Source organism: Caldithrix sp. (assembly GCF_056497305.1).
In genome coordinates this window covers 1-57671 of record NZ_JBSMDE010000075.1, presented here as the reverse complement: position 1 = coordinate 57671, position 57671 = coordinate 1, and the positions used below count along the sequence as shown (strand labels likewise).

The window sequence follows — 57671 nt, the reverse complement described above, 5'->3', positions numbered from 1 at the left end:
AAAGGTGGAACTGGCCTATTTTATCGACCCTGAAGTCCCCATTTTCGTTAAGGGAGATCCCATTCGCTTGCGACAAATTCTTGTGAATTTGATTGGCAATTCGATAAAATTTACCGAAAAAGGCCAAATTGTTCTTGAAGTATTTAAAGAACAGTTAACCGACGATCATATAGTTTTGAAATTTGCCGTACACGACAGCGGTGTGGGGATTCCTAGGGAGGTTCAGGATAAGATTTTTGAATCCTTTGTACAGGCCGATAGTTCGATCACGCGTAAGTTCGGAGGCACAGGGCTGGGATTGGCCATCTGTTTACGTCTGGTCAAAATGATGCAGGGCAAAATCTGGTTAGAAAGTCCTTCTTCCTACAAAAACCGCAAAGACGGGGGGCCGGGAACGTCCTTTTTCTTTACCGTGCAATTAGCCAAAGCCGAACTAAAGGAGGTGGCTTCGTACCGCAATTTCCAGAAAAAACTAAAAGGTCTGCGCGTTCTTTTGGTCGATGACAATTCCATTAATCGTAACTATTTCCAGAAGATCCTGGAAAAAAACAAGTTGCAGGTGGTCATCGCCGAAAATGCGATCAAAGCCTTACAAATCCTGGAGAAAGATCACGCTTTCGACCTGATTATCACCGATTCCCAGATGCCGGAGATGGACGGATTTAAGTTTTCAGAAAAGATACGGGCTAACAAAGCTCTGAAAGGCATTCCCATCATTTTGCTGACCTCTTCCGGAATTCGCGGAGACAGCGAAAGGTGTCGGAAAATCGGCATCAATGCCTATTTGCCCAAACCGGTCAAATTAACCGATTTTCTTAAGGCCATCCAGGTAACCCTGGGCCTGCCTAAAATCGAAGAGAAGCAGCCGGCTCTGGTAACTCAGTACACAGTACGCGAAGTGCTTCCCCAGCTTCATATTCTGGTGGCCGAAGATAATCCAGTCAATCAAAAATTAGCTTTAAGATTGTTGGAGAAAGCTGGTTACAGTGCAGATGTTGCCAAAAATGGCTTACAGGTTCTGGAAAAAATTAAAACAAACCATTACGACCTGATTTTGATGGATGTGCAAATGCCGGAAATGGACGGTATTCAGGCCACGCAAAAAATAAGAGAGTGGGAGGGCGGGCAAACCCATATTCCCATAATTGCCTTAACCGCGCATGCCATGAAAAAGGATGTGGATCGTTGCCTGGCTGCCGGAATGGATGGCTATGTTTCCAAACCGATCCGCCGGGAAGAACTGTTTAAAGAGATTGAACGCGTAGCCGGCGCTATGATTCATTGATTCAGACGGCGACTTACCAATCGTTGCTGACGCAAAAGAATGAAATTTTTTCCAATTGATTTTGGCCCGATTTTTACTTCGCTAATTAAGAGACACACTTTTTTAAAAGATATTAGAATGCCTGAGTTCTCAATTTAAACTACAACAAAGCCCCCTGTCAAGGCATTCAAGTGAAAATACTTACAAGATTTCTTATAAAAATTTTTATTTGACAAAAATTATAATAATAAATAATTTACTATGTAAATAATATTTGGAGGCAAATTTTGAGTAAGTCTACGGATTACAGCGCCATTGCTGAATTGATTTTTTCACTGAGGCAAAAATGTAAATTAAAGGATTTGTATTTTGTAAAAAAAATGGGTATTTCACAGGCAGAGTTTAATTGTCTTGCACAATTTTATGATCACGATTCTTTAAGCGTGAAAGAACTTAATGAACGATTGGATCTGACGCCTGGCGGAGTGACGCGCGTTCTGACGTTGTTGGAAAAAAAGGGCTTGATTAAAAGACGTATTTCGACCGAAGACCGACGCAGTATTGATGTGCTCCTGACTAAAAAGGGCCGGGAGATGGTTCAAAAGTTGCAAAAAGCCGCCAGCGAACTGCATGAAGAAATTTTTGCTCAATTAGATGAAGCGTCACGTGAAAAACTGATCTGGTCAATTGAACAGTTAATGCGCATAATCGACCAGTGGTTGGAAAAAAATAAAGAAGACTAATTTATTTTACCCGTTTCTGTGAAATTCAGAACAAACTGGAAAGTTGTCATGATGAATAAAACAAAGACAGAGTTTGTAGTCAAGTTGCTGTCAGCGTTATTGCTGGCTTTCGTTCTATTAGCCTTTTACGTTCTCTGGACGCATTCGACTAATCAAGGAGACTGGCTGGTAATTTTTATCTTTGCATTTTGGGTTGCGCTATTTTTTACCAGCCCTTCTAAATTCCCGGCCATTACACCCAGGAAAGTTGCCTATTCTGTTTTCTACATTTTTTATTTATTCATTTCTATTGTAAAATCAAATTTTGATGTGGCTCGTCGCGTTGTGCAACCCAAAATTCCCATAAATCCAGGTATTGTACGCGTTAAAACCAGGTTAAAATCGCCAATTGGACGGATGATTCTGGCTAATTCAATTACCTTAACGCCGGGCACCCTCTCTGTGGATGTTCATGGCGACTACTATTACATCCACTGGATTGATGTCAGCGACATCGACGAACAGGGAGCCACGCAAAAAATAGTTGCTGGTTTCGAAAGATATTTGGAGGTGATCTTTGGCTGAAACATTGATGCATATTGCCATGCTTATTGCCATGCTGGCTGTACTGGTAGCCAGTGTGCGTTTTGTTATTGGTCCCACGGCAGCCGATAGAACTGTGGCGCTGGACGCATTAACCATTATTTCCACTTCTCTTATTGTTTTTATTGCTCTGTTTACAGGCCGTGCCATCTATCTTGATGTGGGATTGGTTTACGCCATTTTGAGCTTTATTGGGGTTATCGCGGTGGCCCGTTTTTTGGAAGGAGGCCTGTGATGGAGCTTATTCGTCTGGCAGGCGCTGTGATTTCACTTTTGGGGTCTGTTTTTTTGTTTTTAGGCGCCTTAGGCATTTTAAGGATGCCCGATCTCTATAATCGGATGCAGGCAGGCACCAAAGCGACTACTCTGGGCAGTATTTTAACCATGTTGGGCATCGGGCTGTTTCATCTGCCCTGGTTCTGGCAAACCTTCATTCTGGTGGCCTTTTTGGTAACCACCAATCCGCTTTCATCACATGCCCTGGCCCGGGCTGCCCATTTTCGTGGTATTCCGCTAACCACAAAAACAATTGAAGACAGACTTTCCAGAGATGAAAAAGAAAAAAAGGAAGAAACGATGCCGGAGGCGGAAATATTATGATTGCTCTGGTTATTTTACTGGGTTTTGCTATGATTGTGGCAGCGATTGCGGCCATATATCTGAAAAATTTAATTGCGGCCGTTGTAGCCGGGGGTATTGTGAGCTTATTTGCCAGCCTGCTCTATCTCATTCTGGCTGCTCCTGATGTGGCCATGACCGAAGCGGCTATTGGCGCCGGATTATCTACAGCTATTTTCCTTTACGCTGTAAAGCACACCCAGGAGGAGGAGGTTGAACATGATTAAGCGCTCCATTTCTTTTCTGATTCTATTGGGTTTTGTCTTAATGTTCTGGAAAATGGTGGCCAACTGGCTGCCCATGACCGACCTCAATGGTGTGGCCCGCGAATATGTTAAACGTGAGCCTGCGGAGTTAGGAGCGGTTAATGTGGTTACGGCTATTGTTGTCACCTATCGTGGATTGGACACACTGGGCGAGGTAAGCGTTTTGTTTCTGGCAGCCACGGGAGTCGCTGTGTTGCTGCGCCGTCGTGAAAAGACAAAAAAGAGCAAAACAAAAAAACGGCCCGCCAGTGAATTTTTACAAACCGGAACGCAGTTACTAACCCCGTTTATTGTCATGTTTGGCGCTTACATCTTTATCAATGGGCACCTGTCCCCTGGCGGTGGTTTTCAGGGCGGAGCCGTGATTGCCTCCTCCATGCTTCTGCTGCTCCTGACCTACCCCGATTATCGCTTTAAACATAGCCTGCTTAATTGGGTTGAATCTATTTCAGGGGTCGGGTATGTGGTGGTTGGCCTGTTAGGGCTTGTCCTGGCTGGCGGTTTTCTGGATAATCGCTTTTTACCCCTGGGGCAATATGGCCAGGTTCTTAGCGCAGGCGCCATTCCTGTAATTTATATTTTTATCGGGTTAAAAGTCGGGACTGAATTGGCCGGCATTCTGGAAAACCTTAAACAAGAACATTAAAGGTTGGACATTACAATGACAATTGTTTTGGGAATTGGATTTGTTTTAATGATCATTGGCTTCTGGGGATTATTGACGCGCCGGAACATGATCAAGATGGTTTTAAGCATTGCCATCGCTGAAACCGGTTTGCAATTAATCATGATTGCCATTGGTTTCATCAAAGGACGCACAGCGCCCATCCTGAATTCCGACCTTCTGAAACTGGAAGGGGTTTTGAAAGTGGTGGATCCGGTACCCCAGGCTCTGGTGCTCACGGCCATTGTCATCGGGGTGGCGGTCAATGCGTTAATGCTCACATTTGTGATCAGACTTTATCAACAAAAAAAATCATTAGACATTAGTGACTACAGGGATCTAAAATGGTAGAACCAATTTACATCATTGCCATTGCCCTGGGCGTGGCTTTTTTACTGCCTGTTCTGGAACGATTTGGTAAACCGCTGGTAAATTTTGTCTTTATGCTGGCTTTAACTTCGCTGACTTTTATTTCCGTGCAATGGCTAACGGGCCTGCTTTTTAACGGATTGTCAGCGGTGCAGGTTTTTACTGCCGGGTTAAAACCGCCGTTGTCCATCAATTTGCAAATGGGCCCGAACGAAGCCCTGTTTTTAAGCGCCATGAATCTGTTAGCGCTTAGTACGGCCATCTATCTTTTGCGCTATTTAAATCAAATTGGTGTGCGGGCCAAGGTGCTTTTCCTGCTGGTTACCCTGGGAATGAACGGCCTGGTTATGACCAGGGACATTTTCAACCTGTTCGTTTTCATTGAGATCACCTCTATTGCCAGTTACGCTTTAATTGGAATGGATCTGCAGGTAAAATCCCTGATTGCCGGTTTTAAATATATGATTGCAGGCAGCATTGCCTCCATCTTTTTGCTGTTGGGGATCATCTTGCTTTACCGTTTTAGTGGCACACTAAACATCGATGATCTGCTGGGGATGTCGCTAAGCGCTTCACCAACCTATTTGATTGTGGCCGGACTCTTTGTTTTACTTCTTTCTTTTGTAATCGAAATGAAGCAATTTCCAGCTAATGGCTGGGCGCTTGATGTGTATCAGGGCGCGCACCCGGGGGTAGCATCGGTTATTTCTGCTGGTACATCGGGTGCCATGTTTTTTGCTTTGTACAAAATTTTGCCCCTGTTCCCTTTACCATGGTTAAAGATTGTCGCCGGGCTGGGGCTGGCCACCTTCTTTTTTTCTAACTGGATGGGATTAAAGCAAACGATTACCACGCGTCTTCTGGGCTACTCTTCGGTTGGCCAGATGGGCTTGCTCTTGATGGTGTTAAGCCTGAGTCAGATTTTTGACCCTGATTTGAAAACCTATGGTTTTATTCTTTTAGCTCTCTTTTTTAACCATTTTTTTGCCAAGGCCGGACTTTACTGGCTGGCTGGTGTGGTTAAAGCCGAAAAGGTGCAGGACTGGCATGTATTAAAGAGTAAACCAGTTTTGCAGTTTTTATTTGGGCTTCTGGTACTGGCTCTTTTAGGTTTTCCACCTTTTGCCGGATTCTGGGGAAAATGGTCTCTGGTTATGGCCATGGCCGGGCAAAACATGTTCTGGTGGATTGCCATTCTGTTGCTGGCTTCATTGTTTGAGGCCGCTTATCTACTACGCTGGTTTGGTCAGGCTTTTAAACCGGCCAAACCGGACGCTGCAGAAGTCAGCGGTTTGTGGGAGCAGCGCCTGTCGCTCTGGGTATTTGCCATTATTACTCTTCTTTTAGGATTGGCGTTTGCCAACCATTACATGGTCGACGCCTGGCTCCTTCTGTTACCTGTAATAACTGCTGCTGCATTGTTTTTGCTGGACTGGCTGCCGGCCAAAGTGAAGGGGCTGCTGGCTATTCTTTTAATCGGTCTGTATGCCTACCAGATTCTACCGCAACAGCAGGGCATCTACCTCTATTTCAATCTCATTTTTTTGGTTGGGGGAGGAACACTGCTCATCGCTTCTTTACACCGTCAGGAAAAATCCTATGCCTTTTTTCCCTTAATGGTGTTGATGATCGGTTCCCTTTCCAATTTGTTGCTTGCACAAAGTCAGTTACAGTTTTTCTTTGCCTGGGAGTTAATGACCCTCTCATCCTATTTGTTAATTTTACGGGGCCAAAAGGCCTGGCAGGCGGCGCTGGTCTATGTGCTGTTTAGTCTTGGAGGGGCCTACGTCATCTTAGCCGGGCTGGCACTGGCTCATTTTGCCTTTCCCATGAGCGATAGTCTGTCGGCCCTGGCCAACGTACATGTTTATGGGCGCCTCATTTACGCTTTACTGGCCATTGGTTTTCTGGTTAAAATTGCAGCCGTCGGATTGCACATCTGGGCTCCGGCTGCTTATGCCGAGGCCGATGATGACGCCACGCCTCTGATCTCTGCCGTGCTTTCCAAAGCAGGCATTTTAGGCTTTGTGCTGCTGGTAATTAAGATGGGAGTGGAACAGGTCAACTTCATCGGTTTAAATGTGATATTAGGCTGGATTGGTGTTTTAACAGCATTTTTTGCCACCCTCTTCGCTGTCTTTCAGGAAGATGCCAAAAAATTATTAGCCTATTCCAGCGTGGGTCAGGTGGGCTACATTCTACTAGGCCTGGCGGTAATGAGCCATCTGGGCTGGGCTGCGGCGTTGTGGCATACATTAAATCACATGTTGTTTAAAGGATTGCTCTTTCTGGCCATTGCCGGAGTTATTTATCGAACGGGCACAAGGGATATGTACAAAATGGGCGGTCTGATCAAACAGATGCCTCTTTCTTTTGTCTCCGTGCTTATTGGTATTATTGCCTTGTCTGGTGTACCCCCGCTGACCGGTTTTGGCGGAAAGTGGCTGCTTTATGAGGCGCTTATTGAAAAAGGCTGGTACCTGCAAACAGGCCTGGCCTTTTTTGCCAGTACCATTGCTTTTTTGTACTGTTATCGTTTGATTCACACCATTTTTCTGGGAATCCCCAAGCCGGAACAGTTAAAGATAAAAGAAGCCCCTGTCTGGTTCTTAATTCCTCAGTACATTTTAATTGTGGCCATTATGGTCTTTTCCGTAAACCCAAAGCTCCTGTTGCAGCCAATTTCTCAGATCATTGATCCTGTTTTCAGCACAACGCTGAAATGGCAGAATTTGATGGTGTTCAATGCGCTTGGGTACTGGAACGGAACTCTGACCATGATGATGGTGGCTGTAATCTTTGTTCTGTTGCTTGTTTACCTGCTGCTGATTAATCCCCGACCGCAAAAAGTGAAACCGTTCAACATCGTGTTTGCCGCAGAAAAACCGGAGCGGCCGGAAACTACGCATTATGCGTATCAGTTTTTTACGCCATATCAGCGTGCCATGAGCCCTTTGCTTAAACCACTGGTACGTCGTTTCTGGAGCGGGGTAAGCGAATGGAGCCATTCGCTGGCAGCAGGCTTGCGCCTGATTTACACGGGCAATGGACAGACCTACGCTCTTTTTATCTTTCTTTTAAGTCTGACGCTCTATTTCATGATGGGAGTAAACTAATGAGTGACATCTGGATAAAAATTGGCTATGCTCTGGCTTCCTTATTTTTGATTTTCAACTACGGATTGTTGTTGATTGGTGTTACCATGAAAATCATTGCCCGGGTGCATGGTCGAATTGGTCCGCCGATCTGGCAGCCTTATGTGGACATCATTAAAAGTTTGTCCATGCGTACGGCGATTTCGCACGGCATCATGTTTTATCTGGGGCCGGTCTTTCGTCTGGCTGGCGGTGTGGGACTCTACTTGCTCATTCCTGCTGTTTACGGCTCGGTGTGGTTACAAAACTTTAGCTTTAACGGCGACCTGATTCTGGTGATGTATTTTATCTTTTTTGGCATGTTGGGCATGGCTCTGGGCGCCGGCGAAAGCGGCCATCCTTTTTCGGCATTGGGGATTATGCGCGGACTTTCTCAGGTGACGGCTTCGGAGGTGCCTTTTGCTTTGGCAGTCATTGCTCTGGCAGCACAACACCATACGTTGTCTATTTCTGAAATTGTGGCCGCCCAGCAGGGAGGTATTGCCCACTGGAATATGTTTACCAATCCGGTGGCCACCCTGGCCGGCATGCTGGCCTATCTGGGGATGATGATGCACTCTCCGTTTGATGTACACATGGCGCCGCAAGAAATTCCTATCGGACCGCCGACGGAATTCAATAGCAGTTTCCTGGTGCTGCTGCAGTCCAACCGCTCTGTTTTTGCTGCCGCTAAGCTGGTCCTTTTTATGAACCTCTTTTTTGGCGGGGCGACGTCTATTCTGGAAATGGTAATAAAAACATTTTTGATTTTTCAATTTTGTGTGGTGGTTGGTGTGGTTTTTCCGCGCTTTAAGGTTGAACAATCGATTCGCTGGTTAATCAAAATACCAGCCATGATTGGTGTTGTGGCTGTTTTGATTTATTCATTTTAATGGAACAGAAATTAGGACAGAATAATGGAAGATAAAGATTTGAAGAATGTGATGGATGAAGGTTTCAGGCCGGAAGACTATTATTGCGATGCGCAGCCTAAAGTCGTTACTCCGGTGGCCAACAAGATTGTCCGCAAATTTTACAACTGGGCCCAGGCCAATTCACTGTGGATTTTAGCCTTTGGCACAGGGTGCGGCTCCATTGAGTTGCCACCGCTGTACACCGCGCGTTACGATGTGTCGCGTTTTGGCATTTTCCCCCGGCCCACGCCGCGCCAGGCCGGCGTGTTTATCATTAGCGGATACCTTTCTGTAAAAACATTAAAGCGAGTGATTCGCAGTTACGAACAAATGCAAAATCCCAAATTTGTTCTGGGATTGGGCAGTTGTACGGTGAATGGCGGCATGTACTTTGACAGCTACAATACCATTAACCGCCTGGACTATTACCTGCCGGTAGATGTTTACATTGCGGGATGCATGCCGCGGCCCGAGGCCCTGATTGCCGGTTTCAATACATTAAAACAATTAATAAAAGAGGGCAAGGCCGAAGGCGCCAATAAATATGTCGAAAACTTTGAATGGTACAAAGCCAATCAAAAGAAAATCATTAAAAACTGGGATTTGCCGGAATACAATTGGTAGGTGACTATGGAAAATATTCTTGATCGTTTGGACCAAAGATTTTTTGTACAGGTCCGAGATGTACAGAGGCCCGATCTGGCTTTTGTAACCGTAAAACAGAACGTTGCTGTGCAGGCCATAACCTATTTACGCGATGTCGAAGGATTCCGCCATCTGGTGCTGATTTCTGCAGTGGATTACATGGAGCAAAACCTGTTTCAGTTAACCTACATTTTACACAATTATCAGTTACACAGCGATATTGGGGTACGCGTGGAAATTGATCGTCAGAATCCGGTGATGGACAGTATTCACCATCTCTGGGCCGCAGCTCAGGTGTATCAGCGTGAAATCAAAGAAATGTTTGGCATCGATTTCCCGGGCAGTCCACGTATTAATGAACCCATGATCCTGGAAGGCTGGGACAACATTCCTCCCATGCGCAAAGAATTTGACACCAAGAAGTATTCGGAGGAGACCTACTTCCCGCGCGAAGGCAGAGCTACCTGCGATCCTGTAAAAATTATGGAAAAGAAACTTTACCGTGTAGAGGCCGAGGTTAAATATGAAATCAAAAGAATCGTCCGCAACAATCGAAATAAATCAACAGACGCTGGCTAAAACGGTTTCAAATCCCTGGCAGCCATTCTGGGCCGAGCCCAAAGAATTCGATTTAAAATCAGGGAAATATCTAAAAATCTGGCATGGCCCTCAGCATCCTGGGGTAACGGGCAACATGGCCCTTGAACTGACCTTACAGGGCGATGTTGTGGTGGATTGTAAAACCCATGTGGGCTACCTGCATCGCGGTTTTGAAAAGTTAATGGAGCGTCGCAAATTCATTCAATGCTTTCCCATTGTCTGTCGTATTTGCGTTCCGGAACCGGATTACAATGAATATCTTTTTGCCGCTGCCGTAGAAGAACTTGCCGGAATTCAGGTACCGGAAAGAGGCCAATGGATACGTACTATGGTGCTGGAATTAATCCGTGTGGCTTCTTTGACCATGGGTCTGGGCGGACAGGCCGGCGCTTTTGGCCTGGTGCCTGTTGGACAATGGGGTGTGGCCCATCGTGATTTTATTCTGGATTTATTTGAAGAATTGACAGGCGGCCGCGTTTACCACATGTACATTATTCCGGGGGGGGTTCGCCAGGATTTTCCGGATGAAGGCTTTGCCGATCGTGTGGAAAAAGTGCTGCAAAAATTAGAAAAGTTGATTCTGGATATTGAAAGGCTGATGTTTAACAATGCGGTGTTTAAAGCCCGGGCTAAAGGGTTGGGCATTATTCCCCCTGAATGGATTGAGCCCTTTGGAATTACCGGCACCACGGCCAGGGCGGCGGGCATTCCCATCGATGTGCGTAAAAACAATCCCTATCTTGTTTATGATCAGCTGGATTTTGAAATGATTTTAGGTACGGAATCCGATGTGTACGAGCGCTCTTTACTGCGCAAAGAAGAGATTTTGAATTCCATTCATTTAATCCGCCAAATTTTAAAACGCATGCCATCCGGAGGTCCGGTACGCATCAAATTGCCCAATGTGCTGCACTGGAAGGTACCAGCCGGAGAGACCTATGTGAGAGCGGAAACAGGACGCGGAGAAATGGGTTACTATCTGGTTACGGACGGAAGTGAATATCCGCGGCGGGTGCATGTCCGCGGAGCCAGTTACACGCATGCCATGGCCCTGCTGGAACAATTGGCCGTGGGCGTTAGTATTGCCGACGTGGCCGGATTAATGGTCTCTTTGCAAACCTGTCCACCTGAAATTGAACGTTAATGCAGATTGCGAATTAAAAAGGATGTAAGTGATGAGTCTAAAAGATGTGCTTTCACCGTTTACTGCCTGGAAACGAACGTTAGAAAAGCCCTTTACCATTAAAAAGCCGATAACCGAACGTGTGGGCGCTGATCGCTATCGTGGTTTTCATGTGAATGATGTCGAAAAGTGTATTGGTTGCGGAACCTGCGAAGAAATCTGTCAAAATGAAGCCATCGATATGGTTGAAGCCCAACCGATTACAGCCAAAAAGGGCGACAGCGGTTTGCGTCCGCAAATCGATTACGGACGTTGCTGTTGGTGCGCTCTGTGTGTCGATGTGTGCCCTACCGGCTCCTTGGGCATGTCCAATGACTATATTTGGGTTACGCCCAATGCCGATGAATGGGTTTTTAAACCAGGTATTGATGAAAAAGAGTGGAAAGATGACGACAAAGGCTATCGCAGGAGCGAAGAAGCCTGGCTGTTAGATCCGGAACAGGAACCCATGCCCGTGCTCGAACCGGAAATACGTAAAAATACGTTTGAAGAAATGGCCAAAGGTTACCAGGTTACTATGGCCCTGGAAGAAGCCAGTCGTTGCCTGGAGTGCGGCATCTGCATCGAGGCCTGCCCAACGCACATGGACATTCCGGAATACATCCGCGCCATTCGGGAAAATCGCCTGGAAGACGGGCTGAAAATTTTGTACGACACCAATCCCTTCTCCGAATCGTGCGGTCGGGTTTGTACGGCCCGTTGCCAGGACGTTTGCGCTCTGGGGCATAACGGCGAACCCATCGCCATCCGCTGGCTCAAACGTTACATCACGGACAACACCTACGAAAAACGCAATGAAATTTTAGGCATTGGCAATCCTTTGCCCCAACTGGACAAAAAGATTGCGGTCATTGGCGGCGGTCCCTCCGGGTTGACTGCAGCCTTCTATTTGAGAAATTATGGCTACCAGGTTACGGTTTTTGAAAAGCACGATAAATTGGGCGGAATGTTACGCTATGGCATTCCGGAGTATCGCCTGCCCAAAGCGGTGCTGGATCGTGAGATTAAAACCATTCTGGACACCGGAGTGCAGGTGAAGTACAATGTGGAAGTGGGTAAAGACATCAATCTTAAAGAGCTGCAGGAAACCTATGATGCGGTCTTTATTTCTGTGGGCGCGCAAAAAGGTACGGAAATGCCCATCGAAGGTATGAACACGCCGGGGGTGCTAATCGGCGTGGATTTTCTGGATCGCATTGCCCAAGGTGAGCGCCCGGATCTGGGAGAAAAGGTTGTGGTAGTCGGCGGCGGAAATACTGCCATGGATGTCTGCCGATCTTCCGTGCGTCTGGGCGCAAAAGAGGTGCAGGTCCTTTACCGCAGAACTGAACAGGAAATGCCGGCCAATGACGAAGAAATTGAAGAAGCCAGAGAAGAAGGCGTGCACTTCGAATTTTTAACCTCGCCCATTAAAATTTCACGCAAGGGACAAAAGCTGGAAATTGAGTGTTTGCGTATGAAATTGGGAGAACCGGATTCCACGGGAAGACGCCGACCCGTTCCCATTGAAGGCTCCAATTATGTGGTGGAAGCTGATACCTGTGTGATGGCCATTGGTCAAAAAGTGGATAGTGAAATGGCTTCCCAGGTAAATGTAAAGACAACGCGCTGGGGAACCTTTGACATTGATCCCAATACTCTGCAAACCAATGTGAAAAATATTTTTGCCGGTGGAGATTGCGGCTTTGGCCCCGACGACGCCATCCGCGCCATTGCCGATGGTAAAAAAGCCGCCTATTTTATCAACAAATATCTGACGAAGATTGGCGAGCCTCTTGTTGAATAGAAAGCGTTCTAATCCAGTGTAGAGTTTTGAATGAGATTGAAGGAAGAAAGCGATGGAAAAAGTGCACAAAAACTTAAGTTTTGCTTCAACTGAGGAAATTTTACAGTTTGCCATTGAAAAAGAAGAAGAAGCAAAGACCTTTTATGAGCAGTGGAGTCAGAAGGTAAAGAACAGAGCCGTCAGGGAAGTATTGCTCGAATTTGCCGGTGAAGAGCAAAAACACAAAGAGTTGTTGCAAAAAATTAATGCCGGCCAGAGCTTTGACCGACCCAAAGAAACGGTCATTGATTTAAAATTAGGCGATTATTTTGTACCGGTAAAAGCCCAGGAGAACATGACCTACGAAGACGCTTTACGTATTGCCATTCAAAGAGAAATTGGAGCCAACCGCCTTTACACCTACCTGGCCAGCATTGCTGGAAACCAGACCGTCAAAGCGTTGTTTGAGCGCCTGGCTCTTGAAGAATCCAGACACAAGATGCGCCTGGAAAGCATGTACGACGAAGATATTTTAACGGAGAATTAGGGCGCCATTGGTTGTCTTTCCTGTGCTTTCTTCTGTGAACGGCGATCTCTCTGCCTTAGTTTGAATTGGACTGAGCTCCCGGGATGAATTCATTTTTCCCCCGGCGCCGAACCATGGAAAAACAAATCCTTAAAACTAAGGCAGCAAAGTCGCACCCCAAAAACTTCTTTAAAAAATGACAGGCTGGTGCCCTGGAACCCTTTAACTCTTACACTCATATCCTCTTAACTTTACTCCTCCAACAGCATGAGTCATTTCACGAATTAGCCCTCACCCCCTCGATACCCCTCTCCCAGAATAAAAATCTGGGAGAGGGGGAAGACCAGTGGGGGAAATTTTGCAACTGTGTAGGAGATTTCCTCTCATGGGCCTGTTCATTATTAATGGGAATTCGGCACGTCGGCCCGATGCTCATTCAACCATTCAACAAATCAACAATTCAACAGTTTTATTTCCTCACACCGCACAAAAATTTTTACACGCTAAAGCATTACATCTTTTGAAGGAAGTATTCTAACAGCTGCCCATTTATTTTCTACTATTTTTATTTTCATTTAATTCCTGAGTAACCTATATTTTTACAAGAAAATAGAAGGAGCCGCTATGGGAGGCATTTTTCATCAAGTCGAAACCATCTTTTCGTTTACCCTTTTTTCCATTAATCAAACGCCAGTTACTCTGGCCTCTATTATTTTGTTCTTCCTGATGCTAATCTTCTTTTTCATTTTCTCCAAACTGTTTAATCGCTTTATTTTAAAACGCCTGTTGATTCGATTTGGGGTCGAGGTTGGCCTGCAGTTTACTCTAATCCGCGTCAGCCACTATTTGCTGATGATTACCGGCGTCGTCATTGCCTTTCAATTTATCGGCATTGATTTGAGCGGTCTGGCTGTAATTTTTGGGTTGTTGTCAGTGGGTATTGGTTTTGGCTTGCAAAATATTACTTCCAATTTTGTGGCCGGCTTGATTTTGCTTTTTGAACGGCCCATTCAAATCGGAGATCGCGTGATGATTGGCGATCTGGAAGGCGATGTTACGGATATCAACATCCGTTCAACGACCATTCGCACGCTTAATAATGTGTCGATTATTGTACCAAACTCTGAATTTATTTCCAATAAAGTGGTTAATTGGTCGCATGGCGATACGCGCGTCCGAATTGAGGTGAAAGTAGGCGTGGCTTACAGTTCCGATCTGGATCTGGTTTTAGACACCTTAAAAGAGGTTGCCAGGGAAAATCCGAAGGTTTTAAAACATCCTGAACCGGAGGTGATTTTTGAAAACTTTGGCGATTCGGCCTGGAACCTGAATCTACGTGTCTGGTTGCCATCACCGCATCATCATCATCAGATTAAATCTGAACTGAACTGTGCCATTGTACGCAAATTTCGTGAAAGAAATATTGAAATTCCCTTTCCGCAACAGGACGTGTACATTAAAGAAGTTCCGGCTTCACAATTTTTTAAGCAAAACAGTTAATGTCATTTTAAAAAGGGGCGATGAGGCCGGGTGGAAATACGCGTCAAAGCGTTATCCACATGCGTGCCTGCTCTGGCAGACTTTGGAGCTAATGGATTTGTTTAATTTTTGAAATATTTGGTCGATTAGAGAAGTTGGAATAAAATAAATAGGGAACAAGCCATGAAAAAACAAATTTTAATCCTGCTCGCTTCACTTTTCTTAATCGGTTGTATTTCAACAAATAAACCGCTTGAACAAAAAGCAACGGTTTCGGTGGACCCTTTTGTCCAGAATTGGCTGAAAAAGCCGGCTGCTGTGACATCAGAGAAGATAGCCGTTTTGATTATCAGTAACGCCCCGTTAAAAGAGTATGGCTTTTTAAAACACGCTAAGGGAAATTATTACACAGGGCACCTGACACGCGATCAGTTGCAATTACTTTTGAAGGACAAGCGAATCATTCGTATTTCCGGAGGCGAGCAAAAGCCCCATCATAATTAATTTGGAGAGCATCATGCGCATTTTTATGTTTCTATTTTTAAGCCTTACCTTTCTTTGGGCCCAGATTATCGATCCCTATTTAAACCATGTAACCAGAACCAGGCTGGCTAAAGTGCGTGAACCACAGCAAATACACTTAATTGTCAAAGGGCAGGCGAACATTGCAGATCGGCTTTACCAGGCGGGGTTTGATGTTCAAAGTACTGTGGGCCAATACGCTACGGTGGTCTTGCCCGTCTCCAGGCTGGGCGAATTGGTTGGTGTACAAGGCGTGGAGCGAATTACCTACGGAGTTAAAAGCAAGCCTCTCAACTCAATTGCCGTGCGTTACCAGAATGTATTTAAAGCATATGAAAAAGGCTACATGGGCTCCGGCGTGATCGCCGGCATCATTGATACCGGCATTGATTTTTACCATCCCATGTTTTTAAAAGATGGCAAAACGCGCATTCTGGCCATCTGGGATCAAACAATCGATGGCAATGCTCCGGAAGGGTACAGCTATGGAACCGAATTCACCGAAGCGCAGATTAATCAGGATCTGCAATCGGGCGCGCCGTACAGTGTGGTTAACCATCACGATACCGATGGGCATGGCACGCACGTGGCCGGTTCGTTTGTCGGAGCCGATGCCAGCACATCACCGCCGGATACCATAGATGGCGGAGCGCGTCAGGCGAGCATTGTGGTCGTAAAGACAACGTACAAAAATGCCGATATCCTGGATGCCATCAATTACATTTTTGATATTGCAGATCAGCAGAACAAACCCTGTGTTATTAACATCAGCCTGGGGCATCAGTATGGTCCGCACGATGGCACGGACGATTTTAATAGCGCTGTGCAAAATCTGGTTGGCCCGGGCCGCATCATTGTACGATCGGCTGGCAACGACGGAGCAAAAGCCATCCATTATTTTAAAGACAATGTGGTCAGTTCAGAACAGATTCACTTTGGCTATGTGAAATATTTGACCCTATGGCTGGAACAGGGCGACAACATCTTGTCCGTCAGCCTGAGCTGGTCTTCGGGTTCCATTAACAATGTGGTTCAAAATGGGCACAAAAGCAGTAATGGTATTGATCTCTATTTATTGCCTGCCTCGGCTCATGCCAATGGCAAAATAGGCGTTTATGTGTTCATGGACAATGCAAATTTAAAGAACGAAACCTTTACCTTAACCTTAAATGGCCTTTCCGATGCCAACAGCAACGGAAAAATAGCCCGTCATGCCTGGGCCGATAGTTCGGTGATTGATCAGCCGTATGGGGCTTTTTCACAGGGGACTTTGTACGGTAACAATTTTTATCCTTATACCTTAGCCAATGATGCCTGTACGCCCAAGGTGATTAGCGTTGGCGCTTTTATTACCAGAGAAACCTGGCCGGCCAGCGATGGTAATTCCTACCACTACCCCAATAGCGGCGATGAAGGGGGTATTGCGGCCTTCAGTTCCATTGGTCCCACCGGCGCAGACCAGCAAAAACCCGATGTCATTGCCGGAGGTACAATTATTCTTTCGGCCCGAAGCAGAGACGCCGGATTTGCCCCCGAGTTTTTACCGCCTGCTCCCTACACAGACCACTACGCGTACATGCAGGGGACTTCCATGGCGTCCCCGGTGGCGGCCGGAGCTATTGCCTTGCTGTTAGAAAAAAATCCAACCTGGGGGCCGCAGGAAGTCATCGACTATTTGTCGCATCATGCTCAGGGCACAAACCGTGATCCAGGTATTACGGCTGAGCAGGTGAAAGTTAAAGACAATCCCAACACCTGGGATCGGGTTTTTGGTTTTGGGGCCATCGATTTAACCAATGCTTTTATTACCGATACCATTGAACAGCCGGAAAATACACCCCAGGATTTTGTTCTGCTCCAGAACTATCCCAATCCCTTCAATCCTTTAACGACCATCGAATACTATTTGCCGGAAAAACAGAATGTGGTGTTACGCGTTTTCAATGCCCGAGGCCAGCTCATTGAAACGCTGGTGAACCAGGAACAGAGAGCGGGCCGGAAATCGATTGTCTTTAACGCTTCGGCGTATGCCAGTGGCATTTACTTTTACCAGTTGATTACAGAGTATAAACAACAGACCAGGAAGATGGTTTTCATAAAATAATAGAGGGGGCCCCTTACTAAATTTTTTTTAGCAACAGCGGGAGATCAAAAGCACAAAACAGGTGGGTAAGTCCGAACTCTACAATTCGCGCACAACCATGGTTACCTTGCCCAAAATCATCACTTCCGGTGTTTTTTCTTCAATGATGATAGGAGCGGGTTGATCATCGGCAGTTTCCAGGCGAATGTAATTTTTATTGAAGAATATTTTTCGAATAAAAAGTTTCTCTCCAAATTTTACGGCAGCAATATCACCGGAACGCAAGCGGCTTTGCAGATTAACGGTTAAAAAATCGCCTTTTAAAATGCCAACGCCGGCCAGAGCGTTATCCATGGCCTGAACCGTAATGGAATCGCGATCTTCTTTACTGAAATTTTGAATCAGTTCTCCCAGTGAGAACTTGCGTAACAACTGCCGGTCTTCTTCTTTTAAATGGACTTCTCCGATAACTGGAATCTGGTAAAATTCATTAACGCCATCTTTCATAGGCGAATCATCGATCATTTGTTTCATGCCTGGCATTCTTCAACTAATTTAATGAATTTCGCGGATGAGCCCGACCACTTTCCCCTGAATAGACCACTCGCCGCGGGGATGAATGTCATGATAATTAGGGTTTTCCGCTTTTAAATAGGCTTTGCCTTTTTCGGTAATCAGGCGTTTAACGGTGACTTCATCGCCAACCAGGGCAACCACGATGTCTTTGTTTCTGGCACGTTTGGTAGAGGTCACAATCAATAAGTCGTCTTCGTGGATGCCAGCGTTAATCATGCTGTCGCCCTGTACCTTAAGAGCAAAGTAACGACCTTCCTTTTTGATTAAAGCCCGTGGAACCGGAATGTATCTTTCCACATTTTCCTCAGAAAGGATGGGAAAACCGGCGGCCACGCGGCCGATCAAAGGGATCTGTACATCATTGCTGGATTGGACCTGGTAGCGGGGATCAATGATGCGTAAACCGCGGGCCGAAGAATCTTTTTCCAGATATCCTTTTTGCACCAGGGCGTCGATGTGTTTTAGGATGGCATATTTGGACTTCACCTTCATCTGATCGGCTAACTCCTGATACGAAGGCGGGTAGCCCTTTTCCTGAATATGGTTGGCAATACGTTCTAAAATTTCTTTTTGTCTGGCTGTAAGAGCTTTCATGACGCTCTCCTGCTTGGATGAACTTTTGTACACCATTATACAAAAGTACAATTAAAATGTCAAGAGAAAGTGGGGCGTTTTTAAGTTTACTTTAATCGTTGCCGGAGATTAAAGCAATGAAAATTTGTTCAATCGTGCGATTGTCCTGCTCAATTTCTGCTTTACTCAAATTTTTAATGATTTGTCCCTGATGGATTATCAGGATCTGGTCGCACCAGTCGGAAAGGATCGGTAACACATGGGAGGCCAGCACAATCGTTGAGCCCTCTTTTTTTAAAGTCAAAAGATGTTCTTTAAGGCGCAAGAGTGAAAGGGTGTCCAGTCCGTTGATGGCTTCGTCAATAAAGAGGTAAGCCGGTTGATCAATCAGGGCGGCGGAGAGCAACATCTTCTGGCGCATGCCGTGCGAATATTCATCAATTAAAATGGGCAGAAAATCGTGCATGTCAAACAAAACGGCCATGCGCTCAATGGCCCGGGGAACATCCTTTACGCGACGAAGCGCAGCCACAAGCTGTAAAAATTCCTGGCCGCTCAAATAGTTAAAAAGTTCGGTCTCTTCCGGAGCGTAGGTGCAATGGGTTTTGATCCATTTCCGCTCTTTTTTAACATCGTGTTCGTCAATGGTGATCCGCCCTTCAAAGGCCTGAAAGAGGCCCAGCATGCTTTTAATCAATGAAGACTTGCCGGCGCCGTTAATTCCTGCCAGGCCGGTAATGCTGCCGGATGGAATGGTGGCAGTGACATTCTTTAAGGCTTGAAAATCTTCGTAAAATAGGGAAACATTCTGTAATCGTATCATGCTCTTCAGCTCCTTAAAAAGCGATAGCTTTTGAAAAGGTAAAAAGACAAAAAGACAAGGCTAACCAGTGGGCCCAGGAAGTTGTCCCACAAAGTGAGAATTAGAAAGAACAGAATCGAAAAGTGAAAAGTAAATCCGGCTGTAGCGGGATCATCAAAAAAGATGATCTGGAAACTCATCATGGAGATTAAAATAGCGGCTGCGGCCAGAAACAGTGCAAACAGCAATTGCCAGTGTTCAGTAATCGGGATGTGCGCCAGATGTAAGGTAAAGCTGAAAAAAGACAGAAGAAGCAGAATAAAGCCAAATTCAACCAAAGAGCGGGCCGTGAAATATTTAAGAAAATTCAAATGTAAGGTTTTAAAAAACCATTCCGGTTCCCGTTGGCCATATTGCGGGGTAAAGAACTGCCCGTAATGCCACCAGATCAAAAATAACACAAAAAAGGTAAACAAGTTAACCGCGCGATCGGTAAAAAGAGTAAAGAAAAGTTGGCCCAGTAACGGAATAGAGATCAGCACAAGCACTTTTTGTTTACGATAAGCGGGGTCTCGCCACAGTGAATAAAAATTGCGTTTTAACAGAGCCAGCCAGTCGTTAACGGATTGCAGCGGTGGCCCTTGTACAGATGGCCTTAAACGGTTTTTGAGGAGTAAAGGGTAAAGGTGCTCTAAAGGTGTTCTGGCGTTTTTGTACAAAATAAAACTGGTAATCGGGAGCAGGAGCAGGAAAAGAAATTCCATTCGTCCGAAAAGATCGGGGATTAAAAAAAAGAGGGCGCTGACCGAAGACAAAAGGAGTGTTGTTCCCAGTTGCAGCACAAGAAACCCCTTTCGGTTTTGCAGGCGCAAGAAGGCTGTGATGCTAAAAAAGGTTGCCATTCCGCTGGCCAGAACAAAGCAACCTGCAAAAAGAATGGCCGTTTGCAAATCTGTGCGAATTTCTGCGGTCCCAAAAACGAAAAAGGTCAGCCAGCCCCAGCTCCAGTTGCGATGGAGGTAGTAAGCCAGAATCTGAACCACACTGGAGGTTGAAAGCGGCAGGCTGCGCAGCAAGGAAAGCGGCAATTGCCCGCGGAGACGGCGCGTCAGGTAATAGGAAAAAGCCGCCAGCAAATAGACAAGAAATCCATTAATGACTAAAAGGTAAAAAAGGGGATGTGTTTTTTGCCAGTTTTCCACAAAGGGCTGTAAATAGTAAGACGCTGCCAGAACAACAAAGCCCCAGAGTAGAAGGCTTTGTAACTGGTGCCAGAGGCCTAACTGACGAAAAGAATTAAGCGATTGGCGTAACAGTAACGGTAAAATCACTTTTCTGATTTTGCTTGTTTCATCTTCTTTACGATTTCCGGAATGGCATCTTTGTGCACTAAAAAGGCCAGCACTTTTAACTTTAAATAATCTTCATGAAACATAAAGTAGCCATTAAACTCCGGTTTCCCTTCCCAGGCGGTGCGCCAGGAATCCTTGGCTAAAAACCAGTCGTCTCCCCGTTTGCGACAATAGCCCACAAAATGCATCAGATGGTCGTCCGTAGTAGATTTGTTATTGAAGCGCAGTTCGCGGGCATTGGCATCAATGAATTGGCCGGGGATGTCAAAAGGCACAACAAAGGTGGCGTCAAATTTACCCTGACGACCCGGTTCGCCAATGTCGCTGTCAAAGGCCACGGAGAATCCCCGCTTTAAGGCCTTTTTAATTCCTGAGTAAAATTCAGCAAGGGGAACGTTGAAATAGTTCTTATTGTGCGTCCAGTTATCCGGAACTTTTAATTCAATGAACTGATAATAGGGGGCGTACTGAAACGAAGTAACCATGACGTAATCGTCCCAGGGCAAACGCACCACTTTTTTTAAGAACGATTTGGGATCGTATTGTCGACCTTTGTATTTAAAGACCTGCGGAGGAACGCCCATGTGTTTGTACAAAATTTGTCGGGCTTTGAACAACACCAGGTCCTCATCCCACAATTGTAGAGCTTTTACGGCTTTCAGGAGCGAATCAATTTGCGCGTACATTGGATGTTGATTATAAACGGATTGCTTTTCCGGCAACCCACTAAAGTTTTGATAGGGCACGATGCCGTATTTTTGTACCATGTCCAGCACGCCTGTAAAGAGGTCGCCAGGTGACACGCGGGATTGGCCGTGGGTTTGTACGAAACGACGCACCTTTTCGATGTACACATGAAAGAAAGAGTACATCATAGAGAGACGAACCGTGTCCAATCCTAAACGCTGCATTTCACTTTCCAGGAAAGAGGTGGTGGCAAAGGCCCAGCAGGCCGAAGTCGTGCCCTGATCCAGGGCGGGTAAATGGGCCAGCAGTTTAAATTCTTTTAAATGTTGCGGCTGGTGCAGTTTTTTTAGATAGCTTGCGCTGTCAAATGTTGGATATTGCCCAAAAACCACGGAAGAAGCCAATAATAGGCAGGCGATTAAGCGACGCATTGTGATCTCCACGATTTAGTTTTATTGTTAAAAATAAACAATAATTTGTTTTGATCAAAATTACGTTGGGGCTGAAACCAGGCTACAAAATGGGGAAGAAAAAACAGGGAGCGCGGAGCGGCTCCCTGTCAGATGCCATTATTTTAGCAGGATTACTTTTTTTCGGATTTTAAAATTTTGATCATAGGTTACCTGATAAAAATAAACGCCGGAAGGAACCCGATTTCCGGAGTTATTGGTCGCATTCCACTTCACCTGTTTCAGGCCGGGTTCGCTTACCTGGTCCAACAACACCTTAACGCTTTGCCCCAGGATGTTGAAGACCTCGACACGAACGGGCATGGCTCTGGGCACTAAAAAGGTAATGGTGGTCGTGGGGTTGAAAGGATTGGGCGCATTGGTAGCAAATTTAATGTTCGATTGCAGTTCAATCTCTTCCAGATTAACATTGGTTAATTGTTCCACCTGAGCGCTGGCGGCGGTGGTGCTACCGCATTCTTCCACATTGGCTGCGGCGTCATATTGCCAGCCCGATTTAGAAACATTATCGACGCAAAAGGTGTAATCGCCATCGCCAAAGACCCAGGAGGAGTAAATGGTAGCCCAGCCGTTGGAATCGGTTGTGCCGGAGGCCGAACCACTAACACTGCCCGTCCAGGTGCCATCAACCGTGGCATTGTCGACCGCGGCCCCATTGCTGTCCAGCACCTGCACTTCCGCTTTGCCGCGCGTAATAATCCAGAACGATTGTTTGGTTACATTCACCTGATTCACATGCATGGTGGGCTGACTGGGCTGGTTAACGGTAATGTAATCCACTTTGGTTTTTGTGTCAGAGCCGTAAGCATTGCTGGCTGTCATGGAAACGGTGTAAGTGCCGGCGTTGTTGTAGGTGTGTGTCGGATTCTGTTCGGTGGAAGTGGCGCCGTCGCCAAAATCCCAGTTCCAGGAAGTAGGATTATTGCTGGAAAGATCGGTGAAATTAACGGTCAATGGAGCGTCGCCAGAAGTAGGAGAAGCGGAAAAATCAGCTACCGGCGGATTGCCGCTGGGCTGATTGACGGTAATGTAATCGACCCTGGTTCTGGTGTCCGAATCACAGGAATTCGAGGCGGTGAGGGTCACAGTGTAGGTTCCGGCGTTATTGTAAGTGTGTTGTGGATTTTGCTCACTGGAGGTCGTCCCGTCGCCAAAATCCCATTGCCAGCCGGTTACCGTACCGCTGGATTGATCGGTAAAGCTGACGGTTAGTGGCGCATCACCGGAGGTGGGAGAACCGCTAAAGTCGGCGCTGATGGGCTCGTACACTGTAATCAGGTCGGTTTGCGTGTTTGTGTCCGATCCGCCGGGGCCGCTTACCGTCAGGGAAACGGTGTAGGTGCCCGGGTTATTGTAGGTGTGCTGCGGATTTTGCTCGCTGGAAGTGGAGCCGTCTCCAAAATCCCATTGCCAGCTATCGATCTGTCCGCTGGATTGATCGGTGAACTGTACGGTTAAAGGCGCGCAACCGCTGGTGGGATCGGCTGTAAAGGCAGCGGTAGGCGGCGGTGTGGCGCCATCGTTTACGGCGTTAAAGGCGTTGACCCGTCCCGCGCCTAATTTGCCGGCGTAAGTGGGGTTCAGGTCGTCAAGGGGGTCTGCGGTGTCGAACAGGCGTTGTTTAACCTGGCTGGCCGACCAATCCGGATGTTTGGACCAGATCAGGGCGGCTACAGCAGCGGCATTGGGGGCGGCCATGGAAGTGCCGCTTAAAGAGGCGACGTAGTCGGTATTGGGATCATTATGGTCGTGGTAAGTGGAGTAAATATTGTCGCCCGGAGCAGAAATATCAACCCAGGTGCCATAGCTGGAAAAACTGGCTTTTTTGTCATTGGCGTCGGTGGCAGCCACAGAGATTATGTCAGAGCGACCGGTCATGTAATCGGTGTCTTCGTTGTCGTTGTTTCCAGCGGATTTAAAAATAAGACGCTGATCTCCGGCCAAAAAGTAGTCAATGGCATCGCCAAGGCCGCCGGAATTGGACGATCCCCAGCTACAGGAAGCGATCTTTGCGCCATTATCGGCAGCGTAGTAAAAGGCATCGGCGGCAAAATCCATGCTCACGTAGCCCTGTTCCCAGATGAAGAATGAACCCGAGTAACCGATGCGCAAAGCCATTACTTTAACGCCGTTGCCGGTTTCGGTCTGGCTGCCATTGAGGAAGCCGCCGGCAGCAGAGGCCACAGCGTAGCCATTATTGTTGATGGCGCCGACGATGCCGGAGGTGTGCGTTCCGTGGCCGTTAAAATCCCGCGGATCATTATCCGGCGTGGTGTCGTCTTCGCCCGGGTAGCCATTAACGCCATCCACAAAATCCCAGCCAATCCAGTCGTCAACAAAGCCATTACCGTCGTCGTCCACACCGCTCTGACCGTTTTTTTCGGCCCAGTTAATCCACATGTTGCCTCGGGCTGCCTCCGGATTGGAAGAGGAAGCGTTGGCCCCGCCAAGGTCTTTGTGGTAGTAGCGAACGCCTGTGTCGAGAATGGCCACGATGATGTTTTCGTTGCCATCTTCAATCTCCCAGGCCTCTGGAGCGTCCATGTCATGGTCGTTGCTTTGATCTAAATGCCACTGTTTGCTGAAATCCGGATCATTGGGTAAAGTGGCGTCAACCGCATGAATGCCGATGGGCTGAGCATCTACAATACCACGCAGCCTGCGGTAAGTGCGGGCCACCTGTTCCGGATCAACATCTGCCTTGAATTGCACTTTAAACCACTGCCTGGGGTCGATGGTTCTGCCCTGATAGGTGCGGGCTTTGAGGTGCGGATATTTTTGAACCATGCTCTGGACAGCAAATTGTCGATTTAAGGCATCCAGTTGTTCAATGCCTGTCAGACCTGTCGTGCGTGCCTTTTCTTTGTCCACTTTTGCCAATAAAGCAGGGGCTAACTTGACGACAATCTGGTGTTCTTTAAAACCAACAAAGCGTGGCGCTGTGCGGTCAGGTTGTTGCACCTGTTTTATTTTTGCTTGTTGGGCAAATAGCATGCCACTGAGCAACAAAACAAGTGTAAAAAAATTAACTAAGAACCTCATCAGGGCTCCTCCTCTTAATTAATTGAACCTAATTTAATCCATACGATTTAAACGATTGCTGCTTTAAAAGCTGACAGGCAAAAGAGTGGTGTTCTTCATCCTTGAAGGCGGGTTAAACAAGGCAGGTTTCGGATCTTTTTCCATAAGACCTGAAAAAAGGTTTCAAAGAACGTGCAAAATCTCCAATTTATTTTTAACTAAAAATAGATTTGTTAAATTTCCGGCATTACACAATTAAACAGAAGAGGTATCTGTAATATCGGTAAAATCCTCAATTTTCAAACGCATTTTTTGGCCGGCCATTTCGGAATGCATGATGGCATCAAAGACCTGGACCAGGTGGGGGTCGAATTGTGTACCGGCGGATTTTTTAATTTCCTCAAGGGCTTCTTCGGGCGATTTAGCATCTTTGTAAACGCGACGCGAGACGATGGATTCATAGGCATCAACAATGGCCAGAATGCGGGCCAGCCGCGGGATTACGTTGCCCTGTAAACCATCGGGGTAGCCGCTGCCGTCAAAGCGCTCGTGGTGATGACGGATGATGGCCGCCACCTCTTTGAGTTCATCGATCTTACCCACAATGTTGCTGCCTACCACCGGGTGTTCCTTGGCCACGCGATATTCCAGCTCGTGGAGATGGGAGGCTTTGTTGAGAATGTGGTCCGGCATGCCGATTTTACCGATATCGTGTAAAATGGCAGCCAATTCCAGGGTAAATTGTTCTTCTTCACTCAAATTAAGAGCAATGGCCATCATGCGGGCGTGTCTGGCTACGCGTAACGAATGGCCCGAGGTGTAAGGGTCTTTGGCCTCTAAGGCTGCAATTAAGGCCTTAATGGTTTTAAAGAGAACCGTCGCCTTTTGCGGGGAATTCTTTTTCTGCTCGATGCGCAATCGTTCAAAATTGCGTTCAATAATCGCCGGAAGATTTTTGAGATTGAAAGGTTTTTTCAAAAAATCGGTGGCGCCTTTTTCCATGGCCTCATGAATGATTTCCTGTTTTTCAGCGGCGGTAATAACCACAAAGGGTAAATTGAAACGGAACTTCTTAACCTCTTCCAACAACTCCAGGCAGGTGCCGTCCGGCAATAAGTAATCCGCCAGAATCAAGTCAAAGGGCACTTTTTTGATTAAGTCCAGAGCCTCGCTCAGGGTGTTTGCCCCGTGACACGAGTAGCCGTAAAATTCCAGTGTTTCCAGAATGGTGTTAAACGCAATGCGTTCGTCCTCTACAAGTAAGATTGTTTTATCTTTGTTCATCTGAATGCCTCAATTCCGGTTATTGCTTCGCCAACAATCAGGGTGTGAATATCATGCGTCCCCTCGTAGGTGTACACCGATTCAAGATTCAACATATGCCGAATGGTCTGGTATTCATCAATAATGCCATTGGCCGCCAGAATGGAGCGTGCGCTGCGAGCGATTTGCAAAGCCTGGTGCACATTATTGCGTTTGGCCAGAGAAATGTGGTAGTGTCTGGCTTTCCCTTCATCTTTCATTCGGCCGATTCTAAAATTAAGCAACAAACCTTTGGTAATTTCGTTAATCATTTCCACTAATTTTTGTTGAACAAGCTGGAAGCCCGCTATGGGACGGGAGAATTGACGGCGCGTTAAGGCGTATTCGCGCACTTCTTCGTAACAGGCCATGGCCGCTCCGATTGCTCCCCAGGCAATGCCGTAACGCGCTTCGTTTAAACAGGACAGCGGAGCACGCAGTCCCTTGGCCAGGGGCAAGCGGTTTTCTTCAGGAATTTCACAATCTTCAAAAACCAGTTCGCCTGTATCGGAAGCGCGTAGCGAAAACTTACCATGGATTTTATTTTGCGTGAATCCTTTGGTCCCCTTTTCCACTAAAAATCCGCCAATGCCTTCATCCGTTTTAGCCCAGACAACGGCAAGATCGGCCATGCTGCCATTGGTGATCCACATTTTACTGCCATTAATTCGCCAGCCGCCGTCAATCTTTTGGGCCCGGGTTTCCATGCCGCCGGGGTCGGAACCGTGATCCGGTTCGGTTAAGCCAAAACAGCCAATTTTCTGCCCGCTGGCCAGCAAAGGCAACCACTTCTTTTTTTGCGTTTCTGAACCGTACTGGTAAATGGGAAACATGACCAGGCTGTTCTGCACCGATCCCATGGAGCGCAGACCACTGTCTCCGCGTTCCAGTTCTTGCATGGCCAGGCCGTAAATAAAGTAACTTAAGCCGGCTCCACCGTATTCCTCGGGAATGGTAATGCCAAACAATCCCAATTCGGCCAGCCTGGGCACCAGCTCAAAGGGAAATTCAGCGCGCGCGTGGTAGTCGCGAATAATCGGGATGTATTGCTCATTGACGAATTCACGCAAGGTTTGCATGATCATTTTTTCGTCTTCAGAAAGTTCCTCAAAAAGGTGTAAAAAGTCGCTGCTCTCGATCATAGAATAATCCCTCAATTAAAGAATGTACAAGATAATCAATTTGGATGAGTATTCGCAAATTTAATATTACTTTCTCAAAAAATAAATGCAAACTTTGTATGGGCAAAGCATTTTTTTCATTATTTAATTCAAGGACATTTTAAATTGTACACAAAGAGCTTGCGTTCATTTGAAAATGTGTCGCTTTACGTCTTATGAAGATCAGTTCACTTCATAAAAAATTTAATTTTATCTGTTTTGGGATTAAATTATCGCCTGTGGAAAGAATCAAAAAGGATGTAACGGCCTTTGCTGCAGTAAAAATCTTTTATTTACAATTATTTGGAACAAGGGCACAAAATAAATAGTTTTAAGTTTTCAAATAATAAAATGTGGAGAACACATGCCGCGTATTTTATGGGTAGATGATGAAATAGAAAGATTACAGGCCCACATTCTGTTTCTTAAAGAAAAAGGATATGATGTGGCCACAGCTACCAACGGAGACGATGCTCTTTACCAGGTAAAACACCAGGATTTTGATCTGGTTTTAATTGATGAGATGATGCCTGGTAAAGATGGATTGACCACCCTGAATGAGATCAAAGATCTTTATCCCTACCTTCCGGTAATTATGATTACCAAGAACGAAGAAGAGTCGCTCATGGAAGAAGCCATTGGCCAGCGCATTGACGATTACCTGACCAAGCCGGTTAATCCCAGTCAAATTTTAATGGCCTGTAAAAAGATTCTGGATCGCAAAAACATTATTGAAGAACATCGTACCCAGGTACTCAGTAATCAAATGAGCCAGCTTTCCCTGGCTTTGATGAATCCCCTGTCAACCGAAGAGTGGATTGATCTGGCTATTAAAATGTTTAGGCTGGATATGGACCTGGATGAACTGTTGGATCAGAATTTCAGGCAGATTTTGTATGACCATCGTCGTGAGATGAACGTAGAGTTTGGAAAATTTATTGAAAAACATTATGCTTCCTGGGTGCACAGCGAAAAACAACATGATCGACCGCTGTTTAGTACCGACATTGTGCAAAAATATGTTTTGCCTTCTTTACAAAAGGGCAAAAAAGTAGCTTTTGTGGTCATCGACTGTCTGCGTCTGGATCAGTGGTTATCCCTGGAACCCTACTTTTCAGAATGGTTTCGCATTGATCGCCGGCACTATTACTCCATTCTACCCACGGCCACACCCTTCTCGCGCAATGCGCTGTTTAGCGGTCTTTTCCCGGAAGATATTGAGAAGTACTATCCTGATCTGTGGTCCTTAAATGAGGACGATGAGAGTTTAAATCGCTATGAAAAAGAGTTACTGGATTTGCAATTAAAACGCCATGGCCTGGATCTGGGAAATAAATTAAAATATGTCAAGGTGATGAACAGTGATGATTTACGTCGCCTGAGCAAAAGTTTAAACAATTTAATGGATGCCCAATTACTTTCCATTGTGGTCAATATTGTTGATATTATTGCTCACAGTCGCTCTGATTTACCGATCTTAAAAGAGATTGCTCCGGACGAAGCCGCATTCCGAACTTTGACGCGCTCCTGGTTCGAGCATTCACCGCTCCTTTCCATCATCAAAGAAATAGGTAAGAGCGGGACAACGGTATTTATTACGTCGGATCATGGTAGTGTGCGCGGTTTACGGGGTACCAAGGTGATTGGGGATCGCGAAACGTCGACCAATTTGCGCTACAAGTATGGCCGCAGTTTAAAAGCTGATCCCAAACAGACGATCTTTATTAAGGAACCGGCGGAATGGCGCCTGCCAAAACGGGGAATTAATACAACCTATGTTTTTGCCAAAGAAGATTTTTATCTGGTTTATCCGACCAATTACAATAAGTATTTGAATTATTACAAAGATAGTTTTCAGCACGGTGGGGTGTCCATTGAAGAGATGATTTTACCCATCGTTAAATTAGAGTACAAACAGTAAGTGTAATTCCGGGCCCTTATGCAGTTTTCTTTAAACATCAAAGCCGAAAGTCAGGAAAGGGAGAAGCAGGTCATCATTCTGGCCTTTATTCTTTCCTTGCTTTTTCACCTGTTCATCTTCTGGCTGTTAACAAAAGAAAATGTACTGGACAGCAAAATAAAGATTGCAGAGAAAAGCCCGCCCGAAGAGGTGGTCATCACTTTTCCGGAAAACAAACCAAAAACAAAGGAATGGAAAATCGTTGAGAATGTGAACGAAAACAATGAAAAACCGGAAGACACCGATCTTCTGTCCGATCAAAACTCAAGAGCCAGGAATCCGGAGCGAACCGTTCAGACGGGGGCTTTACCAAAGAGTACGGGCAATGTAAATTTGCCGGATTATTCCGCTGCCCCAAGTTTTAAAAATTTTCAGACTTTTCAGACCAAGACCTTCAATAAACAAGCGTTGGTTGGCGAAGGGAGTAAGACTCAACCTCTGGACCAAACTTCGTCCAGGCCTGAAGCACTGGCTCAGCAATCCCAATTTCAGCCGGGCGCCAATCAGGTCATGAATCAAAAAAAGTTTTCTGTGGAAGACATCGGAGCCATCTCACTCAGTACGTACAAGTGGGAATGGGCGCCGTACGTAAATGCGTTTAAAAACAAGTTGTACCAGGTATGGTTTGCACCGCCCGCCTACTATCAGTTAGGGCTCATTCACGGCTACACCATCATCCGTTTTACCATTGATCGCGATGGGCAATTAATCGATTTTGCCGTATTGAAGCAGGTCGGTCACAAATCTTTAGAGGTGGCCAGTAGCGAGGCAATTAAGGCGGTGTTTCCATTCCTTCCACTTCCGGAAGATTTTCCGGAAGAAAATTTAACCATAACGGCCAAACTAATTTATCCGGATTTAAGACAGGGGAGATGATTTATGTTAGAACTTTTCCAGCGCGGTGGAATTATGATGTATCCACTGGCACTCACTTCGCTCATTGCGGTGGCTTTTATTATTGAGCGCGCTATTTCGTTAAGAAAGAAGAAGATCCTGGTACCGGAGATTCTTTCTGTGGTTGAAAACTTCAGCTCATTAAAAGATATTGACCTGGCCCGCAACATTTGCCAGAAGTACAGCGGCCCCCTTTCCAACATCATTCTGATGGCGTTAGATAATTTTCAGGTGACTAAAGAAGAGATGCGGGAAATCTTAGAAGATCAGGGCCGGCAGGAAATACGCGTTTTGCAGCGCGGGCTGGTCTGGTTAGAAGCCATTGCCGCCGTGGCGCCGCTCATGGGGCTTTTAGGGACGGTTTTAGGCATGGTGCAGGTTTTTAATGTGATTCAGGATCAGGGCATTGGGCAAACGGCCGCGCTTTCCGGCGGCATTTCACAAGCGCTCCTGACTACGGTTACCGGCCTTTTTGTCGGCATCCCGGCGCTGATTGCTTACTACTATTTTTCCCACAAGTCCGAAAATCTAATCCTGGACATTGAAAAATACACCAATCAACTGGTGAATAAAATCATGCACATGAAACAGACGCCAATTGGCGAAACCATTGAAAAGTAGGTGATATCAAATGAAATTATTGGTGAAAGAAAAGAAAAGGCTTTCCATTAATCTGACGCCATTGATCGATGTGCTGTTCATTTTGATTATTTTCTTTGCTGTGTCTTCTACTTTCCTGGAACAGCCGGGTATCGAGCTGGACCTGCCCAAAGCTAAAAGTTCAGAGGGCCACACTACACAGCGCGTCATCATTTATGTGGATAAAGACCAGAATATTTTTCTCAATGACAATATTGTTTCGATTAACAATTTAATTGATGAAGTAAAAAAATTATCGGACATTCGGGAAGACAAAAGCATTGTTGTAAAAGCCGATGCTGCCGTTCCCCATGGTTTGGTTATTACGATTATGGATTTGCTACGTCAACAGGGCATCTACAAAATCGTAGTTTCAACGGTAAAACCGCAGGAATAAAATAACAGGGATTTTTCATGCCACGAAAAAAAGATATTAATTTCGCCCTTCTGGGACTGGGCAAACTGGGCCAGAGTTTTTACCGTTTGTGGGAAGCCAAAAAGGAAGAAATTTTACGCAAAACGGGCTTTAATCTGAACCTTAAAAAGATCCTGGTCAAACATAAACAGTTCAGTCGTCCGGATTTTGTCGATCACTCCCTGATAACTACCAATGTTGATGAGATTGTAGCCGATCAGGAAATCAAAATTGCCATTGATGCCATGGGAGGAATTGAGCCCACTTTTCAGGTTATTAAGAAAGTGATCTCCTGTAAAATACATTTAATTTCTGCCAACCGCACGCTGCTGGCGGCGCGCATGCATGAACTGGCCGATCTGGCCAACGAGAACCGAATTTACATTCAGCCTGAACCCTCACTGGGCGGAGGCGTCCCGATTATCAGCACCATCCAACGGGACCTGCTGGCTAATGAAGTTAAAGCTCTGTACGGCATTTTAAGTGGGACGTCCAATTTAATATTAACCAAAATGAGCGAAGAGCGCATCTCTTTAAAAGAAGCGCTCAAATCAAAAGAAATTTTAGAAGCCGGAGAAAATCTGTCCATCGTGGATTACGAAGGATCGGACGCGGCTCAAAAGGTGGCAATTCTGGCCGCTGCTGCTTTTGGCATTGACATTAATTATCTTGAGGTGTACGCCGAAGGGATTGCCCAGATTACGGACTTCGATATTAAATGTGCCGGCGATTTTGGCTACGTGTTTAAATTTCTGGCCATCATTCGCGACCATGGTGATCGATTTGAAGTACGGGTTCATCCAACTCTGGTGCCTAAAAATCACCCTCTGGCCCTGGTTAGAGGCGAGCACAACGCATATTTAATCGAAACAGATTTGCTGGATGATTTCATGGTTTACGGAAAAGGCGTGGGCCTGGAGGCAACGAATAGTCTTATTCTAAGGGACCTGTTGTTCCTGGGAAACATCATTCGTTATTCTCCCAGTCGGCTGGATATGTATCATTTGAACTGGAATGACAAACCCGTAGCTTCAATTGATGATGTGGAATCTGCTTACTACATTCGCTTCCCCTGTCAGGACAAACCAGGTGTAATGGGCCTGATTGCTACCATTTTGGGTAAAAATAAAATTAACATCGCTTCGGCCCACGCCGAAGTCGAAAAATCTTACGTTAATTCTATTGGGTTTGTGCACATTTTAATAGACAAGGCAAAGGAAAAAGAGGTACGAAAATCGATTCATGATGTGGAAGCCCTGGATATTACCAGAGGCAGAGTAAAATTGTTCAGGATACTGAAGGAGGTCTAAATGCGGTCTGTTCGTTTAATCAATAATAATCATTATACGCCATCAAAAATAATTGGCGTTGGTTTAAATTATTCAGAACATATTGCCGAAATGCAATCAAAACGGGCTGATGAGCCGGTTATTTTTCTCAAACCAAATTCTGCTTTGTGCCGCCTCGATGAGCCCATCGCCATCCCAACCGAATATGGTTCGGTTCATCACGAAATTGAATTAGCCGTTCTAATCGGTAAGGAAGGCTTCGAAATTGGTGTAGACAAGGCGCTGGAATTTGTGGCCGGCTATGGCATTGCTCTGGATTTAACCTTGCGCGATTTGCAAAAGAAAGCTAAAGATGCCGGTCGTCCTTGGGTTATTGCCAAGGGTTTTAAAAACGCCTGCCCGGTTTCCGAATTTTTCCCGGCAGAACAGATTGAAGATCCCCAGAACCTGGAGCTAAAACTGGTGGTCAATGGCCAGGTGCGTCAGAAAGGCAATACCAGCCAGATGTTGTTTAAAATACCGGAGCTCATCGCCTACATCAGCAAATTTTTCCCTCTGGAAGCCGGAGACATTATCTTAACCGGAACGCCCTCCGGAGTGGGACCTTTGGTGCCGGGGGATATGGTAGAAGCTGAAATTGAATCGATTGCCAATATGCAAACCAAAGTAGTTAGCTGGGACCATGGAGCATAAACAACAATACACAATGGACGATCTCTTGCAGATCATGGATCGCTTGCGCAGGGAATGTCCCTGGGATGCCAGGCAAACACACGAAACTTTACGGCCTTTTTTGCTGGAAGAGACCTACGAGGTTCTGGAAACCATCGATCTGAAACAATGGCCCAGGCTGGCAGAAGAGCTGGGCGATTTATTGCTGCAAATCGTTTTCCATAGTAAAATCGCATCTGAAAACGGCTATTTTACTTTTGCCGATGTGGTCAACGCTATTTCACAGAAATTGATAGACCGCCATCCACACGTTTTTGGCGATCAAAATGTAAATAGTGCGCAAAGCGTGCAGGAAAACTGGGAACACAGCAAAGTGCAAAACGAAGGCCGTCAATCGCTTTTAAGCGGAGTGCCCGGCAATGCGCCAGCCTTGCTTCAGGCCCAGCGATTACAGGAGAAGGCGGCCACCGTGGGCTTCGATTGGCCTGAGATGGAGCCGGTAATTGACAAGGTGATGGAAGAGTTACAGGAGTTGAAAGAAGCCGTGAAAAATCAAAGCCAGGAAGAAAAGGAAAATGAACTGGGAGATGTGTTTTTTGCCCTGGTAAACCTGGCGCGCTTTTTAAATGTTACGGCCGAAGATGCCCTGCGCAAAACCAATCGGAAATTTTTGCGACGCTTTCAACATATCGAAAAACAATACGGAGGCGATCCCCAGGCCATGAAGCAAGCCTCTTTACAAGAATTGGATCAGCACTGGGAAGAGGCTAAAAAGAATGAACGGTGATTTTTTACAACAACTTGAATCGTATTTGAAAGCCCCTGCGGGCCTGGCAGAGATTGCCCGCGCCGCCTGCCAGGTCTTGAAAAACAGTCAACCCCAATTGCCCTTTGTGGTGGTTCAGTACCAACGTAGTGCCAGCCCTCTGTCGGTCTTCTTCCAGAACCATCTGCAAATCCCTGATTTGCAAAAATTCGCTTCGTTGCAGCAGATTTACCAGGGATTAGGCGATTCATTCAGCCAGGTGCACATTCCGGAACAGCTCGACTCTTCTCTTTCTTTTATTTTAATCCTGCCCGAACAGGATTTACAAAAAGAAACAGTGAAACACTTTGTGCGGGACTGGCGCATTATACATCGGATGATTAACAACCATGCGGCTCACCTTATTGCCGAGCAGAACCTGGAATATGGCAATCAAATTTCTCAACTGATTCATGATATTGACGCCTTAATGCGTCTCTGGCAGGATCCGCAAAAAGAACCTCAAAAAATTGAAAAGCGCTTAAAATACCAGGAAAAATTGAATCAGCGCTTGTTGTTTTTTGTGCGGGATCTGGAAATCCTTAAAACCGAAGTAAACATCAGAGAGCTCATCCATGCCACACTGGACGAGCCTGCTTTCAGGATTTTACGGGAAAAAGTGGAATATTCGGGGATTACAGAGACCGACACCATTGAGGTAGACCTTGAGCTTTTTAATATGGCCGTGAAAGAGGCCCTGATGAATGCCTTTAAAGCTTCGCGGCAGGATGCCGGCAAAATCCGGGTAAAAATTTCAAAGGCCAGGGTGGATTTGCATTTTTTTCTAAAAGAATGGCTGATTGTAACGATTATTAATGAGGGTTCAAGTATTAATCCCGATTTTTTACCCTGGGTTAGGACACCCTATTTTACAACCTGGAAGGAAGACGGGCATCCTGGTTTTGGGTTGGCAATCAGCCAGAAAATCGTGGAGGCGCATCAGGGATTTTTAGATGTGCAATCGTCCAGGGATGGCAGGACAAAAGTAAGTTTGTACTGGCCAATGAAAGACCATGATTAAACAACCGCACAATCAAAAGATTTTAATCGTTGAAGATAATGTAATCTGGCAACAAAGTTTTCGTAAATGGCTGGGGAATCGCTACATTTTCGAATTTGCCGGGGATGTAGAAAAGGCCAAAAAGATATTTACGCGTTTTTTGCCAGACATTGTCATCCTCGATTTAGGCCTGCCCAAAATTGAGCTGGGGCTTGAATTGCTGGATTATTTCGTTTCACAGGGCACCGACGTCCAGATTATTGTCATTACCTCTTCCCAGGATCATCAACATGCCCTGGAAGCTCAACGTCGGGGCGCCTCATCCTACTTTTTTAAATCGGAAAATATTAAAGACGAACTGCCTTTAATGGTCCGGCGTGCCTTACAAATGCAGGCCCTGGAACGGGAAAACCGCCTGTTGCGTCGGAAATTGAACGAAAAACTGGTTTTTGAAGGCATTGTGGCCGTAAGCCAGCAAATGCAAAAAATATTGCATTTAATCGAACAAATTCGCGACACCACAGAACCGGTGCTCATTACCGGGGAATCCGGAGTCGGCAAGGAGATTATTGCCCAGCATATTCATCGGCGTAGCAAGCTGGCCAACAAACCATTCATTGCCATTAACTCTGCAGCCTTGCCCGAAACGCTTCTGGAAAATGAATTATTCGGACACGAAAAAGGGGCCTTTACCGGAGCCCAATCCCTGAAAAAGGGGAAGATCGAATTGGTCAAAGGCGGTACGCTTTTCCTGGACGAGATCGGAGACCTGCCTCCTTCCATTCAGGCAAAACTGCTGCGTGTCCTTCAGGAAAAACGTTTTTACCGCTTAGGTGGAACCAAAGAGTTAACCGCCGATTTCCGACTCATTACGGCCACCAATCGTTCCCTGGTGGAAGAAGTAAAAAAAGGCAACTTTAGAGAAGACCTGTTTTATCGGTTGAACGTCATCCCTATTCACATTCCACCTTTGCGTGAAAGACCGGATGACATTCCGGCATTGATTAATCACATTGTAGAAAGTTATTGCGCAGAAAACAAAATGTCTGTACCGCGCATTGATCCCATGCTGGTAGCCTATTTATCCCGTTTGGAATGGAAAGGGAATGTGCGCCAGCTTAAAAACACATTGATCCGGATGTTGGTGCTCAATCCCAAGCAATTAACCGTAAAAGACCTGCCGGAAGAATTAATCGAAAAGGAAAACCCCATTCTTCAAAACGCTTTAAATAATCGATTGACCCTGGAAGAGATGACCCGCCTGTATGTCCGAATGGTCTATGAACATGTGGGTAAAAACAAAAAAGCGGCCTGTGAATTCCTCAATATCAACTACCGCACATTGATGAATCGCCTTAAAGAGTGATTTGCACATTCTGCAATTCGCCCCTCCCTAAAATTGTAAAAAATACAATTATCCACATTAAGGTCAGCACAATTTACTAAAAAACAATAAGTTAAGAGGCGCAAAGATGTAATTGTCTTAACTTACAATAAAAACAATAAGATACAGATTGGCATGTTTGTTGCAATTAAAAAAACAAAAACTCAGGAGGAGTCATGATGATTGATAAAATTTTAGATGGAAATTTTAGAATTGAAACCCTGCAGGATGAACAGGGCCGAAGATATTATTCCATTAAGATATCGTTTTCTAATGATGATATTTTAACGGTGTACAAGGAAAACATGCAGGAATTGATGGAAGTGCTGCCCAACATCATTTCTTCGGCCATTAAAGCACGGGTTTTGACGGATGCCGTGGTTAACTATTAACTTAAAAGGGGGGCACCATGAAGATTTTTATTTGTGAACAAGACCCATATCGGGCAAAATTAATACAGGATATTCTGAGCATTTACAACTATCGTCTGGTTACCATCAATCAGATATCCGACCTTTTCAGAAAGGCCCATTTTCAGCGGCCCAAAGTTATTGTGGTGGACGAAACCTTTGTAGAACAGGCTCCTCAAGATTTCTTCCGCCGTTTACGGCGCGACCCGATTACGGCAAAAATTCCTGTTATCTTTATTAAAAATAAAGCATCAAATATTAATCTGGTAGAATTTGATAATCTGACGGAAATTGTTTCTGAGCCATTCAAGATCAAAAATTTCAGACATTTTATTGATCGTTGGACTATTTTTCGCAGTTTGTATTTACAAAATTAAACATTGGTGGTAAATATGGAAACTTACATTGTCATACATCTGGTACTTGTTGGAGTGCTATTTGTAATGAGCAATATTCGCATTAAAGACGACGCGCTCTCCTAAGCTTAATGGCATTTAGAGAGCACACACGGCTTTTATATTTCTACCCTAAAATGGATTTTAACAATGAACAGGATGTTCTGGGTCGAAATATAAAAGCCTTTATTTTCTAATCCAGCGCCCATCCCTGATTATTTGTAATGGTGAATGCTTTTTAATGAAACGTTCCACCGCATCCCTGACGCTCATTTTCATGTACGTAAATCGTTCTTCTGGCAAAAAACTGAGTGGCGTCATGCCGCCATTGCCTTGCGCCAGGTAGGAAGAGAGAGCTACCCGGTACATTTTGGCCATGTCCAGCGGTTGTTCCTGTATTAAAAATTTTACCACTTTTTGGCCATCCGGTTTGTGGGAGTCATAAACAACTTTGCCCCCGGCAATAGCCAGGCCCATGAATGTGCCCTGGACGCTGCGTTCTATTAAATCTTTTAACATTTTCCCGCGGATATTTACCACTACCAGCTGATTGGCAAAGGGCAGGGCGTCCAAAAGATCCATCCTGGTAATCGGGCCAATGGGGATATTTTGCCGTAAGCTGTTGTAGCTGTTCATGGCGAAATCGGCTTTGCTCACCTCTAACATGGCATCCGCCATTAAATTATTAAAAGGCGCCTCGCCCTGAGTGCTGCGGCTCAGCGTGGTCAGAGTGTAGCCGATGACAGAATCCGCATCTGCATGGTAAACTTTCTGCAAGCTATCGATGAAAGCTGCCATGGAAGCATCGGGCCAAAATTCATCTTTGGTGAGCAGCAACATGGCGCCATCTTTGCTTAAGTAGTCGTATTGGGTGATGGCTTTGCTTTGCAGATCGTAATGCAGCACAACGGCGCCAAGATTGCTACCCCGTGCGTAGTTTTGAAAGCACAGGGTGTGTGTAACAGGGTCTTCCCAGGGCTGTGCGTAGCCGCTGCGTAAACGACCGGAAATCAGGATGTCAATGCCAGGCAGATAGTGGGCCAATTCCATGCTGGTTAAAAACGAAGTTTTTTTAATGTGCAGCCGGTCCTGTTCTTTTAAAAGTTGATAATCTTCCTCTGCATCATAGGGCAGGCCCAGGTGGGCCAGGGCAATAATCAGATCGCAGTTTTGTTCTTTTAATTTTTCTACAGTTTGCCTGGCGGCCTTCAATTCCGGTAAAAAGCGAAAGGATTGAATTTGCTCCTGTTCATCGATGGTTTCCACGACCTGGCTTACCACGCCGAAAAGTCCGATTTTTAAGCCATTTTGTTCAATAATCTGGTAGGCTTTAAAGGGATTGGGCCCATAGGATTGCACATTGCAGGCCAGCAAAGGAAAGCGGGCCAATTGGGCCAGTTCATCCCAGGATGGCCCGGCAACGCGGAAATCTTCCACACCGGGCACGGCAGCGTCATAGCCCATCTGATTCATGTATTCAATTAGAGCCCGGCCTCTGGAATGCTTAACCAAATCGGATGTGGTGCTCAGGAAATTTCCACCGTCCAGAAACAGAACCAGATCCCCTGTTTTTGCAGCGCGTTTTTTAACCGACTTGATGATGGTGGCCGCCGAAGCCCCACCACCCAGTGTGGGCGGAAAATTGGGATTCAGGAATCGTGCTTTTTGCTCGCCAATACGCGCTTGCAGATCGTTGGTAAAAAAAAGGTAAATCTTTTTGACATTGGCCCCATTTAAAAGGCCGATAAGGAAAAAAATTAAAAACAGGGCAAATTTTGCTTTATTTAACATGTTCTAATTCCTGTTGCCTAAAATAGGTTAATGGTCACATCAAAACGGAAGAAATAGTTAGTCCATTTCACGCGATCCAGATCGCTGCGCGCTTCCAGCCCGTAGATGGTGTCCGGAAATAGATCGGGCTGGTAGAATTCCTGGTGGTTCAATCCGGCTGCCAGGTCGATATGCCAGTTCTTTAAATACCAGCCACTGCCCACGGAAAGGAGGGTGTTGGCCAGGTTGTGATTGTAGGGTAAGGTAAAGTAAGCAAAACCGATGCGAAACGGTAATTGGTCATGAAAGAAGAAGTACTCAGCGCCGGCACGTAGGGTAAAAACATCCCGGTAATTCAGCTTTGAGCGGGTAGAGACTTTAAACGAGCTGTAAGAGCGGTAGATGAAATCCAGGAAAACGCGGGCTTCCAGAATACTTTGAAAACGGTAATCCAGGCCGCCTCCTATGATCAAGGGATAGGTGAACCGTTCTTTGACCTGCAGCGTGTCTTGCTTCAACTGCTTGTCAAAATCCAGTGTGTAGGGCAAGCGGACAAAAGCGCCGAGAGCCAGTCGCTGGTTAACTGCGTAATGCAGGCCGAGATTCACAAGCAGCGGATGGTTGGTCAGGTTACGTGCGATATCCACACGTTGGGCCGCAAAGAGGTCGCCGGGAACCCGGGGTTGAATTTTCATTGTAGAATCGATTTGGCCGGTGAGGAGTCCCACTTTAAGTCCCACATTCAAATGGTTAAACACCTGCGCGCCGATGACCACGAATATTTGGCGGAACAAGCCTGTCTGCTCAATCCAGTTGTAGCCCAGTAATTTGTCGGTTTTGTCAAAAGGATCGCGCACTTCTTCGGCGTAGTTGTAACGAAAATCCAGGAAGGGCATGATGCCAGCCTGAATGGCAAACGATTGTTCGAGCGGCAGTGCGTAGCGCGCCATGAAGTAGGGGGCGAAATAATAGTTAGAATTAAAAGAATAGGAGCCAAAGTCATTAAAACCGGCGAATGAGTCGTAATAGGGAAATTGCCGATCTTCAATGAGTTTGTCGCTCATCATTCCGGCCTGCAAGGTTAAGCGGCCTGCCGGAGCAGAGACCAGAGCAGGATTTTGCAAAGCATTAGCCAGGCTGCCCTTGTTGGCCAGCCCGCTTCCGGCCAGTCCTAACATGCGAGCCGAATAGAAGGTGGTTTCCTGTCCGTAGCGCATGCGCGCCAGATTGAGATCGGCCATCTGAGCCTGAGCGGAAAGCATGGCCATCAGTATTATGAGCATTACGTGAATCGTTTTCATTCTGTGCCTCTTTAAAAATTGTAATTGACTTCAAGATAAAAAAAGTGTTGCTGGGCCCGTTTCCACAGGGCGCCAAACATTTTGCCCGGATTTGCGTCGATGGTTGACTGATAGGGCTGAAACTGAATCTGATTAATGGCCTTCTGATGATCTGCCGTGTATTTCATTCGAAGCGACAAATTACTGGTCAGCCTGGAGTACACGGAGAAGAAGAAACGTAGCGCGCCACGGGGACTGTCCATAACCATAAATTGTGTTTCTTCAAAATTCCAGAAAAAGCCTTTGTAGTACAGCAACATGCCACTCAGTCGAAAATTGTTGTTGAAATTGTGCGTGTAATTCACGCCCAGGGCTTCGCCATCCAGCACAAAATCGCCAAAAACCCGGGGCCGGGGGTGGACGATGAGTTTTGAATTGGCGTACAACAGATCAAAAGCATCGTAGCCTGAAAGACGGAAGCGTAAACGGCTGCGCAGTTCGTAGTTCTTGTAGAACTGATTGGGCGTAAGATCGTTTTGCGGTTCACGCGATTGCCATTTGTGCCGGATCTGAAGATCGAGAGGGTAAACCGGACGGTAGTCCACAGTACCCACCAAACGGTAATTTTTGGCGCGGTCTGCTTTACGCGTCCAGTTGTCATATTCCAGACGCATGGTTAACTGACGAATGATCTGGTAATAGGCATTCAAATAAAAGCCGGCCTCGGCCTGGGGCTGGGGATTGTTGCTGTACAACTGACCGTAAAGCGGAGTTTGCAGATAATAATAGTCTTCAAAGATGGTTCCTTTGTAGCGCCGGTAGTTAGAAAACGAACGCTGGTAGGGATTGTCGTAACCAATGTCGTAATTGCGGTAAAGTAAAAGCAGATTAAAACTTTCCTGTTGCCAGTACAACGAAGCAACCAGGGCTTTGGGGCCATCAAAAAGTTTAAAACCAGGACCGCTCTTGTCCAGCAGGCCATATTCGCCCTGAAAGGCCAGATTGTTCCAGACCGTTTGAAAATTAAATCCATAGACGCGCCGAAAAGAAACCGCCTGGCTCCAGAATAGATTTTCACCTCGGGAAGCCGCTCCTCCGTACGCCTGTTTAATTTCGCTGTCTGCGGTACTTTGACGAATGTCCCAATTTTGATTGCCCGAATTGTCGGCGCCCACAACCTGGTAAGGGTCGGGGTCCAGGTAATGATCGTAAGCGCTTTCGTAGTAACTTAGCCCTAAAAAGGTACCCGGCGTAAAAGTGTATTGTAAATGGGCGCCGTAGGTCAGTTCATTAACTGCATTCAACCAGCTCAGGTTTTGATTGTTGGGCCCGCGCAATGTGTCGCCCGGCGCAAACCGAAAACGCTGATCCAGCACAATAAAGTGATTGAAAGAGGGCTTACCATTGTACTGCGTTTTGTTCAAAATAGCGTCACGCCGGTCAAAGGAAACAAAGCCGATGGCCCTCAACTTCCGGTACATGGCCTCAAAAGCAGCGCCGCGCAGAGTAAATTCCCGGTTGCGGGACAAATCTCCGGAAATACCGTTAAAGCGTTTACGAAAACCATAGCCGGATTTGCGGGGCGTAAAAAAATCGGTGTTTTCAAAAATAACACCCTGTCCCAGAGTTACTTTGTAGTAACCGAAGACCAATTTTTTCACTTGCAGCGCCTTCCAGCGCCAGTCTTTAAAAGTTAAATGAAATTTAGCTTCTGGCAGATGTACGGGATGGTCTAAAGCGTAAATCATGGGTTCGCCATTGGCGCGCACATAGCTGATGCCCATGTCCAGATGTTTGCCCCTGGTGAGACGCAATCTGGAAAAGACGGTTGGGATTTGCGTTAAGTTGCTTCCTGCGGCTTCCTGCCCCACATCCAGGAATTGGGCCTGCGGCGACTGTTCGGCTTCTTCGGCGATGAAGGGGGCATTGTCCATGCGTAACAGAAAGCTGCCGTGCCAGTTGGCGTAAGTTTCGTCCTTAAATTGCACAAAATTTCTCAGGCTGCGATAGGCGTAGTTGGACAATCCAGGGGTGTAGCGTAAATCGCGCGTATCCCGAAAAAAGTGCACCAGTTTCCGTTGTTTGAGGATGGCTACCGCATCCACCGGAGAAACGTTTTGCAAATTGACCAGGTCTTCGTAACCCAGCTGGTTAATATTGGCCGGTTCCAGGGCCTTTTCAATCCACAAATCGATCAAATCATTGTTAATGCCTTCGGTGGAGCTCCAACGATCGAGCCGGAAATAAATCTGCTCAATCCGCTCCTGCACCGGAGAGGCTGGCGGGATGGGTTCAATTTTGATCCATTGCTTTAATGTTTTGAAACTATTGGCGTCCATGCCAGGCACATCCCATAACTGGTAAATGCTCTGGAAGGGGCCCTTAAACTGAATGCGCTGATAAATGGCCCGGGCCAGTTCCTGTGGAATAGGCAGAGCGCTGATTTCTTGCAGGGTAGCCTGATTGACGTCGATTTTTTGTTGAGCGCCGGCTGGCAGTGGATTGTACAAAAGGCTCAACAGGACAAGGACAAGAACACAACGCAAGCGCCATAATTTGCCCTGCGGACGTCTGTCGGCCGTATTGAATAGGGGATTCGCTTTCATGATGCCACTTTTTGTTTTTTGCTTTTAAGTTTACTGTTCATCGGTAAAACCAGGTTGTTTGACCTTTCGTGCCGTGTTATTGATTTCCAAATTGATAAATAAGACCGATTTTGTGTGTTTCCGGTAAAACCGGATGATTACGGAACGAATAGTCCAGGGCCAATCCTTTAAATTTAATACCGAATCCGGCGGAAATTCTGTTGGGCGTAGAGCTGGCTCCGGCGCGCAGGGCTAACCAGTGAACCGGCCAGAATTCCACGCCCACGGCTGCCTGGCTGTCAAATCCCACGGTTTTATCAATGCTCAGGGTTGTGATGACTTCGGTAATGGGCCGGTAACCAACGCCAATGACCACACGCTGAGGCAGATCATATTTTACCTGCTGGCCCAGAGTTGGAGCATTAATATTGTAAGCAAAGACGCCGGCAAAGACGCGCCGGTACAGGCTGGCCTGCAATCCTAAGTCAAGGCCAAAGGCGCCCGCAGACCCCAGATTGCGATCTTCAATGGAACGCCCCAGGTCCAGGTAGTAGTATTTTAGATTGTAGCCCAGGGACAGATAGGAGTGGATGTCGTTCAGCAAGTAAAATCCGTGTGAAAGGGTAAGGGTGTTCTCCTGAGTAAGTGTATTGCCCTGGTATTTTACGCCAAAGAATTCGAAATTGACCGCTAAACTGCCAAAACGGGAAGGTAAGGGCAGAAGCGCGCCAAAAAAAGCATTTTGTAAAAAGGGTTGATTGTACAGACGCTGTACAGAAGAACCGACCTGCCAGTGTTGCATACCAGCCAGAATGGCCGGATTGATGTAGGGCGCCCAGAAGGCATCGGGCATGGAAACCAGCGCTTCAGAAAGGGCGGTGGCCCGGGCTGAAGGATAGCGGCTGTCGAACACACCCGCCCGACCAATGGCGCTTAAAAACAGTAAAAGGACAATGACTATTAACATTCGAACGTGCATTTTTTTCTTCCTCTATTTCAAAACCGTACCCACAACTATGGGGGCAATTTTTACAGTACGTTTACCATCGGTGTTGCTCACTACCTCTAAATGGCAGAGGTAGGTACCCAGCCCCACCCATTCTCCTAATTGGTCTGTTCCATCCCACTCTTTGGTGATGGGGAAAGGCAGCCCGTCGCCATCGTAGAGCGTGGCAATCAGACGGCCGGCCAAATCAAAAATACGCAGGGTCACGTGGCTGCTTTTGCTGCCGGCCTGGTATTCAATGGGCAATTTTTCGCCCTGATCCGGAACAAAAGGCCGGTTGGGTACTTTGAGGAAAACGCGTCCTTCCGGCGCTTCCGGGCGCTGAATGTCTTCTTGATATCCTAACAGAATTTGTCCAGCTCCCTGGTAAATGCCCACGACTCCGCGAATTTGAACGTAATCGCCAATTTCATAGCCGCTCAAATCCAGGCCGGCCGTGTCCCAGACGCGAACGGTGACTTCCCCTGAGCCGTCGTTCACGTAAATGTTGGTGCCGCCGCCAGTAGATTGAATGCCTGAAATCAATCCTTTAATCTCAACATAACTGCCTTCGTATTTCAGGCTGGATGCTTCGATTGTACTTAGTTTACGGATGCCCGGAATTGCGACATTGTCCTTGAGAACCGTCAGGGTGTAATTGACGATTTCCTTTTTACCCTGGTACTCATCCAATTCACCGGAAATGATAACCAGGCGCCCGCGTTTAATTCGGGCATCGAGTCCCCCGCCCTGGTAAATGTTCAGCCCATAACCGGATTCATCCTGCAGATAGGCGTCTGTGAAATTGGTGCGCAAAATGCCGGCGCCAATGGTGATGACGCCTTTAACCGTGATTTTCGAGCCGATGGCTTTCTGCCTGGCCTGTTCAATGGAAATGAAGGGGCGATTACTCCCCTGGCCAACAATAACGCGCGGCGCTTCGGCAACGGCTAACAACGGGCCGCCGGCAGCGCCGGTTTTTACCTGAAAAACCGAAACGGTGTCCCGATCCGGGCTGACCATGTTGAGGATGGTTAAAGCCGCGCTCTCCTGCAGGGTTAGCTGGAAATTTTGCAGTAAAATTTGTTGCCCGGAAATGGACAAGTCGGCCTGACTAAACTCGCCTTTTAATTGAATGTCTTCCTGCGCGCCGCTCCATTGCCAGTCATTGGGGATAATCAAAGCGCAGCGAGAAAGAGTGTCATCAATGGTTGGCAAAAGAGAAAAGGTGAGCGAGGTGGTTTGCGCTTTTCCGACACTGTCAGGTTGAACCAGTACCTTTCCACTGCCGGCCACGGTCTGGGGGATGGATCCTTTTTGAATGTCTTCCTGGTAAGCAACGACTAATTGCGCCGCTTTACGGTAGCTATCGATCAGGCCGCGTACGACAATGGTGTCGCCGACATTGAATGGGCTAAGATCGAGACCGGAAGAATCCCAGATGCGTAATTGCAGGGGCGTGGTGCCGTCGTCGATGGTCATGTTGGTGCCGCCACCGATGTTTTCGGCCTTGTCGGTAATGACGCCCGCTGTTTCAATAAAAGTCCCTTCCAGATCGATGTTGTTGGCCTCCGCACAGGTGAAGTAATTAACCCCGGGAATGGCGTTGCCCGTAGAAAGGAGCTGCAGCGTAAAATTAGTTAATTCGGTGGTGGCATCGCCGGTTGTGGAACTGACATATTCGGTAACCGTTCCGCTAATTTTCAGACGATTGCCCCTTACCAGTTCCGGGTAGTTTGTGCTGGCATCGCTTAAGTTGATGCCACGTCCCGACTCATCCTGAACGTAAGCGTCGCAACGATCGGTACGGGTGATGTTTACGCCAATGGTTACCACGGCTTCAATGGTCACGGCCTGACCTTCGTATTGAGAAAGATTGTTCTGAATATCGGCAATAGTCAATTTTTTTTGTACGGTGAGCGACGGGAACACGGCAATGGCCGTTAAATTTCCGCCGGAGGTGGCCGTTTCGATGGCTATGGGGTAAGAACCTTCTGCGCTTGCAGCTTGAACATTTTTGATGAGTAACGAGCCGTCCTGCTGACTGGTCAGCCGGGCATTTTCGATTAAAATTTGATTCTGATCAATGGAAATGGTCGCCGAGGTGAACGCCGGGCCGCTTAAGGAAAGATCGCTGCTGTTTTGCGACCAGCTAAAATCCTCAGGAAGCGTAACGCGGATGGTGGTCAGCTCATAACTGTCCGAGGTGGAAAACTGGATGGTTAAGTCGAACACTTCACCGGCGCTTACGGTGGTTGGGCTAATTTGCGCCGAACCGCTACCGTCGCCGGCAACCTGGCTAAAGCTGCCGGGCGTGGGCGCGGCTGTTTTAAAACTCTGCTGAAAATTTTCGCTGGCTTCGTTGTGGCCGGTAATTCCATTGCCGCCGTTGGTGATTTCATCGATTTCCACGGTGCCATCCCGTTGCAAGCTCTGGCCGGAAGGGATGGAAGAAATGGCTTTTTGCTGGTTGGTTGGCAAATCGGCAAGATAGGAGCTGGGATTGCTGTCGGCATCGGGGCCGTCTATTTGCTGACCGCTCTTGTCCATCCAGGTGGCATTAAAAGCTATCAGACCCCAGGGCAAGTAATCGACGTCCTGCACCAGGTCGTCCTGGCCATTCCAGCTAAAAAGAATCATCATCCCTTTGACCGTTTCCAGCGAAGGATTGCTGCCCATTCGTACCACATCCATATCCGGTGTTTGATCGTCCGTTCCTTTGATTTCAAAATCGGCGTGTTTGCCAAAAGCGGCAAAATAGCCAGCGCCATCCAGAGCTACGACGGCCACCTGATTGGCCTGAAGAGTAAGCGCAGGAAAGCGGGCCACAAAGAACTGGTTGGTCGCCGGAAACTGATCGGCCACCATCTGGTAGTAGGTGTTGTAATTAGCCAGGTAAAGATCGCCGGAAGAAATGGTTTGCGTCGAAGGATTGTAAATTTCAACAAACGCCTTTTCCGTTTCGCCCGAAGGCGGGACAAAAACCTCGGTAATTAATAAATGCTCCTGCGCCATTAACAGGAGGGGTAAAAACAGAATAAAAAATATGCGATGCATTCCACGAACTCCTTAGAGATAATGAAAGGTTGAACAGCACAGGGCCGTTCAACCTTTTTAAACAAGACTCTGATTTTAAGACCTCTATTTTAATAATATTAACTTTTGCGTCCAAATTTTATTATTGATTTTAAGAACGGCAAAATAGAGGCCGGTTGGCAGCGTTGATCCATTGTCAGAAGTAGCCTGCCATTGAAAAGGATGCAGGCCGGCCGTTAATTTTTTGCCCTTTACCAGGGTGGCCACTCTTTGTCCCAACACATTGTAAATCTCAAGATGCACGCTCTGTTTACCGGCTATCTGAGGCGGAATTTCAACGGTCAAAGTGGTGGATGGATTGAACGGATTTGGGAAAGCGGGTTGTAAGGAAACGCGTTGTGGAATGAGCGCCGAAGCAGACGTTTCGATGCCCGTTAAGCCGCTCAAATCGGAAGTGGAGCGCGGCAAAATTTGATAGCCGTCCAGATAGGGCGCCTGAGAATCGTATTGAGAAAAAATACCGATAATGGTCTGCGGCCAGCTTGGAGCCCCGGCATCGTCAACATCGGTGTCTTTGTCGATGCGCAGAGTGACCTGGGTTACCCCCCCGTCATCGGTAATGGTCAAATTGGCGTTGTTGCCCGGTTCCGGCCATTGACCTTCACCGGCTACAGTATCTGCATTTTCGACCTTCACCAGCAGGCCTTCCAGAGTTTCCGGAGAACTCAATAAAACATTTAAGGTCACGGTTAAAGGCTCAGGCATGGTGGCTTCACCATTATCAATAATATCGGTTTGAGGATCATTGGGCACAATTTCGGTTAAACCTCTGTATTGGGTAAGCTGGCCAACAACGGTGTAGCTATGACCTTCGGTAATGGTAAAATCGGCCGCATTGTATTTGAATACGTTAATGGCGCTGTAATTTTCATCCTGAATAAAGACCGAGAGATGGTTGGCATCGAACACGCCGTTGGCTACCGTGGCCACGCCGCTGGTTCGGGCGTAAAAGCCATCCACAATCAAAATTCCCTCATCGTCGATTTGTTTGAGTACGGCAATGGGCGTGTTACCGGCAAAAAAGCCCTGCACTTCGCTGGTGCTAACCTGATTGTCGTTATCGACGGCATAGACCCAGTATTCCACTTTGTCGCCGTCATTGTAAGCGCTGGCCGGGATGGTGCCCACAAAAATCGAATCGCTGCCGGTCATTGAAACGCTCATGGTGTCGCCGGCATTAACGCGGTAGCGGAGTTCAACCTGAACAACCGTACCGTTATCGGTTACCTTTACGGTGTCTGTAAAATCTTCGGTGGCCTGGGGAGCCAGCGCCGAATTTCCGATAAAGGTGATCAGCGGAGCATTGCTGATCAACATGATGTCGTTTTCGCTGCGTGGCTCAATTTTGTAGTTACTGAATGAATAATCAACCACGCCCGTAACGGTGTACATCTGGCCTTGCTCCGGGGTAAAGGCAAAGATCAGGTCATCAATGCGGCAGGGGCCGGAGCCGTCGTCCACTTCCCATTCGCCGTAGCCCAGATCGGGATTGGTGCAGGTCGCATTGTTAACGGTTACCAGAACGCCTTCGTATTTTTCTTGCGCTACCTGCCCGGTAGGCAAGGCTATGGGGTTGGGCAGGGCTTCGTTTTGAGCCAATATGGTAAAGGCGCTGAGGTCTTTAATCTCCGTTTTACCATAATACTCATCCACAACACCAGTTACGCGCACCTGGTCACCCAAATGAGCCTGAGCAGCCAGATCTGAATCAAAGACATTGACGCCGCTCCAGGCCGTATCGGCATCCTGTACAAAAATACTTAACGAGCTAACAGCGGTAACCACGCCTTCGATGGTTACAACCTGTCCCAGCATAGGGGAATCGCCTTCCAGGCCGTCTGGTGTTTTTTGAATCTGGGCAATGGAGTAAATTTGTGCTGCCAATGTGGTGGCGCTGACTTCCGGGATGGCGCCGTCCGTTTTAAAATCGATATTGCTGCCAGCATTGGTGTAGGGGTAAATGCGGAAATGATAAAGAGTTTCACTTTCCACTCCGCTAATGGTGAATGTGTTTTTGCCATCTTGATGTAGCAGGTTAAAAGCCACTATTCCGTCAGTGGCGTCGGCGTCATCGGCAAAAGGCGTTCCATCAACTACGCTCGGGAAGGCGACGCCATCTTTTACGCCTAAAAGCAAATATTTGTCGGGCAAAACGCTGCCGGTAGCTCCGCTCCAGCTCAGATACACAGCGTAGGTTTTTACAGAATCCACGGCAAAATCTGTCACGTGATTGCTGGGTTCGGGTTTAATGCTGCTGCTAAATTCCTGATTCTGGTTGATCGCGCCGGGCGTGGCCGGAAGAGGTTCCTGCCAGGAAAAGGCGTCGTAGGTTACTCCGCTGCCGCCTAATTGCAGAGAATATCCCACGCTGTCCGGTTCTGAAACCATAATATCTACAGATGTCATGCCATTGGCTGGCCCGTCTGTGGCGGTTAAGGTTCCTTCATAACTCAAAAATTGGCCGCTAATAACCGTGCCCTGATAGCTCAGAGCCATACCATCTGGCGATCCATTCTGGATACCGTTGGATGGGAAGGTGTAATAAAAAAAGGTGAAGTTACCGGTGGTGGCACCTTCTACAAATTGATCCAGTGTCTTCGTATCATAAACCGCGCCGTTGTTTCCGTTGTACAGATCTACGGCAAAGTCTGCCAGATTGTAATTTCCGGCGTTCTCGATGACCACTTCAATAAATTCGCCCTCATCAGTACCGAAGTTGTCGTAATGGATTTCATTAATCCAGGCATTCTGAGCAAAGATCATGGATGAAAGGGCCAGTGTAATGATCAAACCCCATTTAAAATTAATTCGCATAAGATTGTCCTCCTTATCTTATTTTTGTGTAACAGTAAAATTAATAAATTTTTAGATTAATTCAATTAAAAACGAAGAAAATTTTGGTCCTGGAGGCAAAGAGATTAACATTTTGTTTGTTTGCATAAACCATACTTAATGTACATGGAACGTCAGCGCGGAAAATGCGGAGAAGAAATCAAAAATAAAAAGGCGGAATCATGTCCGCCTTTCTTACTATTCTTGTGCTTTGTTCTGAGGGTGCCACTCGCTGGTTTTGGTCAAAATGGTTTCCATTCTGCGTACCAGCTTGTGCGGGTCGTTTAAATAGCCTTCCATGAGCAAAGCCGTTTCAAACAACTGTTCGGTGGCTTCCGTAATAAAAGGATCTTTGGGATCGTTTTTGTAAATGCGCAAAAGGTTTCGGATGAGCGCATGATCTTTATTGACCTCAAAGATCTTTTTGGGAATCGTTGTGTCTTTGTTCATGATTTGTAAAATTTTCTGCATTTGCGAGGTCATTTGTCCATCAGGACTGACCAGGCAGGCCGGGCTGTCTTTCAGACGTTTCGATTCCCGCACTTCGGTTACGCGGTCGCCCAGGATATCGCGCATTTTATCCAAAAGTTTTTGAAAGACTTTCTCTTCCCCTTTGCTCAGTTCTTCTACCGGTTCTTCATCTTTGATCACATCTTCAAATTTTTCTAACTTAGCCATGTCGGCATGCTCCACGGCCACAAAGGTAAAATCGTCTTTGTATTTGTTTAATCCTGTAATGACAAACTCATCGACCGGGTCGTACATGTAGAGTACCTCGATGCCTTTGCGTTTAAAAATTTCCAGATGAGGGTCGGTTTCCAGGGCTTCGCGACTTGTTCCGGTAATGTAGTAAATTTCCTTTTGTTCCGGTTTAGCGCGGGAAGCATATTCGGCCAGTGAAGTGAGTTCACCCTCTTTTTCCAGTGCAGATGAATCAAAACGTAAAAGCTCAACGAATTTTTCCTGATTACTGTAATCCTGATAGCCCAGTTTAAAAATCTTACTGTGTTCGTTCCAGAATGTTTTGTATTTTTCGGGTTCTTTCTGAGCCATTTTTTCAAGATGGGAAAGGACCTGTTTGACCAGCACCTGTTTAATCTTTAATACAACTCGATTTTCCTGCAGGGTTTCGCGGGAGATATTCAGAGGAATGTCGGGTGAATCTACCATCCCTTTTACAAAGCCTAAATATTCAGGGATAATATCAGAAAATTTGTGCTGGATTAACACGCCGCGTACGTAAAGGTCCAGGCCAATATCTTCTTTATTAAATCCAAAAATATTGTAATTTTTTTGAGGGATGAACATGATGCTGTAGAACTGTACCGGCGCATCCACGGCAACATGGATGACATCCAGTGGTGGTTCAGGATCGTAGGTTAAAAATTTGTAAAACTCTTCGTATTGTTCTTTTTTAATGCTCGATTTGGGCTCTCGCCAGATAGCCCGAATGGTATTAACTTTTTCTCCGTTTACTTTAATGTCAAAATTGATGAAATTCGAATGCTTTTTGATGATTTCCTTAACGCGCCAGTCTTCGGCAAACTCTTTGGCATCTTCCTTTAAGTAAACGGTAATGGTCGTGCCGCGCTTTGGGGTCTCTTCTAACTCCATTACCTTAAAACTGCCTTTACCATCAGAAATCCATTTAACCGCTGGTTCATCTTTCAGATAGGATTTACTGACGATCTCCACCGTATCGGCTACCATGAAAACCGAATAAAAACCAACCCCAAATTTACCAATAATGCTGGATAAATCTTGCGCATTTTTCTCTTTGGCCAGTTTATTCAGAAATTCGGCAGTACCCGATTTGGCAATGGTGCCAATATTTTTGACGACCTCCTCTCTGGTCATACCGATTCCGGTATCGTTGATTTTTAACCATTTTTTGTCTTTATCCAGTTCAATGTTGATTTCCAGCGGTAAATCTTTATCCAAAACATCGCTGCCGCGGGTCAGCTCGAAACGTACTTTGTCCAGCGCGTCGGAAGCATTGGAGATCAATTCTCTTAAAAATATTTCTCTATTGGTGTACAGGGAATGGACCAAAATATCCAGTAACTGATTGACTTCGGCTTTGAATTTGTAGGTTTTTGCCTGTTCTGCCATTTTAGTCTCCTTTAATTAATCATTTGTTCTTCGGTTGTAGTAAGTGTCGGCTGTTCTTTCAGCCATTGACGAATTTGTAGTTACAAACGGTTTTTATCAGTCAGTTTTAAGTTAACACAAAAATATATTAATTGCTTTAATTTTGATGCAGTTCTGAATTTAGAGTTACACTGTAAAAATGCAATCAGTTAGCGTCACCTTTTGTTTTTGGCATGGAATATGTGTAAAATGTTTTAACCGATTTAAAACGCGGGTTGTTGGTACTTGAGAAAACATGCCCGGCAAAGGCCTTCAACCATTGATCTTCATTTGCGCAAAGCGCTTCAGGAGGAAACTTAATCTTCCAATGAAAGGGATTTTCCTCACGATGAATCGGGATTCAGAATGACGCGTCGGTTCACAAAATAATTCGTAATTCGTAACTTTTAATTAAAAAATGCTCTTTTGTGCATTAATGGCTTTGCTGTTTTCTTTGGGGTTCATTGATGTTTGCGGCCATGCTGGCTTGGTATATTTATGGTAGGTTGAGTCAGATCTTTTAGCCTTAAATCTTGAAAATTTCTACAATTGATTTTGTGATATTGGCTATTTTATAACCACCAAATTCTACTTATTTTTGGACGAATCAAAAAAATATTGGGGGAAACAATGCAAAATGTTTTAATGCGTCCTATTGTTTTTGTTTTAATATCTCTGTTGCTTTTAACCACTGTTCAGGCCAAATCAAATCAAATTTCGACCTACCGACAGGCCATCCAGCCCCGATTGTCAGCCGGGGCAGCGTTTAATCTTTACCGGCAAAAGCATATAATTAAAATGCCCAAAGGGCCGAATGCTTTGCAAAAGAGCGAACAAGCGGCCATTACGACTAATCTCCCGTTTATAGATGGTCCGGTGACCGAATCCATTAATTATGATACAGATAAAACCTACAATGGTTTTGCCCAGTCGCCTCCAGATAATACAGGTTGTGTGGGGCCAAACCACTTTTTGCTGGCTGTCAATACGGCTATTGAATGGTACACTAAGGTAGATCGTGTGCTGGAACACAGCGAAGGCTTAAATGATTTTTTTGCCGCCACGTCACCTTCGGATCTTTTTGACCCGCGCGTGGTGTACGATGCGTACAACGACCGCTATGTGGTCATCGCTGATGAACAAAGCGATACCGGCAACATTAATTATATTCACCTTGCCGTTTCTGCGACCAATAATCCCAATGATGGTTGGTATTTTCAGCGAATTGCCACCAAGTTATCGGTGAATGGAATCGACACCTGGCTGGATTTTCCCGGGTTGGCGGTCAGTTCCGAAGCGATCTACATTACCGGGAACATGTTCAGCTTTGGAACCAATCTTTACCAGGCATCCCGCTTGTGGATTTTGGACAAAGGGCTGTACACAGGAACAGATACCTCTACTGTGAATGTCTATGATCCTTCTACCGAGAGCGGTTTAACAAGCCAGGCTTTCACTCTAATTCCAGCGATCATGTCCGGGCCACAACCGACCAGTACAAATGGTTCAGTGGGTACCTTTTTGTACAGCTCTGAATGGGATGATGGCGCGGGCAATGACGATCTGATTGCCGTCTTTCGTGTGGATGATCCGCTGGGCAGCGCAGGTGGGCCCTTTTTTAATGTGCAGTTTTTAAATCCTGGTGAAATCCACGATAACGCGCTCGGAGTGCCCGAAGCGCCGCAGAAAGACAGTCAGATCAAAATTGACTTTGGCGATGATAGGGCGCAAAGTTGCTTCTGGCGTGGGGATACTCTGCTGGGCGCATCAACGGTAAATCCACCTTCCGGAGCCGATGCCGGCCAGGCAACCGTGTTCTGGTTTGCGGCCAATACTACTGACCTCAATGCCCTGGTTCTGGAACAACAGGGTTTTGTGGGCGCTAATGACGTGCAAACGGATGCCTACACTGGATATCCGGCTATTGCCTCCAATTACAAGGGGGACATTGGCATTGCTTTTTCGGTTGTGGGCGATTCCATGTACGCTGGATCGTATTTTACTGTGCATCAAAGCACCGATGCACCGGGCCAGGTACAGCCCACTCAGGTGATGCACGAGGGCCTGGATTACTATGTGCGGACAGGTCTGCCGATACACGTCGGTAACCGCTGGGGTGATTACAGCGCAATTGCATTAGACCCGGATAATCAATACAACTTCTGGATTTTTAATCAGTATGCCTGGACGCGCGGCGATTTCGATCCTTTTGCCCAGGAAGACGGACGGTGGGCCACATCCTTTGCTATGATCGATCCCAGTGGCATCTACTCGGCTATTGACAATGAACCGCTGACTGGCCAACCAAAACATTTTGAACTGGAACAAAATTTTCCTAATCCCTTTAATCCTAATACGACCATTCGCTACACAATCAAACCATCGGGAAACAAAGCTCAAACGGTAAGATTAATGGTTTACAATACGCGGGGGCAACTGGTTAAAGAATTGGTAAATGCTCGGCAAAAGGCAGGAACCTATCAGGTTGTGTTTAATGCGGAACATTTGCCCAGCGGTCTCTATTTTTACAGGCTGAGCATCGGACAACAATTTTCAACAACTAAGAAAATGATGTTGTTACGTTGATAAACTTATCAGATTGATCATGTAGTTCCAGGTTCATCCGAACAAAAGCTACATTTAGGCAAAAGGCGTTCTGTATTGTAGCAGAACGCCTTTCTTTTTATTTGGTGGAGAGGGCTAAAGATCTTCTATTTTAATTAAACATATTAACGTGCGAAGATTTTTGTCTTTTACCATGGGAAGGGGAAAAAGCTAAATTTACATTTTTGAAATCTGTCCTTCATTCAGCAGAGCCTGTCTTCGAAATGTACCGTTTTTAAGGGTTTTTAATAAGCTGTGTCTTTAAATAAATTTCGGTTAAAATATAAGAGGTTGTGTACTTTTTGTTCCGAGTTTTTAAAAAAAAATTTGCGAAGCGAGAAACAATCCATTATATTGCACACGTGTGCGATAACGTGTGAGGAAAAGGCGTTGAAAACGTATCCGACCATCAAAGACATTGCCGCTAAATTGAATCTGCATTACACTACTGTGTCCCGCGCTCTGCGCGACCACCCCGACGTCAATGAAGAAACCAAACGTCTGGTGAAAGAAACCGCACGCCAGATGAATTATCGTCCCAACTACCTGGCCCGCAGTCTGAAACGTCAAAAATCCAATAGTATCGGTGTTATTGTGCCGGAAATAAAACACCACTTTTTTTCCGCTGTGATTAGTGGTATCGAAGAGGTCGCTTATGAAGCGGGTTATGTGATCCTCGTGGCTCAGTCCAATGAACAGATGGAGCGCGAAATTCTGAACTTAAATGCCTTTATTTCCAGCCATGTTTCCGGTTTGCTGGTTTCAATTTCGCAGACCACCACCAATTCCGATCACTTTAAAAAATTTATGGAGCAGGACGGCAAAATCGTCTTTTTTGACCGCGTTTGCGAAGATCTGCAAGCCAGCAAGGTGGTGGTTGATGATTACGATGGCGCGTTTAAGGTTACCGAATTGTTAATAAAAAAAGGATACAAAAAAATTGGCCACTTAGCTGGCAGTAAAAATTTAAACATTTCTCTTAACCGTTACCGGGGTTACAGCGATGCCTTAAAACAAAACGGAATAACGCCAAGGACAGAGTACACCTACTGGGGTGGTTTACAGGAGCAGGATGGGCGCGATGGAATGCAAGCTTTATTAAACCTTTCAGATCCGCCGGATGCTATTTTTGCGGTTAATGATCCGGTTGCTATTGGTGCCTATGATGTTCTAAAGCAAAAAGGAATTAGAATCCCCGATGATATGGGAATTGTGGGCTTTTCCAACAATCCGATTTCATCTTTTGTGAATCCTCCGCTTACAACGGTACATCAACCGGCTTATGAAATGGGAAAAGTCGCCTGTTCGTTGTTGCTGGAATTGATAAACAATCCAGAAAAAAAAGACGCGGTAAGAAAGGAAGAGTTAAAAACAACATTAGTCGAAAGGGAATCAGCTTAAATCAATTTTCATAATTAAAAACCGTTTTATTAACAAAAAGGAGGCGTTATGAAAATGCCAAAATTGCTACCAATCTTTATATTGCTGATAGCGATGATGTTATTTTCGCTATCATCGCTCCAAGCTCAGGTTGAAGATTGGAGGAAACCCTACACGGTTGACGAGCATACGATTTTGCTGATGCATTTCGATGGGGACCTGACCAATGCTTCGCCCATGTCAGGCGATGGAATTGGGTATGGGACAATTACTTATATTGATAACACGGACGTGCCGGAGTTAGGTCAGGCAGCCTATCTTAAAAACGACGCCCGTTCAGATTCAACTTACATTATTGTGCCAGATACGATTACATTACGCCTGAGCGGTAGCTGGACCATGGAAGGTTGGGTCAATTTTTTGACTATCGGGGAATCGACCGATGACTGGCACTGGCGTCCTATGTTACTGGCCAAGGAATGGAATTATGCCCAGGAGACCGTCTATTTAGGTTTCCTTCGTTTTTTTGGACCTTTCTATCGATCGGAATTTCCGGATGATGAACTGATCCGTATTGAGGGAACGTGGGGCGTCATTTCTCCTGGCGTAACCTACCATTGGATATTTATTCGCGATGCCGACCACCACTATATAGCCAGCATTGTTCATGACAAAGATGGAAATCTGGTGGATTTTAAAGTTTTTCCTTATGATCCGGATGTCCCGCCCCCCCGAGCCACAGATACGGCGCCTTTGAAAATCGGCACATCGGTAATGGGCGGTGGTTTTATTGATGGCATTATTGATGAATATCGTATTAGTGATGTGGTTCGTAAGTACGATATTCCACCAATTATTGCCTGGGTGAACTGGGAAGAGAATCAACACGTAGCCCCTGATCAGGATATTTTGGTCAAAGCGGATATTGTGAATTATGGCAGCGATGTTACCAGCGCAAAGGTTTACTATTCAACCGGCGCTGATTTTACCTCTATTGGTATGACCCAGCAAGGGGACTACTACACAGCCACCATCCCGGGGCAGCCCTTAGGTACTCAAATTCGTTATTATATTGAGGTGCAAAACTCTTCCGGTTACACCAGTAGTACCTTGCCCTCTTTTGTTCGCGACTCAGCCTATTATGGCGTTGCCGTATGGGAAGATCAGACCGAAGTTCTGGACCTTGAATTTGAAAACGGTTCCGGTTTACCTTACGATTCTTCTCAATACCATCAGACGGTTAATTTTTATGGAAATCCCCAATATTCCATGGATGACCCGGCTTTTGGTCAATATGCCATGTATTTTGAAGGAGATACCAGCTTTTTGCGTATCGATCAACCGGCTGCCTTTATGAATTCCGATGAGATGACCATCGATTTTTGGTTTAAAGCCGAAGAACTACGCGATGGCCCCAGCCTTTTCATGAAACAGCCTGAGTATCATTGGGACGACTGGCAATTTTCCTATCGTTTATGGATGCATGATTATGGAGACGGCGTTACGCTTTATCCTGAAGTTTATATTCAAACTCCTGATGGCAATGATCAGAAGTGGACGCGAATTTGGGCTTCTGGATATAAAGTACTGGAAGCTCAAAAATGGTATCATGTGGTTTACAAAATTTCTACTCTAAACAACATAGCTTTATGTTCACTCTTCGATTATAAAGACAGTTTACTGTATGAAGAAGGGGTAACCATCAATGGCCATCCCAAACCGAGGGAAGGGGAATTCACCATTGGCGCCGAGTACGTGTGGAATATTAAGTTTAAAGGGTGGATCGATCGCTTTAAAGTGTTCAATTATGCCATGGGATTACCGCCGGCCATTCTGGGGGTGCATC

The 57671-nt window shown here is 46.2% G+C and carries 47 protein-coding genes (1 of these 47 running past the window's edge); 32 read left to right on the top strand and 15 right to left on the bottom strand.

Annotation, left to right across the window (positions count from 1 at the left end; translation table 11 throughout):
- The 18 genes from ACWB0I_RS06585 to ACWB0I_RS06500 all read left to right on the top strand — a co-directional run.
- Positions 1-1285: the 3' portion of a response regulator gene (locus ACWB0I_RS06585; RefSeq protein ID WP_479387254.1), read on the top strand. It extends 962 nt beyond the left edge of the window; only the last 1285 of its 2247 coding nucleotides appear in the window; its start codon lies off the left edge, out of view; the stop codon is at positions 1283-1285.
- 266 nt (positions 1286-1551) lie between these two features.
- Positions 1552-2007 carry a MarR family winged helix-turn-helix transcriptional regulator gene (locus ACWB0I_RS06580; RefSeq protein ID WP_479387253.1) on the top strand — a complete coding sequence of 152 codons (456 nt, stop codon included), beginning with the start codon at positions 1552-1554 and terminating at the stop codon, positions 2005-2007.
- Positions 2008-2055: 48 nt separating this feature from the next.
- On the top strand, positions 2056-2571 hold the full coding sequence (locus tag ACWB0I_RS06575; RefSeq protein ID WP_479387252.1) for a Na+/H+ antiporter subunit E: 516 nt from the start codon (positions 2056-2058) through the stop codon (positions 2569-2571).
- A complete protein-coding gene (locus ACWB0I_RS06570) occupies positions 2564-2824 on the top strand; it encodes an MrpF/PhaF family protein (RefSeq protein WP_479387251.1) in 261 nt (86 codons plus the stop codon). The genes ACWB0I_RS06575 and ACWB0I_RS06570 overlap by 8 nt, the downstream gene beginning before the upstream one ends.
- Positions 2824-3189 carry a monovalent cation/H(+) antiporter subunit G gene (mnhG, locus tag ACWB0I_RS06565; RefSeq protein ID WP_479387250.1) on the top strand — a complete coding sequence of 122 codons (366 nt, stop codon included), beginning with the start codon at positions 2824-2826 and terminating at the stop codon, positions 3187-3189. The genes ACWB0I_RS06570 and mnhG overlap by 1 nt, the downstream gene beginning before the upstream one ends.
- The gene (locus ACWB0I_RS06560) at positions 3186-3434 is read left to right on the top strand and encodes a hydrogenase subunit MbhD domain-containing protein (protein ID WP_479387249.1); all 249 of its coding nucleotides are present in this window, start codon (positions 3186-3188) and stop codon (positions 3432-3434) included. The genes mnhG and ACWB0I_RS06560 overlap by 4 nt, the downstream gene beginning before the upstream one ends.
- Complete coding sequence (gene mbhE, locus ACWB0I_RS06555) at positions 3427-4119, top strand: hydrogen gas-evolving membrane-bound hydrogenase subunit E (protein ID WP_479387248.1); 693 nt, start codon at positions 3427-3429, stop codon at positions 4117-4119. The genes ACWB0I_RS06560 and mbhE overlap by 8 nt, the downstream gene beginning before the upstream one ends.
- Before the next feature lie 15 nt (positions 4120-4134).
- Positions 4135-4488 (top strand): sodium:proton antiporter, encoded by a 354-nt coding sequence (locus ACWB0I_RS06550; RefSeq protein ID WP_479387247.1) that lies wholly within the window; start codon positions 4135-4137, stop codon positions 4486-4488.
- A complete protein-coding gene (locus ACWB0I_RS06545) occupies positions 4482-7622 on the top strand; it encodes a proton-conducting transporter transmembrane domain-containing protein (protein ID WP_479387246.1) in 3141 nt (1046 codons plus the stop codon). The genes ACWB0I_RS06550 and ACWB0I_RS06545 overlap by 7 nt, the downstream gene beginning before the upstream one ends.
- A complete protein-coding gene (locus tag ACWB0I_RS06540; RefSeq protein ID WP_479387245.1) occupies positions 7622-8533 on the top strand; it encodes a respiratory chain complex I subunit 1 family protein in 912 nt (303 codons plus the stop codon). Before ACWB0I_RS06545 ends, ACWB0I_RS06540 begins: the two co-directional genes overlap by 1 nt.
- A gap of 24 nt (positions 8534-8557) precedes the next feature.
- Positions 8558-9178: an NADH-quinone oxidoreductase subunit NuoB gene (gene nuoB, locus ACWB0I_RS06535; protein ID WP_479387244.1), complete on the top strand. Its 621-nt coding sequence runs from the start codon at positions 8558-8560 to the stop codon at positions 9176-9178.
- A gap of 6 nt (positions 9179-9184) precedes the next feature.
- A complete protein-coding gene (locus ACWB0I_RS06530; protein WP_479387243.1) occupies positions 9185-9778 on the top strand; it encodes an NADH-quinone oxidoreductase subunit C in 594 nt (197 codons plus the stop codon).
- The gene (locus tag ACWB0I_RS06525; protein ID WP_479387242.1) at positions 9723-10943 is read left to right on the top strand and encodes an NADH-quinone oxidoreductase subunit D; all 1221 of its coding nucleotides are present in this window, start codon (positions 9723-9725) and stop codon (positions 10941-10943) included. Before ACWB0I_RS06530 ends, ACWB0I_RS06525 begins: the two co-directional genes overlap by 56 nt.
- A gap of 31 nt (positions 10944-10974) precedes the next feature.
- Complete coding sequence (locus tag ACWB0I_RS06520; protein WP_479387241.1) at positions 10975-12768, top strand: FAD-dependent oxidoreductase; 1794 nt, start codon at positions 10975-10977, stop codon at positions 12766-12768.
- Between the two features lie 52 nt (positions 12769-12820).
- Entirely contained in the window at positions 12821-13294 is a 474-nt protein-coding gene (locus tag ACWB0I_RS06515) for a ferritin family protein (RefSeq protein ID WP_479387240.1), read from the top strand.
- Positions 13295-13897: 603 nt separating this feature from the next.
- Positions 13898-14773, top strand: coding sequence for a mechanosensitive ion channel family protein (locus ACWB0I_RS06510; RefSeq protein WP_479387239.1), 876 nt, complete (start codon positions 13898-13900; stop codon positions 14771-14773).
- Positions 14774-14935: 162 nt separating this feature from the next.
- On the top strand, positions 14936-15256 hold the full coding sequence (locus tag ACWB0I_RS06505) for a hypothetical protein (protein ID WP_479387238.1): 321 nt from the start codon (positions 14936-14938) through the stop codon (positions 15254-15256).
- Between the two features lie 13 nt (positions 15257-15269).
- Positions 15270-17378, top strand: coding sequence for a S8/S53 family peptidase (locus tag ACWB0I_RS06500; RefSeq protein ID WP_479387237.1), 2109 nt, complete (start codon positions 15270-15272; stop codon positions 17376-17378).
- Between the two features lie 78 nt (positions 17379-17456).
- On the opposite strand, the gene ACWB0I_RS06495 is transcribed toward ACWB0I_RS06500, so the two are convergent.
- From ACWB0I_RS06495 to ACWB0I_RS06460, 8 genes are all read right to left on the bottom strand, one after another.
- The gene (locus ACWB0I_RS06495; RefSeq protein WP_479387236.1) at positions 17457-17891 is read right to left on the bottom strand and encodes a LexA family protein; all 435 of its coding nucleotides are present in this window, start codon (positions 17889-17891) and stop codon (positions 17457-17459) included.
- A 21-nt stretch (positions 17892-17912) separates the two neighbouring features.
- Positions 17913-18527: a transcriptional repressor LexA gene (lexA, locus tag ACWB0I_RS06490; protein ID WP_479387235.1), complete on the bottom strand. Its 615-nt coding sequence runs from the start codon at positions 18525-18527 to the stop codon at positions 17913-17915.
- 91 nt (positions 18528-18618) lie between these two features.
- Entirely contained in the window at positions 18619-19329 is a 711-nt protein-coding gene (locus ACWB0I_RS06485; RefSeq protein WP_479387234.1) for an ABC transporter ATP-binding protein, read from the bottom strand.
- Between the two features lie 5 nt (positions 19330-19334).
- Complete coding sequence (locus tag ACWB0I_RS06480; protein WP_479387233.1) at positions 19335-20639, bottom strand: hypothetical protein; 1305 nt, start codon at positions 20637-20639, stop codon at positions 19335-19337.
- Positions 20636-21778: a C1 family peptidase gene (locus ACWB0I_RS06475; protein WP_479387232.1), complete on the bottom strand. Its 1143-nt coding sequence runs from the start codon at positions 21776-21778 to the stop codon at positions 20636-20638. The genes ACWB0I_RS06480 and ACWB0I_RS06475 overlap by 4 nt, the downstream gene beginning before the upstream one ends.
- A 138-nt stretch (positions 21779-21916) precedes the next feature.
- Positions 21917-24859 carry a PKD domain-containing protein gene (locus tag ACWB0I_RS06470; protein WP_479387231.1) on the bottom strand — a complete coding sequence of 981 codons (2943 nt, stop codon included), beginning with the start codon at positions 24857-24859 and terminating at the stop codon, positions 21917-21919.
- Positions 24860-25093: 234 nt separating this feature from the next.
- On the bottom strand, positions 25094-26122 hold the full coding sequence (locus ACWB0I_RS06465; protein ID WP_479387230.1) for an HD domain-containing phosphohydrolase: 1029 nt from the start codon (positions 26120-26122) through the stop codon (positions 25094-25096).
- Positions 26119-27282, bottom strand: coding sequence for an acyl-CoA dehydrogenase family protein (locus tag ACWB0I_RS06460; RefSeq protein WP_479387229.1), 1164 nt, complete (start codon positions 27280-27282; stop codon positions 26119-26121). Before ACWB0I_RS06460 ends, ACWB0I_RS06465 begins: the two co-directional genes overlap by 4 nt.
- Positions 27283-27664: 382 nt before the next feature.
- On the opposite strand from ACWB0I_RS06460, the gene porX reads away from it, so the two are divergent.
- The 11 genes from porX to ACWB0I_RS06405 all read left to right on the top strand — a co-directional run bounded on the left by porX (position 27665) and on the right by ACWB0I_RS06405 (position 37145).
- Positions 27665-29221 (top strand): T9SS response regulator signal transducer PorX, encoded by a 1557-nt coding sequence (gene porX / locus ACWB0I_RS06455; protein ID WP_479387228.1) that lies wholly within the window; start codon positions 27665-27667, stop codon positions 29219-29221.
- Positions 29222-29239: 18 nt separating this feature from the next.
- A complete protein-coding gene (locus ACWB0I_RS06450) occupies positions 29240-30136 on the top strand; it encodes an energy transducer TonB (protein WP_479387227.1) in 897 nt (298 codons plus the stop codon).
- A gap of 3 nt (positions 30137-30139) precedes the next feature.
- Entirely contained in the window at positions 30140-30775 is a 636-nt protein-coding gene (locus tag ACWB0I_RS06445) for a MotA/TolQ/ExbB proton channel family protein (RefSeq protein WP_479387226.1), read from the top strand.
- 10 nt (positions 30776-30785) lie between these two features.
- Complete coding sequence (locus tag ACWB0I_RS06440) at positions 30786-31190, top strand: ExbD/TolR family protein (protein WP_479387225.1); 405 nt, start codon at positions 30786-30788, stop codon at positions 31188-31190.
- 17 nt (positions 31191-31207) lie between these two features.
- The gene (locus tag ACWB0I_RS06435; RefSeq protein ID WP_479387224.1) at positions 31208-32518 is read left to right on the top strand and encodes a homoserine dehydrogenase; all 1311 of its coding nucleotides are present in this window, start codon (positions 31208-31210) and stop codon (positions 32516-32518) included.
- Entirely contained in the window at positions 32519-33190 is a 672-nt protein-coding gene (locus tag ACWB0I_RS06430) for a fumarylacetoacetate hydrolase family protein (RefSeq protein WP_479387223.1), read from the top strand.
- A complete protein-coding gene (gene mazG, locus ACWB0I_RS06425) occupies positions 33180-33956 on the top strand; it encodes a nucleoside triphosphate pyrophosphohydrolase (RefSeq protein ID WP_479387222.1) in 777 nt (258 codons plus the stop codon). The genes ACWB0I_RS06430 and mazG overlap by 11 nt, the downstream gene beginning before the upstream one ends.
- On the top strand, positions 33946-34995 hold the full coding sequence (locus tag ACWB0I_RS06420) for an ATP-binding protein (RefSeq protein ID WP_479387221.1): 1050 nt from the start codon (positions 33946-33948) through the stop codon (positions 34993-34995). The genes mazG and ACWB0I_RS06420 overlap by 11 nt, the downstream gene beginning before the upstream one ends.
- Positions 34988-36340: a sigma-54-dependent transcriptional regulator gene (locus ACWB0I_RS06415; RefSeq protein WP_479387220.1), complete on the top strand. Its 1353-nt coding sequence runs from the start codon at positions 34988-34990 to the stop codon at positions 36338-36340. The genes ACWB0I_RS06420 and ACWB0I_RS06415 overlap by 8 nt, the downstream gene beginning before the upstream one ends.
- 194 nt (positions 36341-36534) lie before the next feature.
- Positions 36535-36750, top strand: coding sequence for a hypothetical protein (locus ACWB0I_RS06410; protein WP_479387219.1), 216 nt, complete (start codon positions 36535-36537; stop codon positions 36748-36750).
- Positions 36751-36767: 17 nt separating this feature from the next.
- Positions 36768-37145 carry a response regulator gene (locus tag ACWB0I_RS06405; protein WP_479387218.1) on the top strand — a complete coding sequence of 126 codons (378 nt, stop codon included), beginning with the start codon at positions 36768-36770 and terminating at the stop codon, positions 37143-37145.
- 204 nt (positions 37146-37349) lie between these two features.
- Here the strand turns inward: ACWB0I_RS06405 and ACWB0I_RS06400 are convergent, their stop codons facing one another.
- The 7 genes from ACWB0I_RS06400 to htpG all read right to left on the bottom strand — a co-directional run bounded on the left by ACWB0I_RS06400 (position 37350) and on the right by htpG (position 51823).
- Complete coding sequence (locus tag ACWB0I_RS06400) at positions 37350-38954, bottom strand: bifunctional metallophosphatase/5'-nucleotidase (RefSeq protein WP_479387217.1); 1605 nt, start codon at positions 38952-38954, stop codon at positions 37350-37352.
- Between the two features lie 17 nt (positions 38955-38971).
- The gene (locus tag ACWB0I_RS06395) at positions 38972-40234 is read right to left on the bottom strand and encodes a hypothetical protein (protein ID WP_479387216.1); all 1263 of its coding nucleotides are present in this window, start codon (positions 40232-40234) and stop codon (positions 38972-38974) included.
- Positions 40235-40245: 11 nt separating this feature from the next.
- Positions 40246-42819 (bottom strand): helix-hairpin-helix domain-containing protein, encoded by a 2574-nt coding sequence (locus ACWB0I_RS06390; protein ID WP_479387215.1) that lies wholly within the window; start codon positions 42817-42819, stop codon positions 40246-40248.
- 76 nt (positions 42820-42895) lie between these two features.
- Complete coding sequence (locus ACWB0I_RS06385) at positions 42896-43777, bottom strand: PorV/PorQ family protein (RefSeq protein WP_479387214.1); 882 nt, start codon at positions 43775-43777, stop codon at positions 42896-42898.
- A gap of 12 nt (positions 43778-43789) precedes the next feature.
- Positions 43790-46840, bottom strand: a complete 3051-nt coding sequence (locus ACWB0I_RS06380) for an OB-fold nucleic acid binding domain-containing protein (RefSeq protein WP_479387213.1) — start codon at positions 46838-46840, stop codon at positions 43790-43792.
- Between the two features lie 84 nt (positions 46841-46924).
- The gene (locus ACWB0I_RS06375) at positions 46925-49693 is read right to left on the bottom strand and encodes a FlgD immunoglobulin-like domain containing protein (protein WP_479387212.1); all 2769 of its coding nucleotides are present in this window, start codon (positions 49691-49693) and stop codon (positions 46925-46927) included.
- 216 nt (positions 49694-49909) lie between these two features.
- On the bottom strand, positions 49910-51823 hold the full coding sequence (gene htpG, locus ACWB0I_RS06370) for a molecular chaperone HtpG (protein WP_479387211.1): 1914 nt from the start codon (positions 51821-51823) through the stop codon (positions 49910-49912).
- Between the two features lie 648 nt (positions 51824-52471).
- Here htpG and ACWB0I_RS06365 point away from each other — a divergent pair.
- The 3 genes from ACWB0I_RS06365 to ACWB0I_RS06355 form a co-directional block, all read left to right on the top strand.
- Positions 52472-54427 carry a T9SS type A sorting domain-containing protein gene (locus tag ACWB0I_RS06365; protein WP_479387210.1) on the top strand — a complete coding sequence of 652 codons (1956 nt, stop codon included), beginning with the start codon at positions 52472-52474 and terminating at the stop codon, positions 54425-54427.
- 408 nt (positions 54428-54835) lie between these two features.
- Positions 54836-55846: a LacI family DNA-binding transcriptional regulator gene (locus tag ACWB0I_RS06360; protein WP_479387209.1), complete on the top strand. Its 1011-nt coding sequence runs from the start codon at positions 54836-54838 to the stop codon at positions 55844-55846.
- 48 nt (positions 55847-55894) lie between these two features.
- The coding region (locus tag ACWB0I_RS06355; protein ID WP_479387208.1) for a LamG-like jellyroll fold domain-containing protein at positions 55895-57671 on the top strand (1777 nt) is incomplete at its 3' end.

Coding starts and splice junctions, on each gene's coding strand:
- ACWB0I_RS06440 (WP_479387225.1), top strand. CDS start 30,786: ATGAAATTATTGGTGAAAGAAAAGAAAAGGCTTTCCATTAATCTGACG.
- ACWB0I_RS06475 (WP_479387232.1), bottom strand. CDS start 21,778: ATGCGTCGCTTAATCGCCTGCCTATTATTGGCTTCTTCCGTGGTTTTT.
- ACWB0I_RS06505 (WP_479387238.1), top strand. CDS start 14,936: ATGAAAAAACAAATTTTAATCCTGCTCGCTTCACTTTTCTTAATCGGT.
- ACWB0I_RS06500 (WP_479387237.1), top strand. CDS start 15,270: ATGCGCATTTTTATGTTTCTATTTTTAAGCCTTACCTTTCTTTGGGCC.
- mbhE (WP_479387248.1), top strand. CDS start 3,427: ATGATTAAGCGCTCCATTTCTTTTCTGATTCTATTGGGTTTTGTCTTA.
- ACWB0I_RS06435 (WP_479387224.1), top strand. CDS start 31,208: ATGCCACGAAAAAAAGATATTAATTTCGCCCTTCTGGGACTGGGCAAA.
- ACWB0I_RS06545 (WP_479387246.1), top strand. CDS start 4,482: ATGGTAGAACCAATTTACATCATTGCCATTGCCCTGGGCGTGGCTTTT.
- mazG (WP_479387222.1), top strand. CDS start 33,180: ATGGAGCATAAACAACAATACACAATGGACGATCTCTTGCAGATCATG.
- htpG (WP_479387211.1), bottom strand. CDS start 51,823: ATGGCAGAACAGGCAAAAACCTACAAATTCAAAGCCGAAGTCAATCAG.
- porX (WP_479387228.1), top strand. CDS start 27,665: ATGCCGCGTATTTTATGGGTAGATGATGAAATAGAAAGATTACAGGCC.
- ACWB0I_RS06560 (WP_479387249.1), top strand. CDS start 3,186: ATGATTGCTCTGGTTATTTTACTGGGTTTTGCTATGATTGTGGCAGCG.
- ACWB0I_RS06375 (WP_479387212.1), bottom strand. CDS start 49,693: ATGCGAATTAATTTTAAATGGGGTTTGATCATTACACTGGCCCTTTCA.
- ACWB0I_RS06495 (WP_479387236.1), bottom strand. CDS start 17,891: ATGAAACAAATGATCGATGATTCGCCTATGAAAGATGGCGTTAATGAA.
- ACWB0I_RS06550 (WP_479387247.1), top strand. CDS start 4,135: ATGACAATTGTTTTGGGAATTGGATTTGTTTTAATGATCATTGGCTTC.
- ACWB0I_RS06515 (WP_479387240.1), top strand. CDS start 12,821: ATGGAAAAAGTGCACAAAAACTTAAGTTTTGCTTCAACTGAGGAAATT.
- ACWB0I_RS06525 (WP_479387242.1), top strand. CDS start 9,723: ATGAAATCAAAAGAATCGTCCGCAACAATCGAAATAAATCAACAGACG.
- ACWB0I_RS06410 (WP_479387219.1), top strand. CDS start 36,535: ATGATGATTGATAAAATTTTAGATGGAAATTTTAGAATTGAAACCCTG.
- ACWB0I_RS06540 (WP_479387245.1), top strand. CDS start 7,622: ATGAGTGACATCTGGATAAAAATTGGCTATGCTCTGGCTTCCTTATTT.
- ACWB0I_RS06530 (WP_479387243.1), top strand. CDS start 9,185: ATGGAAAATATTCTTGATCGTTTGGACCAAAGATTTTTTGTACAGGTC.
- ACWB0I_RS06520 (WP_479387241.1), top strand. CDS start 10,975: ATGAGTCTAAAAGATGTGCTTTCACCGTTTACTGCCTGGAAACGAACG.
- ACWB0I_RS06510 (WP_479387239.1), top strand. CDS start 13,898: ATGGGAGGCATTTTTCATCAAGTCGAAACCATCTTTTCGTTTACCCTT.
- ACWB0I_RS06420 (WP_479387221.1), top strand. CDS start 33,946: ATGAACGGTGATTTTTTACAACAACTTGAATCGTATTTGAAAGCCCCT.
- lexA (WP_479387235.1), bottom strand. CDS start 18,527: ATGAAAGCTCTTACAGCCAGACAAAAAGAAATTTTAGAACGTATTGCC.
- ACWB0I_RS06485 (WP_479387234.1), bottom strand. CDS start 19,329: ATGATACGATTACAGAATGTTTCCCTATTTTACGAAGATTTTCAAGCC.
- mnhG (WP_479387250.1), top strand. CDS start 2,824: ATGGAGCTTATTCGTCTGGCAGGCGCTGTGATTTCACTTTTGGGGTCT.
- ACWB0I_RS06575 (WP_479387252.1), top strand. CDS start 2,056: ATGATGAATAAAACAAAGACAGAGTTTGTAGTCAAGTTGCTGTCAGCG.
- ACWB0I_RS06400 (WP_479387217.1), bottom strand. CDS start 38,954: ATGTTAAATAAAGCAAAATTTGCCCTGTTTTTAATTTTTTTCCTTATC.
- ACWB0I_RS06390 (WP_479387215.1), bottom strand. CDS start 42,819: ATGAAAGCGAATCCCCTATTCAATACGGCCGACAGACGTCCGCAGGGC.
- ACWB0I_RS06380 (WP_479387213.1), bottom strand. CDS start 46,840: ATGCATCGCATATTTTTTATTCTGTTTTTACCCCTCCTGTTAATGGCG.
- ACWB0I_RS06445 (WP_479387226.1), top strand. CDS start 30,140: ATGTTAGAACTTTTCCAGCGCGGTGGAATTATGATGTATCCACTGGCA.
- ACWB0I_RS06385 (WP_479387214.1), bottom strand. CDS start 43,777: ATGCACGTTCGAATGTTAATAGTCATTGTCCTTTTACTGTTTTTAAGC.
- nuoB (WP_479387244.1), top strand. CDS start 8,558: ATGGAAGATAAAGATTTGAAGAATGTGATGGATGAAGGTTTCAGGCCG.
- ACWB0I_RS06405 (WP_479387218.1), top strand. CDS start 36,768: ATGAAGATTTTTATTTGTGAACAAGACCCATATCGGGCAAAATTAATA.
- ACWB0I_RS06415 (WP_479387220.1), top strand. CDS start 34,988: ATGATTAAACAACCGCACAATCAAAAGATTTTAATCGTTGAAGATAAT.
- ACWB0I_RS06450 (WP_479387227.1), top strand. CDS start 29,240: ATGCAGTTTTCTTTAAACATCAAAGCCGAAAGTCAGGAAAGGGAGAAG.
- ACWB0I_RS06460 (WP_479387229.1), bottom strand. CDS start 27,282: ATGATCGAGAGCAGCGACTTTTTACACCTTTTTGAGGAACTTTCTGAA.
- ACWB0I_RS06470 (WP_479387231.1), bottom strand. CDS start 24,859: ATGAGGTTCTTAGTTAATTTTTTTACACTTGTTTTGTTGCTCAGTGGC.
- ACWB0I_RS06465 (WP_479387230.1), bottom strand. CDS start 26,122: ATGAACAAAGATAAAACAATCTTACTTGTAGAGGACGAACGCATTGCG.
- ACWB0I_RS06365 (WP_479387210.1), top strand. CDS start 52,472: ATGCAAAATGTTTTAATGCGTCCTATTGTTTTTGTTTTAATATCTCTG.
- ACWB0I_RS06430 (WP_479387223.1), top strand. CDS start 32,519: ATGCGGTCTGTTCGTTTAATCAATAATAATCATTATACGCCATCAAAA.
- ACWB0I_RS06395 (WP_479387216.1), bottom strand. CDS start 40,234: ATGAAAACGATTCACGTAATGCTCATAATACTGATGGCCATGCTTTCC.